The sequence below is a fragment of the Paenibacillus oleatilyticus genome (assembly GCF_018998565.1).
GTDB classification, from domain to species: Bacteria; Bacillota; Bacilli; order Paenibacillales; family NBRC-103111; genus Paenibacillus_G; species Paenibacillus_G oleatilyticus.
Window position 1 is genome coordinate 115344 of sequence record NZ_JAHNZO010000007.1, and the last position, 57671, is coordinate 173014.

Sequence of the window (57671 nt, forward strand, 5' to 3'; positions counted from 1 at the left end):
CGATCATCGAATTGCCGTATTATATACGGATTTTTCAGGACAAGCTGCAAGCCGAAGTAAGAGTCGTCGTTTCGGACAATGTTTCCAACTTCATCAACCCGCAATTTTTGGGCGCACATATCGAAGGGAAAGTCTATCAAAAAATGCTCGACCCTGCGTATGACGTCGCCGTGCCTCATTCTTTCCTTGCCTCGTGGGCGGACATGTTCATCGTACTGCCCTGCACCGCCAACACGTTAGCCAAAGCTGCCAACGGAATCACCGATAATCTCCTGACGATGCTCATCCTTTGTTTTCCAAGACCCGTCTTATTTTTCCCTACGATGAATATGAACATGTACAACACGGCGGTCGTACAAGCCAATGTGCAAAAGCTGCTGGATTTGGGCCACCGCGTTGCCATTCCGGACGGAAATGTAACCGTCACCGCAACGGGAGAAAAAATGTCGGGAGGTCATCCGCCTAATCCGTATACCTGCGCGAAATACATAAACAACATGTATGAGCTCTATTGCATGACCACATGATGATCCGTCTTTTTCTTCAATGAAAGGAGGTGATATCATATGAAAATGGAAAATGCTGTAGTTTTTCATGGCGTAGACGTGTTGGACGAAGCTGTGGATTTGGCGGAATTGTCTTCGATTATTGATGACAATGAAAGCGATGCGAATGACAACTGTAACGGTTGCTAAGTGCCATGGAGCTGGAGACATTCGTTTCCAGCTCTTCTAACTCTTAAATAGGGCGGTGAATGAATTGGAGCCATTTACAGTACTGCCACAACGCAAAGGTGTAACCAAAAGTACTCGTTATCGCGCCTCCCGCTACAACATTAAGGCGGTGGAGCCGGATGGAAGCATGTATATCACGAATACGATGTCAGGCGCATTTATGCATATCTCGGCCGAGCAGGTTCCCTATGTCGATCAACTGCTCAAGCTTGGAGCGGATGAATCGTTGGAAGGGTTGGCCGCCGTCCTCAAGAAGCAAGGCTTTATCGTCCGCGAGGATATCAACGAGTTTTTTCGCGCCCGCATGCTGCACGAAATGATCGGGAGAAGCGAGCAGAAGCTCAGACTCATCTTTTTGACGACCGAGCAGTGCAACTTCCGATGCAAATACTGTTATGAAAAATTTGAAAAAGGCAAGCTGCAGCCGGAGGTCATCCAAGGAGTGAAAACATTCCTCCAGCACAAGGTCCGTTTTCTTAATCGTTTGCAAATGAGCTGGTTTGGAGGCGAACCCCTCCTTGCGCTTGACGCGATAGAAGAAATATCGCAGCATGTTATCCCTCTGTGCGACGAGTACGGCGTTAATTACCGGTCCAACATGACCACGAATGCCTACCTGTTAACGAAAAAAAATATCGAGCGGCTGTTTGCCTGTCGCGTGTTCGCTTTCCAAATTACGCTGGACGGCGATGCCGAGCAGCATAACGCCAACCGGTATTTGCAGAACGGAGCCCCCACGTTCGAAACGATTTTTCAAAACCTGCTGCACCTCAAGGAGCGCCCCGAACCGTTCCGCTGTAAAATCCGCATTAACTTTGACCAGACGAACGTGCATCAGATTCCAAGCTTTATCCAAAAGCTCCGTGCGCATTTCGGAGAGGATCCGCGGTTCCGCATCGATTATTTCCCCATCGGCAAATGGGGGGGAAAGAACGACGACAATCTGGAAGTGGTGTCGCTTAAGGAATCGGTCAAGCATCAATTGAATCTGTGCACGATGGGTTTGGAAGAAGGGCTTAACAATGACTTGGAAGACATTTTGAAGCCGGGCGGTTACGTTTGCTATGCGGCTAAATCCAATTCCTTTGTCATTGGTTCGGACGGTATCGTATACAAATGCACCGTAGCCTTGTATAACGAGAACAATCAAATCGGGCGCATCACGCCGGACGGACAGATGCAGCTTGATGCCGATAAGCACGCGCTGTGGATTATGAACGACGAGTCGGAGGATTCGGGCTGTAAATCCTGCTTCCTGCGTCCCTCCTGTCAAGGCGCGTCCTGTCCGCTCGTGCGGATCGAGAAGGGGGTAGCTCCCTGTCCCCCGTTAAAGTCCAAAATTAAAGACGTCATCCGGATCGTCGGCAAGGAAAAACGCAAAATGGCGGTACAAAGGCAGGCTACTTCCGCAAACGCGTAAGATGCGTGAGAAAGGGAAGCAACCCATGCTCAACAAAAATTTCCTGGCATTTGTCGCGTGTGGAATGGTGAGCAGCATCGGGGACTTGATTTATTTTTTCATACTTTCCTGGTATATCGCATCGGCGACTCATTCCGTTCAATATATGGGGACGATTATGCTGGTCAGCGGGATCACCCAATTTGTCGCCAGCATATTTTGCGGGGCCTGGGTTGATGTATGGGGAGCCAAAAAAATCATCGCCGTCTCCAATGTGATACGCGCGCTCCTGATGATTGGATTGATGCTGGTGAGCACGACCCAGGCTCCATCCTTGGTTGTGCTTCTGCTGATTGCCATCGTATTTGCCATCACGGATGCCAGCTTTTATCCTGCGGTGGAGACAATCAAGCCCCAGCTTGTGTCCGAGGACCACTTAAGCCGAATGAACGGCTTGTGGTACACCCTTGCCCGCGTCTTGTCCCTGATTGCCCCTTCCATAAGCGCACTATGCATGAATTTGCTCGGCACTCAAGCTTCCTTTCTTTGTATGGCCGGATGCTATACGGCATCGGCACTGCTTCTTCTCTTCGTTCGTATCCAAAAGACGCATACCGAACCTAAACCGAAATCCGGCAAATGGAAGCATTATACGCAAAGCCTTACGGAGGGCTGGGTCTTTATTCGGAACAGCCGAATGATGATGACGCTCCTATGGCTTATTTTTTGTGTAAATATCGGGGCGAACAGCAACGGCTTGCTACTTCCGTTTTTAATGAAAAGCATGAACTGGGATGCGCAGCATATGTCGTATATTTATACTTGGCAGGCCGCTGCCGGGATCGTCTGCGGCAGTTTATTGTCGGTGAAAAGCGTGAAGCAACCGTCCTTTCTTTATGTGCTGCTCGGATTTTTGGGCCAGGGATTGGCGATTTTAACGGTCTGCTTTTCCTCGACCCTTGTATTTCTATGTCTAAACTTCGCGTGGCTGAGCGTATGTACGGCGTTGGTCAACATTTTTATCCGCACGATGATGCAAAAAGAAGTGCCTAACCGCTACATGGCGCGGGTCGGCAGTCTGTTTGCGGCGATTAGCATGACTTCTACGCCGCTGTCCCGCTTTTTTACCGGCTTTCTGACCGACCGCCTCGGGGTCAGACAGATGTACTTTTGGGCGGGCGCATTTGAGGTTATCGTGGTCGCTTTGTTTTTCATGCTCTATAAGCAAATTACCGCGCAGCCGGAGGTGAAATCGCAAACGGAGGTTAGCGGGTAAGGCCGGAAGGCAGCATAGTGTGTTGAGAAAGGGCAACTGAGATAATAGAGGTTACGAGGGGGTGGGGTATCCACTTCCGACCGCTGCTCCATCCCGCAAAGTGAAGTTGAATCGGGGAAGCTTAGTCCGATTACTTTGCGGGGACCCCGGGTCCTCGGGAAATTTGATTAGAAGCCGCTTAGAGCGGACATTTCCCGAAGACAAAGGCGGCCGCTATCGCTTCTCCAGTGGATACCCCACCTCCGTTTGCTTCTCTATTTTTGTAAAAACCTACTTTCTCAACACTCTGACCGGAGAGGGACGCTCCGGCTTTTTTTGCGCCGTTAATGATGCACAGGATCAACGATAAGGGGCGTTAAAGAATGGAACATGCGGAAATCCGGGCAAACCTGTTATACTAAACTTTAGCGATGTCAGACGAAAAGAAGAGGAACAACATGACTGGAGCCTACTGCAGCCTATATAAAGCGTGCAAACGCTGCGGACAAAGCAAATATTACCGCCAGTTCCCGCCTCGGGGCGGCCGGAAAGCAAGCGGAGCATCCCGCAAAAACGTATGCCGCAAATGCGAGCGGCGAAAGCCGGCAGCGCCATCCCCACAAGCGCCCCCGGTGCCTCGTGCGGCGAAACTGCTGAGACAAGACCGGCAGGGCATGATTCGCATGAAGGGGAAGAGCAACAACGGCAGGCTGTGGATGCAAGAGATCGAATGGAGCCTCGCGGTGCTGTTGGTGGAGGAACAGGCGGCCGTTGTCGTTACGCCATACATGATTCGCCGACTGTACAGCAATGACGATTTCCGGACTATGATTATGACCCGGGACCATTATACGTGCCGCTATTGCGGAGGATACGGCGATACGATCGACCATATCGTCCCGAAATCCAAGGGAGGCCATACGACGCCGGTGAACTGCGTATGCTCCTGTTATGCATGCAATCAGAGCAAGGCCGACCAAGATGCCGCCGGGTTTATGGAAAAGCAGCGTTCTCCCGTCTGAATTGAGGCAGCGCCGGGCACGATCCGGAGACAAGCTGGGGGGCCGCGGTTCTGCGGTTGATTCAGCGAAGGCTCTTCACGGTTAAGTAACTATCCAAGCAGAGACTTTCCGAGCTTACGCAGCGGAAGGAGGCTGGGATGATGGCGAAAACCGTAGAGCCTCGGGATCGGAAAAGGGCTTCATTCGGCGGGCCCCGAATTGACAGCGCTTCACGGAGGAAAAGGCGGATGGGCTGCGCGGCCTTTTTGATTCAGCTGTACTGCCGCTTTCAAGATGACGAGGTGCCCGCTTTGGGGGCCCAGCTCACTTATTATTTGATTTTAGCTTTCTTTCCTTTTCTAATTTTCGTCATTGCGCTCCTTAGCTTCACCGAGATTTCGGCATCGGAGGTCATCGACAGCATGGCCCGCATGATGCCGAGTCTGTCGAGCCAAGCGGTGGCGGACGCGTTCGAGGAAATTCAAAGGTCGCGCAGCGGCTCCGTGCTTTCCGTCGGATTGCTTGCCGCCTTGTGGTCGGCCTCCAATGGCATCGGCGCGGTGATGAAGGCGTTAAACAAGGCGTACGATGAGGAAGAGAGCCGTCCGTTCTGGAAGGTCAAAGGGATTTCCATCCTGTTTACCTTGGTTCTGGCGATTGTCGTTTTGTTTACATTCGTGCTGCTAATCTTCGGCAAGATCGTGGGAGCCTCGGTTTACAAAATTGTACATTTCCCGGGAAATTTCGATTTGCTTTGGGGGTTTATCCAATATGTAATTCCGCTTGTAACTATTGCTGTCGTATTCATCCTCTTATACCGCTACACGCCGAATTTGCGGTTAACGTTCGGCGAAGTGCTGCCAGGCGCTTTGTTCGCCACGGCCGGATGGGTCGCCGCTTCGCTGCTATTTTCCTACTATGTCAATCATTTCGGCAGCTATACGAAAACATACGGCAGCATCGGAGGCATTATCGTGCTTTTGACGTGGCTGTATTTGTCCAGCATCGTGATGATTCTGGGCGGCGAGATCAACGCCACGCTTCACTTTGACCGTCATGGCAAACGAAAGCCTTCATGCAAACCGTTCGGATTGACGCTGCGATCGGACCGACGGGATTGACGCGTGCAAAAAGACCGGGCAGCGTGGACCCGTCAGACATCGGATAGAACGGAGCTTGGATTGGCCGCCTTCTAGCGAATGCGCGGGAAAGCGACCCAACTCCACAAGTTGAGTTCGGATTGCTTTCCCTTTTCCTGGACCTGCTGAAAAAATTCCCCTAAAAATCGTTCCCATTGCTGTCCCGCTTCTTTTTTGGCCGACGTATCCGCTTGGACATGAAGAATGCTTTTATTCAGCGCCGCGTCCAAATGGGATAGCGCTTCGCGCAAATGGAAATCGACAGAGAGCTCCTGCATGCTCAAGTCTCCTTTATTATCGTTTTTCGATAACCGTATCCGATCAAAAAGGCGAAAAAATGTCCCCATTGCTCCGACATCGATTGGTGCGCTTCCTCCGAGTCGTTGGAAGCTTGTAACTTGGTCGCAGTTAAGGCTTGCTCCAGATGGAGCCGCGCCTGCCTCAGGTGAAATTCGACAGAGTCATCTTTCAAGCGCAGCTTCTCCCGCTTCGCTGCCGGACAGCGCCGGTCCGAACTCGTCCCCGGAAGAGGCGATTTCGAGGTCCAGCTTTTTTTTTCATGCGCTCGACCTGAGCTTCCTGCAAGGACGAACGGGCCGCGCCCGCCGCGCTCCGCAAGCCTTGGTAACCCGCTTCGGCAACAGGAAGCAGCGTGGTTTTGACAACGGGAAGGAGCGTCGACACTGCAAACGCAAGCGCGGCGCCGACCAGCCATTTTTCAATCAGTTGTTCTCTCATGTTTCCTACCTCCGAATGGACAGCAAGCTATGCGACGACGGCCGGCCGCGTTTGTCGAACCAGCTTCGGTGCCACCTGGCGTCCCGATTCGACTCAGGCCACGATCGGCTTCGACAGCAGCGTTACCGAGCCGGCAACGGCAAGCACCAGTCCGAGGCAGGTTCCCCCGTTGTTTTCCGCCTTAACCCCGAAGAAAAGCACATCCGAGCCGTGTCTCGCCAATCTCTTAGCCTCGAGCTCGTACATTCCGCAGCCGATCCCCCTGCTTCTGGCAGTAGGCATAGCTGCCGGCGAACACGCAGGCCCCGTTGATTTTGCCCTGCAGGCCCTCCGTTGTTTCTTTCGTTAAACATTGAATTTCCTCGCTTTCAACCCGATAGAGCGCCGAAGCATCCTCCAGCAGCAGCGTTTTCGTCCATGTCAGCTTGGACAAGGAGTCGCTATCTGGCAGCAAAGCTCGATTTTCGGCGCATACAAGCTCTGCCTGCTGCCAGCCGTATTCCGCCGGAATGAACGCCGGTCTGGGGTTGGCGGCGAGCAGTACCGCGACCGCACGCAGAGGGTCGCGCGTGAATGCGAGGGTTGCTCCGGCGCCGATTAGCCCCCATTTGTTCGCTTTCTCCGTATATCGCTTAATTTCGGGCGGAAGCACCGCCGGCGAGCTCTTTGCAGCCGACTGATATCGTTTCCACCTGTGCCGTATCCGGATTGTTATGAAGACCGTAAAATTCGATGCGAATGCGTCCTGGCAGCATTCGAACAAACCGTCGATGTTTCAAGCTTTCCGTAGGCATACATACGCTCCTTGGGCTTCCTCGTTTTGGAGTCTGGGGCTGATTTTCGCTAGTATACACGCCATTGGCGATTTATGCAGTTCGCGTTCATACATAATTTTTCGTCAATGTGGGATGATCTGTAGTACATTATTTTTTGGAAAGGGTGAGAACATGGCGAAGCTGCCGATCGGTTTTGTACTTACGGGTGCCGCGATGATGCTGGCATTTTCCCCGGAAGCCCGGAAAACGATACGCAAATTTGCGGTTAAAGGGACGGAAGCCGTGTTGAATTTGACGGAGCAGGCCAAAGACACGGTGGAAGACTTGCGGAAGTAAACCCGAGGGTCTGACATAGCGGTTTCCTTTCGGGTGTTTTGAACGAGAGCAGGGCAAGCTAAACAAACCGGCCATGCTACGGCCGGATGACTCGAAATGAGGTGGAAGCATGTTTCAAAGCGGTTCCGTATGGACCGGACTGATTTCGGGCGGCTTGTCTCAAATACAGGATACGAATGCGCTGGCCCAAGGGCAGATGAAGACGAAGGAATACGCTGTGCAAACCGTAGAAAATGTGACGGGAGCCGTCGGCATTATGGCCGGGGTAGAGTACGGCGCGATGCTCGGGTCAACCGTGCTTCCGGGCTTCGGAACAGCGGTCGGCGCGGTGCTGGGCGGACTTGTGGGTAGCTCGGTCGGGCGCAGCGTCGGCCATCGGGCCGGGGACGCGCTGGTCAACAACCGGATCGTCCAGGGCACGCTTCAGCCCATGCAGCAGCCGCAACAGAACCAGTAAGAAGGGAAACCGGGAGACGGACTCCCGGTTTCTGCATAAACGGAGCTTACAACGCCGCTTGGCGGTAATCTTTTTGCAAGTATAAAATCATGTCTTTCAGCTTCTGATTAACCTGTTCCGTATTTCCCGCTTTGATCTCTCCGAGCACTTCGTCCACCTGATAGCAGGCAAAAGCCCTGCGCAAACCGATCAAGTCGTTCAGCACGCTCCGCTCCCGCCTATTCAGAGGACGGCTTCGCTCATAGCCGGTCATCAGTGCCTCCAAGTATCGATCCCCTACGGCTTCGGTTTCCGCGTTTTCCTTATCCGCCGCATAAGCCAGAAACGACGCTTCCCCCGCCAAATGGCCGACAAAGACGTCCGTTCCCGCAAGATGAAAATCAATCACTCCGCACAGACATCCGTTTTCGTCCATAAGCAAATTGTTTAAAGAAAAATCTCCTTGCACCGGACCGACCGGCAGTTCGGACCAACTTGCCCGGAGCACCGAGCGTTTGCCACGGTACAGGGCGAACAACTCTCGCACAAGTAGCGGCTCTGCGCCGCCAGTCTGGAGCGCCGTTTCCAAGGCTTGGGCATCCTGATCCAGCTCGTCTTCCTGGCCGAACAGGCTCCACGGGCTTCCGGAGGTAAAAGGGATCGGCACGGGCGCCTGACCGGCAATCCGGTGCATGGCTCCGAGCCATTCGCCCGCTTGTTCGGCAAGGCCGATCGTCAGGCTTTCCGGTTCTTTGCCCGGCAGCCAGGTTTCCACGGTCGCCCAAACCTCGCGTCCTTTCCGCGACAAAATCAGATAAGGACGTCCGTCGCTTCCGTACAAGCGCGTCGGGACGTTCAGTCCGCCGCCGGAAAGCAGCCCGCACAGGGAGGCTTGTCCTGCATGGTCCTCCAACGTCGAATAGGAGTTGGACATCATCCGCACGGCATAGCTTCGTCCGTCGGCCGTCGTTGCTTTAATTACGATGCGCAGGTCGTCCGGCTCCTCCTCGTGCTGCACCTGGCTCAAACCGGCGAACGCCGGCAATTGAAAATGGTCTTGTATTATCTTCAGCAAAGTTTTGTCCTCGAACACGGTCCTTTAATCTCCGATCCTAAGAAATATATTCCTCTAACGGAAAAGCCCGGTGATTTGTTGCAGCAAAAAAGGAAGACCCCGCCTCCAAAGGCGGAAAATCTCCCTTTTTAAACGCCGGATGGCCGGCTTACGCCTCTTCGTCCTGCACGAGCGACGATACTTGCACGACGTAAGCTTTCACCGTCTTGTTTCCTTGCTTCAGATCCTCGGTGGAAGTGTATGTGCCCGTGACGACCGCCGGACCGGTACCGAACTTGAATTTGCCGGTCAGCACAATGTACAGGTCGTCGAACTTGACGATGGCCCGATTGTCCGCAACCGATAAGATGTCGCATTGGAACACGACCTTTGAGTTTTTGTACTTCGGCAGCTCGTTGGCCGTAATGCTTTTAACTTCCTTCGCGCCTTCTTTCGTATCCTTAGCCGTGCCGTCCTTCGGGTCTTTTTTCTCCGCGTCCGGCTTCGCATCGCCGTTTCCGTTCGTGACAGCGTTGTTCCCGTTTTCTTCGGACTTGACGAAGACATACCGCCCGCCGCGGTATTCGTAGACCGCTTTCGCTCCGGTTTGGGAGCCCGTAGCTTCCGTACCGTTCTTGTCCGTACTGTTCTTGTCGGCACCGTTCTTCTCCGGCCGCTCGGGCACGGGATTATCGGCACTTACGACACCCGGACGCACCGACTCCAGCTTATCGGCCTCCAGATCGAGAATCGGCTTAAGCTCGGACCCGTGCGCTTCGAACGCGACATAGCGGGCTTTCCGCTTTTTGGAAGCCGCTTCGAGCAGCAGCACGGGCTGTCCTTCCGGGCTGAGCTCATCGGCCGGGCGGATCGATTTGACCGCGGCCAGGTCGCCCGGCACCGCTCCTTCTGCGACTTCGATGCGCTGGTCCCCGAACAGCCGGGCGAGCACGAGCTTTTTCTTGTCCGTAACCGCAGCGGCTGCCGTTTGCGCGCCGTTCGACCCTTTCAGACTCGTGGCGGCGGTGAGGGCGCCTTCGATGCCGGCCTTTTGAAGCAGCACGGCCGGATCGCTTTCCAATCGGCGCTGACCGAGCGCCTGTAGTTCTTTGGACGTGTCGCGGTATGCGCCGAGCGTTTTGTAGAGCTCTTCGGCCTCCGCATACTTTTTCGCGGCGATCAGCTGCTCCGCCCGGGCCATGCGGCCGTTCACCACCGTTTGGATGTACCCGTTCAGCTTGCTGCCGCTGCCGAAGAGCTCCTTGTAGGACTGCACGGTCTTGGCAGCGTTCAGGAAGCCGCCCAGATCGTTTCTCTCCAGCTTGGCCAGCGTGTCCTGAGCCGCCTTCTCAAGTTTTGCGGTGACCCAAGGAGCTTCCCAGCCCCGGTCTTTATAAAATTTTTGCAGCCCTTCGCCTTCCTTCAACATTTCGTCCAGCGATTTGGACTTGACGAGTGCGTCCAGGCGGCCTTGGTCGTATTTTTGCAGCAGCGGGTTGAGAGCTTTTCGCTTCGCCGCTTCGTCCTTATAATAGACCGCGGGAATTTGCAGCAGGAAGCCGACAGCGGTATCGGCGTCGAATTTTTTCTTGGCGACGGCGCCTTCGACGCTTTGGATCAGCGCCGTCTTGACGGAGCCGAACGCTTCCGCGAAACGTGTGTCGATATTGTAGGACGCTGCGGTTTCCGCGAACCGCTTCTGCGAGCCTTCGTCCAGCTTCGCGACCTGCGACTTGGCGCTCTGATACGATTCGTACGCTTTCACTAAACTGCCGGCATCGTTGACGGCAACCGCCGACGCGATCTGGTCGTTCAGGGACGAGAACAGCCGCTTCGCTTGCGTAACCGGCTGAAGAGCGTTGAGCGCCTGCTGCGTTTCCGCTTCTTTATAATCGACGAAGCCGATGTTTTGCGCCTTGAGGAACAGCTCTTCGGCTTCGACCGCGTTGCCTGCGGCAAGCTGTGCCGCCGCCTGCTGGTAAAGCTCCGCTTTTTGCCACCAAGCGTAGACTTTGACACCCGCCGCCAAGAGCGTGAGGACGAGGACGGCAATCGCGGCGTTTCTGTAACGGACGGACCGTTTATACGTAGAGATAGACATAGGCAGCCTCCTTTCCTTTCTACAGGATGCCTTGGAATTCCGGATCGAAGTCGTATTTCAGCTTCACGGCATCGCGCGCTTTCTGGGTCAGCTCGGGATCGGCGTCCGGCTGCTCGGCAAGCAGCCGGCACAGCCGCAGCAGCCGGTCCTTGGGCAGCTCCTGTGCGTGGTCCAGCAGCAGGCTGCGGTATGCGTGCAGATTGGACTTCACGCGCAGCGCGGCTCCGGCCGCCGCCGTCAGGACGTCTCTTCCCTCGGGAAGCCTTTCGATCATGCCCCGGTATTTCATGACGTAGTCGAGCGCTTCGCGGGTAATGAGCTGCGGACGCACTTTGCCGATTTCATGTATGTATTCGATCACGTCTTTGTCAAAACGGTTCGGCAGAAGGGAGCTGAGCTCGAGGTCCATATCGCTGCGCAAAATAAATTTGTTCAGGCAGTATACCTTTAAAATTTTGATCGAGTCGTCTTGAATGAAATAACCGATCTCGCGGAACTTTTCATAGGCGGTTTTAAAGTCTTCCGCCCGGAGGTCCGCTTCCGCATCGTCGATGTCGAGCAGCAAGCCTTCGCGAATTTTTTGCTGATCTTGCAGGAGTAAACGGCCTAACGTACGTCTATATAAGATAGGCTCGTAGCGCTTATGCAAAAAAACGTACAGCGCGAGCAGCAGGGCGGCGCCGACGACGGACAAAATCATCTGCTCCGCGTTGCGGGCGAGCAGGAAGGCGAGGGCGCCGATCGCGCCGACAGCCAGCATGCCGGTCTGCCTGCGGTGCTTCAGAACCGCTCCGGCCTGCTCGGGGACGGCGCTGCGGCTTTGCTCGGCTTCGCACGACAGGCAGCGGTCGTCCCATAGACAAGAATACCGGCCGCACCGCCGGCACTGCTTCAAGCGGTCGAACAAATGCGAGGTCGCCTGCGTTTTGCGGAATTGAACGGCGGTTTTAGTCGTCATGGCCTTCACCTTGATCACCTTGATTTAACCTTGCGGCGAATGCGGCATCGATGTCCGCAAGCGGGACGTCTTGCTTCCGGCTATAAAAGCAGTACATAAAAAATGCTAGAAGAAACAGGGCTCCAAGAGCCAACACAGCTACGGTCAGCATGATTCTCTCCCCGGTATTTTCGAATTTGAAAGGCGATAACTTAAGAATTCTGTAAGGTTTCGCTAGTGGAATTTTACTTTCTGACCAGTTAATATGAGATTAGTAGACAACATGCAGTTCCATTGTACTACCCTCTACGGCAATTTACTACACTATACCATATTGGTTCGGGATGGTTCGACATCGGGCCGTCCATAGGTTTGGAGGAATGAACCCCGTGAAAATCATCAAAGTGCTGCTCCGACCGGTCGCCGCTCTGCTGCTCGCCGTCCTGATGCCGCTTCAGGCCGCGGCGGCCCCGGCGGGCGCGGTCGATATGAAGATGGATGCCGTTCTGTCGGTGGACGTCAGCACGTCCATGAACGAGAGCGACGTCAACAAAGTCAGCAACGAAGCGATGAAAATGTTCATCGACATGGCATCCGTGCAGGGCGACAAAATCGGCCTCGTCGCCTATACCGATCAAGTGATGCGCGAAAAGGCGCTGCTTCCCATCAACTCCGCCGCGGATAAGCAGGACTTGAAATCGTTCATCGACAAGCTGTCCAAGGGGCCTTATACCGACATCGCCGTCGGCGTAAGCGAAGCGGTGAAGGTGCTTGAATCCGGCACGGAGCCGGGGCACGTGCCGCTCATCGTGCTGATGACCGACGGCAACAACTCGCTGAACGCCGGCCGCACGCAGCAGCAGTCCGATCAGGAGCTAAACGATGCGATCAAGAAAGCGCAGGACAAGGGCATCCCGATTTATACGATCGGGCTCAATGCCGACGGAACGTTGAACAAGGCTGCGCTGGAGCGCATCTCCAACGAAACGAAAGGCAAATCGTTCATCACGAGCACGGCGGACAATCTGCCGCAAATTTTGAGCGAAATTTACGCAAGCCATTTCAAGCTGAAGGTCGTGCCGCTGACCGGCTTCGTGGCGAACGGGCAGTTTCAGGATGTGAAGGTGACGATTCCGAACGCCAGCGTGCAGGAAGCGAACATCTCAATCATGTCTTCGAAGCCGGTGGAGGTCAAATTGTTCGACCCGTCCGGCAAAGAGCAGAAAATTCCGTCGGACCGCGTCGTTTATACGGCTTCGAGCGCTTACTCTTTATTGAAGGTATTAACGCCGGCGCAAGGCGACTGGAAGCTGCAGGTCAAAGGGGTCCAAAAGGAAAAAATTAACATTAATCTCGTTTACAATTACGATCTCCAGCTCGTCATGGAGCCCCTGGCATCGACGACGCTCAAGCCGGGCGACGAAGTGCAGGTCCAAGCGTATTTGCAGAGCGCCGGACAAAAGACGACCGATGCGGATTTGTACAAGGGCCTGAAGGCGTCGGCGGTCTTGACGGACCTGGATACGAAGAAGACCGAGGAGAAGCCGCTGACGATCGGTGCGCAAGGCATTGCGGGCAGCTTCAAGGTACCGGACGCGCACGATTACGAGCTCAAGATTAAGGCGGAAGGCGCGAACTTTCTGCGCGAGACGGCGCCGGTGAAGCTTACAGCTAAATCCGGCGGAGCGGCGTCCAAGCCTGCGTCCGAGACGGCGAAGGAGCCGGCGGCCGGTGCGCTCAGCCCGACCATATGGGCGGCGATGATCGCTGGAGTGCTTCTGCTTGCGGGAGCCGTCCTGTACGCGCTATCGGCTTACCGCAAAGCGAACAAGGGCTTCGTCGGGCAGCTCGTGATCGAGGTCAAGGACGAGGACACGGGCGAGCGGACGAATCCGCAGTACCGCAAGCTGAACGCGTTCAAGGGCAAGGTGACGCTGCATCAGCTGCTCCAGCTCGCGCCGGAGTTTGCGGAAACGCAAAATATCGTCTTCCGGCCCGGTCCGAACGACACGGTCCTGCTGCATAACGCGACGTCTTGCGTCGTAGAAAAAGGCGGACGGGTGTTCGATGCCGCCAAAGGAAAAGAAATTCGTGCAAATGACCGCATCAAAATCGCGCTTCAAAACGTCAATAAGTCGATAAGCGTCGAATACTTGAAATAAATATCCCATTTGGCCTTGGTAACAGGAGGAGTCCGGACATGAAAGCAGTAGTCAGAGAGCATATACAGCAGTTGGACGTATCCTTGGGCGGCGGCATTGTCAGCGAGAAAATCCGCGTCGACACGATCGACAACCCGATGCTGGTCATCGGTCTCGGCGGAACGGGCATCGATGCGCTGCTGCGGCTCAAGTATCAGGTGAACCGGCGGTTCAAGCTGCCGGAAGACCCGTTCACGAAGAAAAAGCGCGAAAAACCCGACAACATCGAATTTCTCGCGTTCGAGACGAACGAGCACGACCGCAACAAGCGGTACAAGGGCATCGGCCTCGATCCGATGACCGAATTCGTGCTGCTGTCGAACGCGGAGATCGGCAGCGTGCTGCAGAACCGCAGCATTTTGGAGCCGTACATTAAAGAATGGCTGTCGCCGGAACTGACGATCACCGATGGCATCAACGGCGCTTCGGGCGTCCGGCAAGCCGGCCGACTGCTGCTGTTCACGAAGATCGTACAGGTCGTGCAAACGATCGAGCGCAAAATCAAGACGCTGTCGGTGGGCACGAACAAGAAGCTGATGGTGTTCCTGCTGACGGGCATCTCCGGCGGAACGGGCAGCGGCTGCTTCCTCGATATCGCGTATATCGTTCGCGGCATTCTGGAGCGGGATTACGGCTCGGCCGGCGTCGACAAAGTCGGCATTCTCGGCTACCTGTTCACGCCGGACGTCAATTTGGCGAACAAGGCATTGACCGAGCATTCGCGCGAATATATCAAGAAGAACGGCTATGCGGCGCTCAAAGAGCTCGACTACTGGATGAACGTGGATGAGCGCGGCGACCGGTTCAAGCAGCAGTACGCGAACATTTTGACCGTCAACTCGCCGATGCCGCCTTTTAACCTCGCGCATCTTATTTCGGCGACGAACCTCGAAGGCAAGCTGCTCGAAAATGCGTACGACTACTGCATGAACGTGACGGCGGAGAACATCACGAACTTCATGGCGAGCGAGCAAAAGCAGTCCGGCGAGGAATTCGCGATTCACGACTACATCAGCAACATCCGCACGAACATCAATCAGATGCCGAAGACGTATGCGGCGAACTATCAATACAATATTTTGGGCGCGTCGTCCGCAGTCCTGCCGATTGAGGAAATGACGACATTTTTGGCTTATAAAGTATTTCAGCGCATGTCGACGATGTTCGAGGCGGGTCCGAGTCAGGAGGACGTCGAGAAGCTTGCGCACAAGCTGGGCCTCGACCCGGATTCGATCCACCGCGAATTCGACAAAAACGTGCCGGAGCCGCTGCCCGGCTATCAGAACAGCGAGCGGCTCAGCTACAACAACGTCGTCAAGCAGCAGATTGTCCATATTGACACGGAGCTGGAGCAGAGCTACCTGTCCCGGGCCCGGGAGGAGTACATCAAGGCCCGCAAGCAGCTGCCGGGTCAAATCCGGGAAGTGTTCGCCGAACAGATGGGCAAAATGTTCCGTCATCCCGAGCAGGGGCCGTTTTACGTGTCGCGGATCATTTTGCAGGACAAAGGCTTTTGTCTGCTGAAGCTGATCTCGTCGTACATCGAATCGCTGAAGGAAAATCTGTACCGCATCCCGCGGGATATCGAAGCGGCGGGCGACACCGCCGTACAGAAGCTGACCGAAGCGAAGAGCGCGTTCATCTCCAAGGACAAGAAGAAGGACGCCTACATCGAAGCGAAAATCCAGGAGTACCTGCTGCACTCCGACCGCGAGCGGATGGAGCAGATGATCGAGTTTTACGAGGATCTGTACACGCTCATCAACAACGACAATTCGCGTATTTATCAGGTGTTTACGGAAATTTTGAACGAGCTGAACAAAATTTTCCAGAAAAACGGCGATATCCTCACCAAAGGTCAGGAAGAAGTCGATCACAAGGGTAACCGCACGTATTATTGGAACATCGTCAGCGTGCCGGATATGGCGAAGCTGATCGGCGACGTGACCGACGAGAAAAACGTCACCGAGCTCATCCGCGACTTTACGCAGGAGCTGCTGGAGAAGTCGAACCAGTGGATCAAGGAGCAGGAAGTGGACGTCGTCAGCTCGATTTCCGAGTTTTTGACCGAGCAGTTCAGCGACCTGATCACGAAGTCGATGGAGGATTTCCTGATCATCAAATACGGCCACGAGGATTCGCTGGAGAAGCTGGTGGAGCAGAAGATCGCCGGTCGTCTGTATGAGGAAGCGAAGCCTGTGTTCCATCTGACCAACAGCTCGGGCCACTTCAACTTCCCGTCGTGGGGCTTCGTCTCCGTGCCGGTGAAGGCGCCGAATATTTTCAAGGGCATCCGCAACTTCCAGGATAACGCCATCGCGAACTCGCGCTTTACGATCAAGGAGAGCGAAGTGAAAAACCGCGTCTTCTGGCTGAACACCCAGAACGGCATTCCGCTGTTCCTGTATACGCCGCTGAAAGTATACGAGGAAAGCTACGAGCGCTCGATTCTGGAACCGGAAGGCGTCGGACGCCATCTCGTCCAGACGGAGAGGACGAACTGGACGTACCTGCCATCGCCGATCCCGGAAAAATCGTGGGGCGATACGTACGAAAACGCCCGCGTAAAACATTACAACGCCGACGTCCGCAGTATGTTCGACCAATCGCTGGCCTTGCGCATCATCCGCGAGAAATCGGCGGATCAAGGTACGACGGGCCGGTACGAGTGCGTATTCACGAAGCCGTTCGATCTGGAGCAAAAGCTGGCGTCGTACCCGATGCAGCTTGACGCGGCGAAGCCGAACCTCGGCGAGATCAAGCGCTGCGTCGCCGACCTGAAGGCGCTTGTGGCAGGCGGTCTGGAACAGGACGGCCTCAAGGACATCTTCGGCAGTGTGAACGAGGAGATGGCGAAGGAGAACCTGATCCGCTCGCCGGAGCTGCTGCGCCGCGTCCGCGAGGAGCTGGGCAAGTACCGCCGGATCGAGGCGAAAATCGCCGAGCTGGAGCAGGTGCTCGCCGCCCATCAGGACGAAGAGAAATTCATCCAGCAGTTCATCGAGGCGATGTATACCGGCGCGATCGTCAAAAAAGGCGCGCTGTACGTGTACGACCATGACGCGGAAGAGGACCCGTGGGAGCCGTTCGTCAATCTTATGCAGGCCGGCAAATTCCCGGAATACGAAATTTACCGTAAAATCCGCGCCCTCGACGCGAAGCGCCTCGGCCTGCTTCAGCGCAAATCGTCGAAGCTCAGCCAGCAGCTTACCGGGCAAGAAGACATCAGCGGCTTGTTGACGAAGCTGCAGGACATGGCCGGCGCCTACCAGGACGCCAAGTCCGCGCTCGACTACGATCGCGGCGAATATGTCGACGGCGAAGACATGTACCAATTCTACAAGCAAATCGCCAGCAAGGTGAGCGACATCCTTCGCAGCTTGAAATAGCAGCTTCGTATGTCATAGCGATAGCATATAAATACGCAGCCGATCCAAGGCTGCAGCGGTTTTTTAGTTAACTTCGTGAAATTTAGCGAGATTAGGCAAGATATGCCCTGGAAGAAGCGCTTGCGCTGTCCGCCTTTGAAACCCATGAATATTCCTTAAAATATAATCGGCATTCATGGGTTTCAAGAGCGGCTGGAGGGGGATATCTTGCCGTTCTCCCGGCTTAATTTCACGCTCCGATTGGAGGGTCAGGATCATGCGGGAGAAATTGATGCAATTCGCGAGCGCATACGCCGCGGAAACAGACAGCATGGGAACGGGCGGGGATGAGCTTCGCAGCATCAACCATCCCCTCGTGTTCCTGTTCGTCGGCGACCGGTCGGCAGAGGCGCTGGAACAGGTGTACGACCTGAACCGGAAAAAGTGGAACAACAGCGCCGGCGTCGTTTATTTACATATCGGCACGGAGGACGGCGTACAGGAGGCCGCCGCGCGGGACAACGTCTACAGCTTCCGTCTCGGCGGAGGCGGCGGAGACAAGAAAACGCAGCGCGCCGAAGGATACAGGCAGTTTTACCGGAACGAGGCGAAGCTGCTTGAATTGAACGTCCTCCTGCGGCAGATGAACAGCCGCATCTCGGAGTTCGGACGGCTGTACGCCTCCCTGCAGCGGGTCAATATCGCCGTGGTCACGCGGGTCGACGATCCGCTCAACGCGCTCGTGCCCGAGCTGACGGTGCTGATGAAATCGATCTTCGGCGAAAGCTTCCGCTCCGTGGTCGTCGACTTGTACGGAATGCTGCAGGAGCAGCAGCCGGGCGACGATTTCGCGTATGCGGCATCGCTTGGCGTCAGCTTTATGCGCGAGCTGGACGAAGTCCAGCGGCGGGAATTCCGTTTGGCCGCAGATCTTCAGGTGACGGGCGATGGCATCCGGCTGCCGGTCGAGCACCGGGACGCGGCCTTGTTCGACACGGTGTATATGATCGGAGACAAGGACGAGCGCGGGTTGTTTGCGGCCGGCGGCATGCAGCGGTGCTATGAGATCGTTTGTCATTTGAACCTGCTCAAGAACCGCAAAGCCGCTGACGAGGTCGATCCGAGGCACGGGGCTTACAACCACCAGCAGTTCAAGCAAAACATGATGCCGCCGGGCGAAGCGGGTGGCATTTATGCCTCTGCGGGGTTCGCCAAGGTGACTCGGCCCAATCAGGCGATCGCCCTGACGGTGCTGTATCATCTGTACCGGGGGATGCTGCAGCGGATGCGCGATAACGCGGTGATCCAGCCGACGGAGCTGCTGGAGCTGGCCGAGCTGGACCCGCGGAAGGCGGAGGCAAGCGTCCGGGCCGCAGCAGGCGAGCGGGCGAATCCGGTCGACGCCATGTACGGCTTGCTCTATGAGAACGTGCCACACCACGAGCTGCGGTCGATGTCTCTGCGGCAGGCGGAGGCGGCTTTGTTCGGGGGGAACGCCCGGACCTTCTTCGAGACGAATGCCGTCCGGGTCATGGAAGCGGCGCTTGAGGCGCGGGACGGAGCCGGAAGGCTCGCACAAACGCTGCAGCGCAAAGCGGTCGATCAACCGTCGTACGGGTGCTACTGCATGTACCTGTGGACCTCGGAGCAGGAACGCGGCGCGGAGACGCCCAGTCTTATCGCCATGGTCCGGGAGTGGCGCAAGGAAACCGAGCGACATCTGGAAGACGGCAAGCTGGACCTCGAAGCGCTGTACGAGGAGCGGGTGGAAGATCAGCGCTATGCCAAAGGCTCGCTGCTCGGTTTTCTTTCCCCCAAGAGCCAGGTTAAGCCGTTGGCCCGGGGAATGCTCGAGCAAATCTACGGCTTGAAATACGAGCTGCTGCTGCTGGAGCTGACCATTCGCGAGCTTCGGAGCTATGAGCGGAAGCTGGAAGAGATCCACGACCGGATGAAGCGGTACGTCCAGCGGCTTCGCGACATCGAAGCGGCGCTGCTCGACGCGAGCCGTCGCAGCATCTCGGAGACGAACGATGAGCTGGGCCGCAACATTAACGAATACTACGGCCATGTCGTCGAAGTGATCGCGGCCGAAACGGAAAACCGCCAGGGACCGCAGTTTTATTTTGACGAACGGTGGGTCGGGAACGTCACCGCGCTGCTTGCGCAAAGTGACGAAGCGCTGATCGACAAGCTGATTGCGGCGGCGAAGCGGGAATGGTTCGTCCATCCGCTGTTCCATCAGCCGTTCGAGCAGGAGCTGCTGGCGCGGGCGAACGTGGCGGTCAGCTACGACAACCGCGAGGTGCTGACAAAGGAAGAGCTGTACCGCGATTTGTACGTGACGCTCGAGAGCGAGGCGGCGATCCGGCTGGACGTCTACAACTATACGCACAAGCACCGATATGAAGAAAAATATTTTTTCGGCGATTTTCAAAGCGAATTGATCCAGTATGCGTACAGTGTCGATCATGGGAGCCGCACCTACAAGCTCGGCTGCATCCATGAGAAGAAGCAGAGTGGTGTCGAGAAGCTGAATCTGATGGGCGGATTCCGCATCGCCGATCTGATGTACTACCGGAACGGCAGGCGGTATTACGATACGTATATGCGCAGCGGATACGAGTTCCACGGACGCGCCTTGCCGGAGGAACCGGAGGCGGAAAGGAGAGAGGACGGCCATGACGAGCGATAAGGGCTCGCCCGTGTATATCCGATTTTTCGAACCTGCGGATGCTGAGGCGCTGCTGGCCCTGCATGTGCGCAATCGGGATTTTTTCCAGACGTATATGTCCATCCGCGACGAATCCTTTTTTACTCTGGAGGCCCAGTCAGACTGTATCCGCCAATGGAGCGACGAGCGAAGTCAAGACCATCGTTATGCCTTCGGCATATTTCTGGCGGAAACGGACGAATTAATCGGGCAAATTTCGCTGTTCAATGTCATACGCGGGCCGGTGCAAAAGGGCACCATGGGCTACTGCTTGGACCAACGGCATAACGGGAAAGGATATGCATCCGAGGCGGTTCGGCTGATCGTGGCTTTTGCGTTTAAAGAGGCCGGCTTGCACCGGATCGAAGCGGGTGTGATGCCCCGTAACGGGGGCTCCATGCGCGTGTTGGAGAAGGCGGGCTTCCGCCCGGAAGGCTTGGCGCGCAAAAACGTAAAAATCAACGGGGTTTGGGAAGATCATCAAATGTTTTCGCTTTTGGACGAGGACGTTTGAAGTAGAAAGTGAGGAAGGCCGATGAAACGTCGGAAATGGAATCCGCTGCTGACCGGACTCAGCATCGTGGGTGGCTTTCTAGGATTTATTGCAGGGGAAATGATGCTCAGCCGATGGGAAGGAACGATGCACGAAACGTTGCTGATGGGGCTGTATTTCGGGGTGTTTGCCCTGATCGTCGGGCTGTGCTGTCTGCTGGCGGAGATCCTGTCGCCGCAATTGAACGGAAGAAACTGGCGTCTCCGCTATGCCTCCGACGGATGGAAGCTGCTCGTTCCCGGCACGCTTCTTCTTCTTTTTGCGGCGGGGGCGCTGTTTCAATGGGCCTACGGGCTGTATTTCGATTCTGCGAAATCGGGGCGGCCGCAAGATTACGTGCTTATTCTGGATACGTCCGAGAGCATGAAGCAGAACGACCCGAACAAGCAGAGCTTGCAGGCGGTCAAGTCGCTGATCGGGCAAATGGACAGCAACAAGCGGGTCGGCGTGCTGACGTTCAACGATACGGTGACATGGGTGCAGAAGCTAACGCAGCTCGGCAGCGAATCCGTCAAAAGCCAGGTGCTGGCGCAAATCGACGCGATTCCCGCCCCGACCGGGGGAACCGACATCGCGCAGGCGCTTACCCAGGCGATCGACCATATGCAGAAGGAATCGCACCGCAAAGGAGCCGTCATTCTTATCTCGGACGGCTACAGCGATGTGGATATCGCGCAAGTCGTACAGCCTTATAATCTGGAAAATATCACCATACACACGATCGGGATGAAGCAGCCGAACGAGGAAGGGAGCCAGTTGCTGCAGCGGATCGCCGAAGCGACAGGCGGAACGTTCCAAGAGGTGAAGCAGGCCGAACTGGTGACGGACGCCTTCCGCAACATTTATTTGAAAGACCATCATTTCCATCTCATGAACGAACGGCAGGGACAGATGCAAGGCAGCGGTTGGCATGCGGCGCTGCGGGTCGTGCTGATTCTGTTCATCGGCGCGCTGCTCGGGCTGTCGCTTGGCATCGTGTTCGATAACCGCTTCCTGGCGCGCAGCTTCGTTCTCGGCGGCATGATAGCCGGTCTGCTCGCAGGCCTGACGCTGGAATACGGCCTGCCTTCGGAGCATCCGAGCACCGTGCGCGCTATAGCGGATCTTATCCTGGCCGTCGTGCTGTCGCTGTCCACCTTGCTGTTCGCCGTGCAGGAAAGCACCGGCGCGAACACCGGTCTTCGCCGCGGCAGACCGCGCGAGCTGTATGCCGGTTCGGATGGCGAGAGCAGCCGCTATGGCGGAAAAGACGGCAGCCGGACCGGCAAGCGGTTCCGATAACGACGGGAGGCTGGCACATGATGCAATGGAGCGAACCTGACGAGCGGTACCGGATTACGAAAGCGGCCTCCGAGGTCAGGGAAGGCGAATGTCTTCTGACGTGGCATTGGCCCAAGGAAATCAATTACGTCTACATCGACAGCTTCGAAGACGGGGGCGAGCAGCCCCCTGACGGGTTGGACCCGAAGCGGCTCAAGCTGTTTACCCGCGAGGAATACAAGGCGAAAGGCGGCTACCGGGCCCGTGTGGACTTTACGGGACCGCATTTTTACCGGATCTATCCCTGCGTGATGCTGGAAGGACGGCTGACCCCGCTGCTGCAGCGGGACGGAGACAATCTGGCCCGCGTCAGCGGAGGCCGCGCGAAAATCCGCTACGGCATCAAATACGGCGGCGGCTGGTTCAGCAAATATAAAACCGTGCAGATCCGGCTGTTCTGCGAAATTCCGGTCCCCCGGGAAGCCCTGTGCTACGTGAAAAAAGAAGGAGCGGCCCCGCGAAATAAGGAAGACGGGACCTTTTATCCGTTCATGAACGATTTTCCGCCGGGGCGCACGGAGCTGCCGCCCATCGAGGTCGGCAAAAACGACTATATCCGGTTGTTTTTCACCGACGGACCGATCTATGGCGAGCGGTTTGAACTCATTCCGGACTAAAGGAGGGACCTGGGCATGTTGGGGTTTTTTAAGCAATTTTTCGAAAAAAAGCCTGTGGAAAAAGAACGTCCGCCTTATTACAGCATCGTTTGTCCGTACTGCTTCCATAAATTCGAGCCGGACGAGGTCGTGTTCCGCGCCGCGCATACGAAGGAGAACGACGACGAATTCACGCTGCAGGAAGACGAGCGGCTGAACGCATGGCGGCGCAAGTTCAATCTGTCGCAGCAGGATATGGAGGCGGTGATCGAGCCGCACACGATCCCGGAAGAGAACCACGTTTACTCGGAAAACGTGCTGGTGGCGGTCATCGACCGTTACGGCGTGGCGACGCGGCGGCGGCTCTGTCCGAGCTGCCACAACGAGCTGCCGATATCGGCCGGCAAAATGCCGAGCAACATCATTTCCATCGTCGGAGCGTCGCAGGTCGGCAAATCGGTCTATATGACGTCGCTCATTCATACGCTGCAATCCTCGACGGCTTCGAATTTCGACGCGGCTTGCATGCCGCTGAGCGCCGAAATCAGCCGGAAGTTCCGGCAAAATTATTTGGAGCCGATCTTCGACCGCGGCATGATGCTGGAGTCGACGAACCCGAACGAGCAGCAGGAGCCGTTTATTTTTCAATTCGTGTTCAAGGACGACCGGCGCGCGCCGCTCACGCTCGTCTTCTTCGATGTGGCGGGCGAGGGCATGGTGGAGCGCGATTACCTGGAAATCTATGCGTCGCATATTAAAAACTCGTCGGGCATTTTATTTCTCGTCGATCCGCTGCAAATCCGCACGATCCGGGACAAAATCCGCCTGAGTGTCGGCCAGGAGGAAGGGGAGTTCGCGAGCCGCTACGACGAGCCGCGCGAGGTCGTCATCAGCTTGTTCGAAAACTTCATCGCCCACCAGCAGGGCAGCAAGACGAAAATTCCGACGGCGATCGTTCTGACGAAGAGCGATATGCTGCAATATTTGAAAGAGGAAGACAGCGAATATATTCAGTCCAACAGCAACGTGTTCCGCAACGTGGTTCACAAAGGCTATTTGGACCAGACCGAGTTTGAGAATATTAACGGCGAAATCCGCCGTTTTATCGAGAAGGTGGACCGGCCGTTCAAGGATGCGGTCGACGTGTATTTTCAGAATACCGCCTACTTTGCCGTATCCGCGCTCGGTTCGAATCCGGTGAACCGGCAGGTGACCGGTGTCATTAGCCCGACCCGGGTGGACGAGCCGTTCATTTGGCTGCTTCACCAGCTCGACTACATCGACAGGAGAGATGCGCCGTGAGCCGGGACCGAAATATTCAGCAGCACTATTTTACCCGGGACCGGGAAGGAATTTTCCGCACGAACGAAGGGTTCGATACGGTAGCGAAATCCGCCGGGCTCGATAACGGTTTTATTAAAGCGGCACTGCATCCGTACTGCGTGTACAAGGCGCCGCAGGAGCTGCTCGCACGCGGGGAAGGGGACGAGAGCCGGTATCCGGAAGCGTTCGGCGTCTTCCATGCCGACAGCGGGGAGCTTGTGATCGGACGCACCGTTTACGTCAGCGCCGACTTCACCGGGCAGCGGAGCGCTTTTTTCACGCATCATTACGTCGTGCCCAAGGAGCGTCAAGAGGCCTTCGTACGCGAGCCGGAACGTTTATTTGCTATACGGGACTTCCGAAGCAGCTACGATATTCAGGACGGGAAGTCGATTCCGGAGCTGGACGAGCTGGGTTACGACGCCGCGGCCAAACCGGAGAACCCGGACCGGCTGCTCGGCAGACTGAAGCTGGACCACACCCGGTTTCAGCAGCTGCTTTACGCCGTGATGGCGTCGCTCACGAACAAGAAGAAGGTGTACGTCGCGCTGGACGCGGACGTATCGAACGGGAGCGCGGAAGCGAAACGGCTGATGGAGCTCGTCTACCGCTGCCTGCCGTATGCGATGCGCCGGCAGCTCGGATTCGTTACGTACCAGAGCGAGCCGGAAGGCAAGCAGCATTACCATGTCATGTTCGTGGAAAAAGGCAGCATCCGTCTGCCCGACCGTCAACTTGAAAAAGATTATTTGTTCGATCTGCCGAATGATCGGATTAATGGCGTGGACGTATCCGGCACCGAGCATTCGGTTCTGGACTACGTCTGGGAGCACCGGGGAGATACGGCTGGCCTGGGGCGGTTCTATGACTTTTGCGAGGAAGCGCTGCAGGAGATGGGGCAGCCCGCTGCGCTTGCCGTTCCGACCTATTCCCAGCTGTGCGAGCTGTTCCGGATCGAACAAGGGCAGGACGGTTTGTACGAGCAGAATCGGGCAGGGACCGTGAAAAGCATTCTTCAGTACCTGACCGCGGAAACCGCAGGCCGGAAAAAACGGCTGAACGATATGCTGGTCAAGCTGATCCGCAAGGAATTGATGGATGGGGACAGCGTGCCAACCGCGGAATTCGTTACGCCGCTGTTGGATTATTACACTTTTGCCGACGAAGGAACGAAGAAGCTGCTGATTGCCAGCTTTGCGCTATATATCCGGCGAGCGGCATCTGCGGCCTCCGGCGATATCCGCGCGGCAGTTCCGTTGATCGATCCGCTGCGGCAGCAGAATGCGGTCTTTCTCGCCGTTCTACAGCAGCTGCACGAGCAGCATCCCCAGACGGCGGAGCAGTATGCAGCCTATCGCATCACGGCGAGCGGATCGATGAAGGAGTTTTTGGAAGAAATCAAGTTTTGGCTGGTCTCCGCGGACGATCTGCTGCTGCAGCACTTCTTCCGTAACGAAGTATTGAAAAAAGTGAAGCAGCTGCTCAAGACGGAGAAATCCAGACGGATGGAAGTGGCCAAAAATACATACATCTACTTCGACCGTCTGCCGGAGCGTGAAGGAAAGCCGCAGTTCGAGGACTTCTGCATGCAGATCAAGCTGGAAATCCAGCTCGAATTGCTGGAAGACCTGACCCCGGCCGGACTGAGCTACGAAGACCTGCTGCAGCTTGAGTTTATGCTGGACCCGCCGCAGCCGGAGCTTTTGCACAACCTGAACAGCGGCGGGCGCATGACGCTGGACCTGCTGACCGCCGTATACCGGGTGCTGACGCTCGAACGGCGCAAGCCGTCCGATATCGTAGCAACCATCGAGCGGCTTGGTCCGCTTGACTTGGAGCGGGCGCAGGAGCTGCTGAAGAAGACGCTCGGCGATAAGGTAGGACCGGAGACGTTCGGCAAAATCGCCTACGCCTTCAGCCGTCCGGATGCGGGAGTCCGGGGCGGGGGCGGATACGAAGCCGGGTATGACTTTGACCGGATGCTTGAGTACGTAGCTGCTCAGACCCGGGGGACGGATACGATCTACGAATTTATGCTATGGAGCGCGGGAGATTCGCGATTTTCCGGCGGCTCGGGGATCGACGTTCACTACCGCGCTGCGCTGACGCGCTATTTTGACCGGCACGATTCCAAGGCGTTCAAGAACAAGCCGATCAAGGAATTGCTGCTTGGCGTGCCGAACGAAGCGTTCGCGGCCGTGTTTAAAGAAATCAAGCTGAAGCAGGCTCCGGGCATTGTCCAATTTGTGCAGCGGAGAAAGAGAAGATTGTTTCGACTAGGCCTTCTCGCACTTCCGCTGCTGCTCATCATTATTCTGTTGTCCTCGTTCTGGACGCCGATGATGGGAGCGATTCTTCGCCCGGCGCCCACGCTCACGGTCGAGACGCTGCCGGAAAAAACGGCCCAGCCGGTTGTTACGGTTAAGGCAAGTGCGACGGACGGCGGCTATGATCCGAGCCCAATCATTTTCGTAAACGGGCAGCGGGTCGGCAACGGACAAGTATCTGCTCCCGTCGTCCTGATGATCGGGGAGAATACGATCGAGATCAAGGCAGAGAACAAATACGGCAAAGCCAGCGAGCCGGTCGTCAAAAAGGTCCAGCTCGACCTTCCGATGCAAGGCCCGCCGCTTCCGAAAGTCGGCGGAGGAACGCCCAGCGGCGGCGCTTCCGGCGACCAGACATCGTCCGAACCGGTCGCGGGCCCGAAGTATACGCCGGCAAATACCAAGGGGAAGCCGGATCAGCAAACCAGTTCCGGCGGACGCTAAATCAAAGCAGCCTGAATCCTTTCAAGAGCGAAAGGGTTCGGGCTGTCGTCGTTTCGGGCGCTGCGCCGCGCTACTTTTGACGCGCAAGCGCGACGAGCGCAACATAACCGGCGGAGCAAGCGAACGTCAGAAGCATGAGCGTTAGCTGCAGAGGCATCCCGGAGAAGCCCGCGGCGGGGAGCAGCCGGCCTCCCCAAAGCGTGACGACGCCGGTTAGCAGCAGCAGGACCACGGCGTTCATGACAAGCATCCTCCCGGAGAAGGACAACTGCAGATCACGGCGGAGTACGATAAGATTCCACAGAACCGGAATCGTTTCAAACATCAGCACGCCTGCCGCGATCCCGGTATAGCCCCATCCGGGAATCCCGGTCAAGACGTAAAGCATCGTCATGGAGCAGACAATGCCGAAGAGAATGCCGCGCATCGGCTCTTTTTTCCGGCCGACAGCCCACAGAACGCTTGTCGTTACTTCCCGCAATCCCGCAAGCAGCGGACAGAGCGAAAGCAAGCGAACCGCTGTCGCAAGCTTCTCTTGGTCGAACAGCAGGCGCGCCAATTCTTCGGCGAAGGTAAACAGGAAGAGCGATGAGCTAATTCCCCATAGCATGCTAAGGTTTAGCGCCTTGCCGATTCTCCGGAAGGCGCGGTCGAACTGCCGGTCCTGCCAATCGGCGGCGATTTTGGGGGACAAAGTATGCGTGAGCGAAAACGTGATCAGGGTCGGGATATAGACGATCGTCATCGCCATGCCCGTCATTTCACCGAATATGGCAAGTGCTTGTCCTGACGAGAGTCCGGAGGCTTGGAGCCGCATCGGAACGATGGACGCTTCCAGGAAATCCGACAAAGGAATGATGAGCCGGGTGGCTGTCAAGGCAAGCGTCGTATGCGCGAACAAGCGGAGACTGCGATCCGGCTCTGCTTGGTCTGGGACGGTACTCGCGGAAGACTGCGAATAGCGAAGCAGCATCACAAGCAGGAAAGCTAAGGCACAGACGGCCCCCGTCGATGCGCCCAGCGCAGCCGTGCCCAAGGCTTGCGACATGCTGAGGTTCGTGCCGATCGAGAGAAGCAGCAGGATGGTCCCGACCCGGACCGATTGCTCGACGAGTTCGGAGGCGGCGATAGCCCCGAACGCCTCCAGGCCTTGAAGATACCCGCGAAGCAGGCTTAGCAGCGGAACGAGCCAGAGCGCCGGCAAGAACATGCGAATCGCCAGCTCCAGCTTCTTGGTGCCGAGCCGAAACGCAATTTCGTTCGTGAACAGGAAGAAGCCTATGCACAGCAGCGTACATACCCCGAGGTAAAGCACGGACATGTTGCGGTAAATCCGCCAGCCGCTTCCGGCATTTTTGGCGGTGGACAAGGTCAGCGCCATAGGCATGCCACCGGTAAGCAAGGTGAGGACGAGGCCGTAAAACGAATAGGCAATCTGGTATAAGCCTACTCCTTCCGGACCCAAATAACGAAATAACGGAATACGGAGGAGCAGCCCGAGCAATTTCACAATTAACATTGCGCTTGTCCGAAGCGCCATCTGTTTAAATATCGGGGGCAGAATCATCCGCATCACCACCTCGGCCGGACGGAAAAGTGTTGTCCACTTTCATCTTATGTCCGAGGCGGCGGCCGTATGATTTCTCTAATCGGCGATATGAATCAATACAAAGTGAGTGTAATTTTCCCAGCCCAGATCAAAGGGAACGTGATAACGGTCTGTCGTATGGCAGTTGATCAAGGGCAGTCCCCGCTCATCCTTGTCTACGACGACGGCAAAATGGTCCACATCGTTGTTGTACATGTAAGCAATCAGGTCGCCAGGCTGCAGCTTGGACCAGATGTTGGGCGCCGAAGGGCTGCGCATGATTTGGTCGAAGGTGCCGCTGGCGATTGTTTTCCCGTATCCGGAATAAAGGAGAAACGACTTTAAAGCGTCTGTGCTTACCCATGCCCGGCTCCCGTTGCCGCCACTGTACCTCCATGTGTGCGTCATTGGCAGTCCTCCGCCTTCGGTCGGATCGCCGAGGACTTGGGAAACGAAGTTCGTACAATCGCCGCCGATGCCGGTATAATCGCGGTATTTCGGATTGTAACGGTTATCGTTTCCAGCCCCCCATGCCGAACCGGCGTACTTATTGGCATACGCCACGGCCCTTTCGCGGTTGTATCGCCTCTTTTTTGAGGATTGAGAAACCGTATCGGTCTTCAGACTTTCCGTTTCTGGCTCCGAGGTGAAAGGAGGCTGGTGAAGCCGTGCCTCGTCCGCATCGATGTCGAGTGGATCGAGATACCATTCTTTGAGTACCCGCAATTGCCCGTTTTCTCTTTTCAAGGTAAGAACGTGTCGTGTTCCCATTCCGAAGTCGGCCGGCGTTCCTTTGCCTTGGGCATACGAATAAGTGACCTTCATCCTGTTCACGAGCGATACTTTGACCAGCGAATCGGTGGGCCTGATACGAAAGATCTTCAGCGTCGCTTCGGCGGTATGGACAACGATGTCTCTTTTGCTGGCCCAAGCCTGAAAATAAGCCTTCCGTTTTTTTTCAAGATACAGGGCTTGCTGGCTTGTTGGCACCTTTTCCAAATAAAAGGTATCGATCGGCGTGTCCCGGATTAAAAATTCCGACCGAGCCCGATATAATTCCGTAAGAAAACTGCGGACTTCCTCGGTTTCCGACGAAGGCTCAGCGCTGGCTTGAAACGGGCCCAACATCAGCAATAAGACAATGATCCAAGCGATACGGCGCATGCCGTTTCCCTCCATCCCATCACACATTCAATCCCGCATTAGTATGAGAAAAATCGGGGAAAACATACTTCCTTTTACTTGGCTTGCCGATTTCAGGAGCCAGTGCTTGCGAAACGATGGCGAGGAACAAGGTGCGAACGGGACTTTAAGAAAGGGTTAAGAAACTTGTTGACAAATTGTAATATTATTTTAAGCTTATTTTAATGATCGTAATTTATCTTATTAGTAACTAGTAAAATATGAAGTAGGGACGGTGTGAGGATGAAAGTTTTTGTAACCATTCAAAACAAACAGATCCCCGTTTTCGCCGACAACTTGAATAAAAAAACATTGAAGCTCCTCAAGCTGGCGTTGGATAAAAAGGTAGAAAACGGAAGACAGACGCTGAAAAAATGTCTCCAAACGTTAATCAGCATCGAAGTGATCGGCTGTGAGGCCATTCTGCATTCGTTAAATGAAAAAGATTCGCTTGCTTTGTCTCTCTACTAACACAAGAGAGACTTTTTTTGTCCCCGTTTTTTTATTCCCGTCGTTCGCCGCTTCGGTAGGTGCCCGGGGAAATGCCGAACTTGTCCTTGAATACCCGGTGAAAATACGAATATCCGCCGAACCCGCAGCTCTCGGCAATTTGTTCCAGGGTCATGGCGGTATATTTCATCCGTTCCAGAGCAGCGGCCAGACGAATTTCAAGTGCATACTCCAGCATCGTCTTGCCATAGCATTCCTTGAACAGATGAACTGCCCGGGATACGCTGAGCCCGGCCTGACGCGCGGCATCCTCTACCTTGAACGTCGAAGTGGCATGCTCCTCTACGAACCGTTTCATCCGAAGCGCCGTGAAGGACCGGCCGTAGGAGGGGGCGCTTTCCGTCGCCGCCCGCTCGAGCGACAGGCAAAGGGCCTGCAGCAAGCAGCCGACGAGCTCGCCGGTCTGTTTGTCCGCCGGGCGCTGCTTTTCTATAATTAGGTGCCGCCAAAGCGCCAACAGCTGTTCTCCCGGATCGATTCGCGAGAGCGTCGGCTTGTCTCCACGTTTCCACCATTGATCCATCCAACGGCCCCCGCAGATCAAGTAGTAATCCCCGCTGGAAATCGTTGTTCCCTTTGACGTTGTTTCGTATTCGTCTACGAATAGTTCGTAGGTTCTTCCAGGATTCAGCAGCAGCAGATCCCCTTGTCCGAGCCGGTACGTTTTGCCGTCGATCACCGCTTCGCTTGCCCCTTCCGTCTGCAGCCGGAACAAATAAAGCGGCAGCCCGGTTTTATAATGGGTATGAAACCGCTGCGCATGATACGAGTAACCGCATGTGAACACTTCCGCTTCCATGGCCGTCTCTCCGATTCGTAAAAAGTTATAGCAAAATTGTTGATGTTACGATTATATCGTTTATGTTCATTTTAGGCTATTCTCGTGTATGATGAGAGCAAATAAGCAAGCTATTCCTAAATCAGGGAGTGTTCACGATGAGAAGAATGGGCATCGGGCTTCAGCTTTACACATTGCGGGATGAAACCGCCGCCGATTTCCGCGGCACGTTGAGGAAAGTGGCGGAGCTTGGCTACGAAGGCGTCGAATTTGCCGGATACGGCGGTTTGGCGAAGGAAGAGCTGAGAGATTTGCTTCAGGAGCTGGGACTTAAAGCGATTGGCAGCCATGTCGGCTTGCAGCAGCTTCGGGACGATCTGCAGGGCCAAATCGATTATTTAAAAACGATCGGCGGACAATATTTGATTTGTCCTTATGTGGCCGAAGAAGACCGCCGTACCGAAGAAGACTGGAAATCGTTGTTTGCCTTCCTGCAAGAAGCGGGGACGGAAGTGCGCAAGCAGGGGCTTATTTTCGCCTATCACAACCATGCTTTCGAATTCGAGATGAACGTCGGCAGCTCTTATGTATTCGACGCGATGTACGAAACGACTTCTCCCGAAGCGGTGCAGGTCGAAATGGACGTCTGCTGGGTGCAGTTCGCCGGACAGGACCCGCTGGCCTATATACCGAAATACGCCGGCCGGCTGCCGCTGCTGCACTTGAAAGATTTCGGCAAAGACGACAACGGGCAGATGAAGACGCTTGAGCTCGGCCTGGGGGTCGTCGACCTGCCTAAGGTCATCGCCGCTGCATCCGAAGCCGGAGTAGAGTGGCTCGTCGTCGAGCAGGACGTATGCCAGAAGCCTCCGCTGCAAAGCGTGGCGAACAGCTTGCAGTGGGTGAAAACGAACTATTTGCAAGCGATTTAATTTAAACAAACCGAAGGAGCCTTGAATTCCATGAGCAAATTGAGAGTGGCCGTGATCGGCTGCGGCGCCATTTCCAAACACCGCCATATTCCCGAGTATGCCGCAAATCCCCATGTGGAGCTGGTCGCTTTTTGCGATCCGGTTCAGGAGCGAGCCGAGCATTACGCCGGACAATACGGAGCAAAAGCTTACACCGATTATGAAACGCTGCTGCGCGAGGTAAAACCCGATGCGGTTAGCGTGTGTACCCCGAATGCCCTCCATGCTCCGGTATCGATTGCCGCAGCGAAGGCCGGGGCGCACGTGCTGGTCGAAAAGCCGATGGCAGCGACGGAAGAAGAAGCGCTGGCGATGATCAAAGCGGCGAAGGAGAACGGCGTTTATTTGATGGTCGGTCACAACCAGCGGCTGATGCCTCATCATATGAAGGCCAAGCAGATTTTGAGCGCGGGCGCTCTCGGCAAAGTGCTGACGTTCCGTACTTCATTTGGACATCCGGGACCGGAAAGCTGGAGCGTCGACGGCCGGGATAGCTGGTTTTTCCGAAAGGATGAAGCGATCATGGGCGCCATGGGCGATCTGGGCGTGCATAAATCCGACCTGATCCGCTGGCTGCTCGATGACGAGGTAGCGGATGTCGCCGGCTTTATCGGCACGCTCGACAAAGTGGGAACGGACGTAGACGATAACGCGGCTTGCGTGCTTCGCATGAAGAGCGGCATCATCGGTACGCTTGTGGCAAGTTGGACCTATTACCAAGGCGGGGACAACGGTACAGTGCTCTGGTGCGAGAACGGCATCATGAAAATCGATACGCATCCGGACGATCAAATTATCGTGGAGCTCCGCAACGGTTCGATCGAGCGGCATAAGGTGGGCGCCATCGCCACCAACGAGAAGCAGACGGTCAGCGGCGTGATCGACGCGTTTGTGGAATCGATCGTGACGAAAACTCCGCCGAGCATTTCCGGTGAAGAAGGCATGCGTTCGCTGAAGGTGATTTTGGCGGCGTTCGAATCGCAGGCTACTGGGCAGGTCGTCAGGCTGTAATAATGAAACAAGGCAGTTCCTTGCATGCGAAGGACTGCCTTTTCTCATGGACCGTTGCCCCGTTAAGCGGCTGTCCGCCGCAACCTGCGGTACTGAAGAAGCATGGCGGCCCGCCATGGAACGATCATTCCGAAAGCCAGCAGGAAGAAGAGCGCTCCCGTCTGCGGAATCGATATATATTGCTCGATGTAGCTGTGCAGCGCCAGGCGCAAGACGAGGAGCCCTAGCAGCACGAACACAAACGATTTGGACCGGTTGACGTACACTTCGCCGCCGCGAAGCTCCAGTTTGGAGCTGTGGATAAGCGGGTAAGAAAATAGCAACAGCCCCGCGGCCAAGGCAAGCAGCGCCCACAGCGCAGGGACCCGGAAAGCCGGTGCGGCAAACATGAGAAATCCGGTGCTCATGCCGATAGGGGGCATGACGATTTTGGCGGGGGAGACCGGTTTGCGGCTTGCCCGCGAACGAACAAATATCGCAAGCAGCGCCATCGCCGCCATGCCGAAGCCCGATACCGCCTGCAAATGAAGCGCGCCGAAATGGATCATGAACGGATCCCTCCTGTACTTTGTTGCTTTTTTTCATTATAGCATTGCAGGCCTGCGGCGATCTACAATAGTAAAATAACCTTTCCTACATAAGGAAATATGACACAAGGCGCAGATTTGTAACAAAATTTGCGTTTTTTTTGAAATTTTGTTCAGAAACATATGGACGATGGTTAAATAAACCCCTTATAATGGAGATTGCTACAGCACTTATTTTAACGCTTACATACAGATACATGGAAGGGGAAAACAAAAATGAAAACATGGTTCAAATCGACGGCAGGCCTCATGCTCGCGGCTACGCTCGTCCTGAGCGGATGCGGAACGAAGCCGGCGCCGCAAGATGCGGCCAATGGCGGCTCCAAGCCAGCGGAGTCCTCAACGGGAGCCAGCAAAAAAGGGGAAAAATTTAACATCGGCATGGTTACCGACATCGGCGGCGTAAACGACAAGTCGTTTAACCAAAGCGCGTGGGAAGGCCTGAACGAGGTTAAGAAAGAAACCGGCGCTAACGTGAAATACCAGCAAAGCAAAAGCGACGCGGACTTCATTCCTCATCTCAATTCGTACGTTAAAGATAATTATAATCTAACTTGGGGGATCGGGTTCCTGATGGGCGATGCGATCAAAACGGTAGCGACCCAAAACCCGAAATCGAACTTTGCGATTATCGATAACGTCGTGGAAGCGCCGAACGTCGAATCCGTCACGTTCGCGGAGCAAGAGGGAGCATATCTGACAGGCGTTGTCGCCGGTCTGATGACGAAAACGAACAAAGTCGGCTTCGTCGGCGGTCTCGAAATTCCGGTCGTCAAACGTTTCGAAGTCGGCTTTAAGGCCGGCGTCGCTGCGGTCAACCCGAATGCGAAGGTAACGATCAACTATGCGGCGGCTTTCGACAAGCCAGACCTTGGAAAAGCGGCGGCAGCAACGATCTATAACGACGGTGCGGACATCATTTTCCATGCGGCGGGCGCAACGGGCAACGGCGTGTTCAACGAAGCGAAAGACCGTGTCAAAGCCGGCAAAAAAGTATGGGTCATCGGCGTGGACAAAGACCAGTCGCTTGAATTCGGCGATGATGTGACGCTGACCTCGATGGTGAAGCGTGTCGACCAAGCGGTGAAGCGCGTGACCATGGATGTGATCGACGGCAAATTCCAAGGCGGCAAAAACGTCGTTCTCGGTCTCAAAGACAACGGCGTAGGCTTGCCGGACACTTCCAAGAAGAACGTACCGGCCGACGTGCTGAAGAAAGTGGACGAATACAAAGAGAAGATAGTTAAAGGCGAAATCAAAGTTCCGGAAAAATAAATTCCAATTCGACAAGGCTGGTGACCCACCGGCCTTGTCGTTTGATTTGCACCTTGAACTGACTTGTACATTTTGCGGGGAGGGAAGCTCATGAGTTCACCCGACATGATGGTCGAGCTGCGCGGGATTACGAAGCGTTTTCCCGGCATTACGGCCAACGACTCCATCAGCTTGAAGCTGCGCAAGGGAGAGATCCATGCGCTGCTGGGCGAGAACGGAGCAGGCAAATCGACGCTGATGAACATTTTGTTCGGTCTGTACCAGCCGGACGAGGGCGAGATCTGGGTGAAGGGCAGCAAAGCCGCCATCGACAGCCCGACGAAGGCGATCGAGCTGGGCATCGGCATGGTGCATCAGCATTTCAAGCTCGTACAGCCGTTCACCGTGACGGAAAACATTATTCTCGGCAGCGAGCCCCGAAAGGGTTCTTCCATCAACTATAAGGAAGCGAACGAGAAGGTTAGAAACATCTCGGAGCAGTACGGCCTGATGGTCGATCCGAAAGCAAAAATAGAAGATATTTCTGTTGGGATGCAGCAGCGTGTCGAGATTTTGAAAACGCTGTATCGCGGGGCGGACATTCTCATTTTCGACGAACCGACCGCCGTGCTCACGCCGCAAGAAATTCAAGAGCTGATGGATATTTTGCGCCGGCTCGCCGCCGAAGGGAAATCCATCATTCTGATTACACATAAGCTGAAGGAAATTATGGCGATTGCCGATACCTGCACGATTATCCGGCGCGGCAAGGTTATTGATTCGGTGAAGGTTGCCGAAACGAATCCGCAGCAGCTGGCCGAGAAGATGGTCGGGCGCAGCGTTACGTTCAAGGTCAATAAGACCAAGGCTTCGCCGGGAGCTCCGGTGCTGCAGATCCGCGGCCTGTCGGTTAAGGATAACCGGAACCTTCCCGCCTTGAACAGCCTCTCGCTCGAGGTGCGGGCCGGAGAGATTCTCGGACTCGCGGGTGTGGACGGCAACGGACAAAGCGAGCTGATCGAGGCGTTGACGGGGCTGCGTTCTGTGGATAGCGGAGAGATCGTACTGAAGGACAAGCCGCTGACCAACCAGTCCCCGCGGTTCGTCTCCGAGGCCGGCGTATCGCATATTCCGGAGGATCGGCATAAACACGGACTCGTGCTGGACTTCTCGATGAGCGAGAATATGGTATTGGAGACGTATTACCAGCCGAAGTATAACCGCGGCGGCTTTTTGAACAGCGAGGCGATTGAGACGCAGGCGCAGCGGCTGATTAGCGAGTTCGACGTGCGTACGCCAAGCATCCATACGAAGGCGCGCGCGCTGTCGGGCGGGAACCAGCAGAAGGCGATCATCGCCCGCGAGCTGGATAAGGATCCCGAGCTGTTGATCGCGGCGCAGCCGACCCGGGGACTGGACGTCGGTGCCATCGAATTCGTGCACCGTAAGCTGATCGAAGCCAGAGATCATGGGAAAGCCGTGCTGCTGATCTCGTTCGAGCTGGATGAGATTCGGAACGTATCCGACCGGATTGCGGTCATTCACAGCGGCCAGATTGTCGGCGAGGTGGACCCCGAAACGACGAATGAGGAAGAGTTGGGGCTGCTGATGGCCGGCGGACATGGACAAGGAGGGACCGGCCATGGATAAATTGATTAAAATCGTAACCAAAGACTCGGCGTTGGTCCCGCTTGTCGCGATCTTGATGGGATTGCTCTTCGGAGCGCTGGTGATGCTGGCCGGCGGCTACAATCCGCTGACCGCCTATAGCGCGCTGGTGGGCAAAGTATTCGGGGACCCTTACGATTTCGGCGAGACGATCCGTGAGATTACTCCGCTTATTTTGACGGGACTGTCCGTTGCTTTTGCATTCCGGACCGGGCTGTTCAATATTGGGGGAGAAGGACAGTTCATGATGGGGATGACTGCCGCCTCCGTTATCGGGATCAAGCTGCAGCTGCCTTGGTTTATTCATGCGCCGCTTGCTGTCGTCGCCGGTGCGCTGATCGGCGGGCTGTGGGGCGCGCTTGCCGGATATTTGAAGGCAAAGCGGGGCGTTAACGAAGTTATCACAACCATTATGCTGAACTGGATTGCGTTGTTTTTGTCCAACTACGTGGTCAATCAATTTCTGCTGCAGCCGGGACAGCAGCGTTCGTATCCGACGCAGGATTCGGCCTCGCTTTCGATCGGCTGGCTGTCCGAATTGATGGGCAACGCCCGGATGCATTGGGGGACGGTGATTGCTTTGGCGGCAGCAACGGTATTCTACGTGCTGCTGTGGAAGACGAAGCAAGGCTATGAGCTGCGCGCCGTCGGACATAATCCGCACGCGGCCCGCTATGCGGGAATGAACGTGAACCGCAATATCGTCAAATCGATGTTTATCAGCGGCATTTTCGCAGGACTCGCCGGCGTCGTCGATGTGCTGGGCGTGTTCCATTACCAAACCGTGGTGGCCGCTTCACCGGGCTATGGCTTCGACGGGGTCGCGGTAGCGCTGCTGGGAGGCAATACTCCGCTTGGCGTTGTGCTCGCCGCCGTATTGTTCGGCTCGCTCACGTACGGGTCCGCCGGGATGAGCTTCGCCGCAGACGTTCCGCCGGAAATCATCCGCGTCGTCATCGGCTCGGTTATCTTCTTTGTAGCGACTCACGGTATCGTGCGCTGGGTACTGCTCCCGATATACGCCAAACGGAAAAAAGAGGAGGCGGCTTAGATGGAGGCATTGAATATTTTCGGCGAGCTGATCAACACCACGCTGGTGTTTTCCACTGCGCTGATCTTTGCCGCCTTGGGCGGTATTTTCTCGGAGCGGTCGGGCATCGTCAATATCGGCCTGGAAGGGCTGATGGTATCCGGCGCGTTCGCCGCCGCCATTGCCACGCATTTCGCCGAGAAGGCGGGAATGGATGGAGCGGCGCCGTGGATCGGCCTTGTCGCCGCCCTTATTTTCGGGATTGCCTTCTCCCTGATTCATGCCGTGGCGACGGTTACGTTTAATGCGAACCAAGTCGTAAGCGGCGTCGTCATCAACTTTTTGGCGGCCGGGCTTACGGTCTATCTGGTCAAAATTCTTTTCGAAGGGTCGGGACAAACGGAAACGCTGAATGCGGTATTCACCAAAGTGGCGATTCCAGGACTGTCTTCCATCCCGCTGATCGGCGAGGCCTTCTTTAAAGCTTACCCTACGACGTACCTGGCGCTCATTTTGGTGGCCGTGACCTATTACGTCATCTACAAAACGCCGTTCGGCTTGCGTTTGCGATCGGTAGGGGAGCATCCGAGCGCGGCCGACACGATGGGGATCCGGGTCTCCCGTTACCGGTATATCGGCGTTATGATCAGCGGAGCGCTCGCCGGACTTGGCGGGGCGACGATCACGCTGACAACGACGAGCAGCTTTTCGCATAATACGATTTCCGGTCAAGGGTTTATCGCTCTTGCGGCGATGATCTTCGGCAAATGGCACCCGGTCGGCGTGTTGGGAGCCGCGCTCTTCTTCGGCTTTGCTCAAGCGCTCCGCAACTTCGTGCAGCTCTTCGATTTTGCCAAGAGCATTCCGATGGAGTTTCTCTTCATGCTGCCTTACGTGCTGACGATTCTGGTGCTTGCCGGCGCCGTAGGCCGGGCAGTGCCGCCCGCTTCGCTTGGCGAGCCTTATGAACCTGGCAAACGATAATTCTTTGGCGAACAAGGACGCAACGTTCCGAAACGGAGCGTTCGCGGTCTTGTTCTTTTTTTTGTGAAAACGGGAGGAGAAACTACTTTTCCATAGAATGTTAACTAATAGGACATGGCAGCCCGCAACGGTCGGGTGCCTCTCGATGATCGATTATCTTTCTGATAACTGCAGGCTCGAAACAGGAGGCACGCATGAACTTTGACGTGGACTTGGACCTCACTTCACATGCTCTTTTTTACCGAACGTTTCAGTATAGTCCAAATGCGATAGCTCTCGTTTCTGCCGATGGTCGCTGTCTTGCGGCCAATCCGGCGTTGTGCCGGCTCTTGAATGAGACCGAGCCGAATTTGAAAGAACGGGCGATCGCCCAGCTTTGCCATCCGGACGATGGCGGCGTTTGGGCCGAGTTTTGGCAGGAATTGACCCACGATGTCCAGGATGAGAGTCCTCATGAACGATCTCTTCGCTTCCTTCATCGGGAAGGGGACGCCATACCCGTTTGGGTCAGCGTGACACGCTGTTCGTACGAAAAAAATGAAGCGCTTACTTGCTATATTGCACATATCTCGGCTTGTGATCCCGGCCGCTGGCAGCTGTATGAAGAACGTTACCGTTCGTTATTTGACTATCATCCCGATCCGATGTTTGTGTTGAGCTTGGACGGTTATTATATGGATGTGAATCCCGCGTTCGAGAAGCTTGCGGGCTATACGCGGGAGGAAATCGCGCGGATGCGGCTTCATTACCGCACGATGATCGACACCTCAGAGCACGGCAAGGTTCGCGATTGCCTGGCGTTGGTGGCTCAAGGGGCACCTCAGCGTTTTGACATTGTTGGGATTGACCGATGGGGGCAGTACCAGAACCTTGATGTGACGGTTATTCCTTTTGTCGAGAACGGTCGGATTACGGCGCTGCAGGGCATCAGCAAAAATGTTACCGAACAAAAAAAGCTTTGGGAGCATTTGTGCGAAAGCCAAAGGCAGTACGAGCTGATATCGTCCCATAGTCAGGACATTATTGCGCTTTGTGCGCCGAACGGCAGCATTCAGTATATTTCTCCGGCCGTATATACGCAGCTTGGGTACGACCCGCAGGAATTGATCGGCGTTCCGGGACAAACGCTGGTTCATCCTGAGGATTGCAAGCGTGCCTTCGATTCCGTCGCCACGGCTCGTTCGGACGAGACCCGGCATATGCTCCGAAAGCGGCATAAACAGGGTTATTACATTTGGTACGAAAGCTCCATTAAATTTATTCGGGACCAGCATGGCGACGTTTGCAACATTGTGGCCGTGGCGCGGGATATATCAGAGCGAATGCAAGCGCAGGAACAGCTGTTCCATAGCGAAGAAAAATACAGGTCGCTGGTGGAGGAACTGCCCGTAGCGGTATTTATCCATCAAGCGGGCCGGTGGGTTTACGCCAACGATACCGCGGTCAGGCTGCTTGAGGCATCCGCTCCGGAGGAACTGCTCGGCCGGTCGGTTTACGAGTTTCTTCACCCTGACTATCACGCGATCGTGCACAACCGGATTCGCATGATGGAGGGCGGCCAAGCTCTGGCTCCGATGAAGCAGAAGCTTATGACGGTCGGCGGCCGGCCGATCGATGTGGAGGTGTTCTCGTTTCCTACCTGGTTCGAAGGGCGGTTCGCGACCCGGGTGATGGTAAGGGACATTACTGATGCCGAGAAAGCGCGGGAGCTGCTGGAGCACTCTGAAAAGCTGTCGCTTGTAGGCCAACTCGCCGCAGGTATCGCGCACGAGATCCGTAATCCGTTGACGGCGATCAAGGGTTTCATTCAACTTCTTAAATCGAACGCGTCGGACAAGCCGTATTATTACGATATCATCTCCTCCGAAATTAACCGGATCGAGGAAATCATCGGTGAGATGCTGGTGCTGTCCAAACCGAAAGAGGCGCAAATTCGTCCGCAGGACATCCGCCCTCTGATCGGCCATGTCGCTACGTTAATCGACGCGCAGGCGATTATGAACAATATCGTGATCGTTACCGAATATGAGGAGGACTTGCCTCTGCTGGAGTGCGACGAGAACCAGCTCAAGCAAGTGTTTATCAATCTGTTGAAAAATGCGGTCGAAGCGATGCCGAATGGGGGAAAGCTGACATTGCAAGTGGCTGCGGAAGCCGGGGGAAGGCAGATCGCCGTGCGGGTCATCGATCAAGGCTGCGGCATCCCGGCAGAGAAGCTGGCGAGCATTGGCCAGCCTTTCTACACGACCAAGGAGCAGGGAACCGGGCTTGGCATGATGGTGAGCATGAAGATTATTGAGAATCATGACGGTACGATGTCGATTGCCAGCGAGGAAGGGCAAGGAACGAAGATCGAAATCCGCTTGCCGGTCAAGGCTCGTCCCAAGGAAAGCCCGGCGTATGATGAGCATCATCCGCCAAGAGTCGGAGATTAGCGGGGGAAACGGAAACAAAGTGCTTTTGTGCCGCAGGTTATGCGTACGAAGCACTTTGTTTTGCGTTACGGTCAAGTTTCTTCTTCGCCCGGATCATCGCCTTCGGCATATCCTTCAACCAGAAAGCCTCCGAACGGCTCCAGCAGCTTTTGCACGAAAGCGGAAAGGGGCTCGGTACGATCCAGCCGGTAATAGGCTTCAAGCGCTTCGTGCAGCTCTTCCGCCAAAGCCGGATCCGACTGCTTGAGGCTGCGCTGCAGCCATTTTCCGTCTCCGATCCAGAAGCCGCCTGTCCGCGCTGCGAATTCGGCGAGCATCCCGGCGAGCTTTGCCGTTATGAACAAGCCTTCGGCTCGCAAGGCGCTGCATTCCAGGTCCGTCAGCGTCTCGCCGATTTCATACCGCGCCCGGTCCAGCTCTTGGACGGACCAGGCCGGAGGGCCGGCATCCAGATCGCGTCTGGCTTCCTCGATGATGACCGCGACGTGTTCGTGACCGTGCAGCACGATACCTTCCGAGCACATCCGCAGCAGGGAGGGAATGGCCGATTCCACCGCCTGATCGAAAAAGTAGCGGTACGTATCTTTATTCAATACGAACGCTTCGATAATCCATCCGAAAGCCCGATAAGTTTTTCGAAATGGTCCGGCTTGGGATTCGTCGAATAGAACGAGGTCCAAGTCCGACCCTGGTGTCGCGCCGCCCTGGACAACACTTCCGGCCAGGATGGCCGCTTCGCTTTGCGGAAACCGCATATTCACAAACCGCTGTGCGGCTTCGAGGCCCGACAGGCTCATAGTAGCATCACGCTCGACTTGATCAGGATAGTTCAACATATGCTTAAGCCGGCCTGAAATTGCTACATTTCGCCACGACGTTCATCATTTTCGGGCAATGAACAGAGCGTGCTCCAAGGAATCGCGGTTTGCGGCGATCAGATCGTCGTGTGCAAGCGACGTTTGCCAGACGGATGCGTCGAGCACGGTTCCCGGGTCCATCACCTGGTTCATATCGGGGTAGGCAATTTGGTCGTCCGTGGTGTGCTCGACAAAGGGGGAACGGTCGCAAACGGTGATCTCGGCAAAGCCGGACGCCTGAAGCAGTTCGATCCACTTTTGTTCCGTAAGCAGGGCGTTCAGCTGAAAAAAGCCGGTGACTTCCCGGTAAGCCTGCTCCGTGATCGAGGGGGTTGCAATCACCTCCCGGTCGTAAAGAATACCTCCGGGCCGGAGCACCCGGCCGTACTCGGCCAACGCCCGCCCGATGTCGGCAAAATTCGTAACCGATTCCGCCAGCACGATGTCGAAGGTCGCGGCTTCGAACGGAAGCGCCGTGATGTCTCCTTCCACGAACCTCACGTCAAGCTGCTCGGCTTCGGCCCGGAGCTTCGCTTTGGCCAGCATGTCGTGACGAAGGTCGAGCCCTATAATATCAAACCCTTGCTTCGCCAGATAGCAGGACGTTCTTCCCGTTCCGCATCCGACCTCCAGCACCCGGCTTCCCGCAGGCAGCGGAAAGCGGGAAAGCTGGGACATGGTGGCAGAGAAGCCGCCGGGGTGCGCGCTTCCGACGCCCAAACGGGACAGCATATCCAAGTAGTTCACCGCACTGCTCCTTCCTCTTCCAAAAATACAGATCACTGTATTGTATGGAAAGGGAGGGCATCCGGTTATGGATGGATGTCCGGGGTGCGCAACTTTTTTACGGGCTTCATTTTGCCGTAGTTCAACAGCTCCGATACGGTAACGAAACGGAAGCCGCGCTTCTTCAGCTCGGGTAAAATTTCTTTGAGCGCATCGGCGGTCTGGCCTTTCCCTTCCACGTAATCGTGGAACAGCACGATATCCCCGCTACGCGCATGGCTAAGAACCTTGTTGACGATTTTGTCGACTCCCGGCGTATCCCAGTCCTTCGTATCCTGATGCCAAGACCACATCACGACCGTATATCCTTCATTCCTCGCCATATCAATCATCTTCTCGTTGTAGAACCCCCCCGGCGGCCGGAACAGACGGCATTTCTGACCGGAGGCGGCATAGATGACATCCTCTGCGCGCTGTATATCTTGTTTCAGCTTGGCGACGGATCCGTTTCGTTTAAAATACGTATGGCTATACGTATGATTAGCCAGCTCGTGACCTTCCTCCGCTTCGCGCTTCACCAGCTCCGGAGACCTCTCAACCTTGTTGCCGACAAGGAAAAATGTCGCCTTCGCTTGGTATAGCTTGAGAGTATCGAGAATTTGCGCGGTATCATCCGGGTCGGGGCCGTCGTCGAACGTAAGCGCAATGACTTTTTCCGCGGTCGGCACTTCCCAGATGACTTCGCCTCGCTGTTCGTAGTAGGCTCTTCCTTTGCGGGGCACGCCCTCCGCCGTAACGGAGGAGGTCTGAACCATAAGCAGGCCTGCGGCGGCAGCCGCCAATGTAGCCGTAATGATCTTACGTATGACCGATCCCTCCTGAGCGCAATTGTTAGATTTTAGGATGGCCTGTCCGGTGAGGATTATAACGATCTTCGGTTTCTACCTTTTCCCTTGTGTGAAAATGCCATCAAACCGGCAAGCTAATGGCATATCCTTGAAGGTACGGAGGAAACGTATGAAAAAAGGGGTTCTGATCTTGGCTGCGGCTGCGGTCTGCATCGGTCTCGGGTCGCTGCCCGTCCGCGCAGGGGCGCCTGCCGCTCCGGCCAAGCTCACCTTCGTCGTACAGGCTTCGCCCGAATCGGCCATGCGCAGCGAGTTGACGGTCCAATCGCCCAAGCTGCTCAAGAAGCTGCTGCCGGCTAAGGTACGGCCTGTGCAGCAGGTGCCGCTTACGGATGTGTATGCGGTGCTGGAGAAGCAAGGAACGACGGTCCGGTATGCGATCGACGCTAATGGGAACTGGTACGATACGCAGCATCGGCAATCGCTGGAACTGCCCCAGGCCATAAAAGATCGGCTTCGTGGATATGCCAAATCGGTCCGCACCGCCCATTACGGCCAATTGGCCTCATGGGAGGAAGCGCGTCGGACGGTTGCCATGAAAGCGGTATGCCGGATCGTCGACTTGGAGACGGGGCTTGCCTTTCGAGCGCAGCGCCGCGCCGGCAGCAGCCATGCGGATATGCAGCCGCTGACCAAAGCGGATACGGCGGTAATGAAAGAGATCTATAACGGCGCTTGGAGCTGGAAACGGAGAGCGGTATTGGTCGAAAAGGACGGGCGGTCGTTTGCCGCTTCGATGCATGGCATGCCGCATGGCGGCGACGGCATTCCGGGCAACGGGTTTTCAGGGCATTTTTGCGTCCATTTTCTCGGGAGCACGACCCATCGCTCCAAAAATGTGGACCCCGACCATCAATGGATGGTGTACAAAGCGGCAGGCCGCCTGGAGGAAGGCTTCAGGCTTGCTTCGCCTTATGCCGTGGCGGACAGCTTCCTGATCGCGATCAATCAACAGGACCCGCTGCTGTTAAGATACGCTTTCGGCGGTGCAGATGAGAATCCGCAGCTGGCGCAATTCCTGAATGACATGGGCAAAATCAAAGCCATCCGCCGAGCCAATACGCCGAGCATCCAGGATACAAGCGGCCGTCTCGGACTGGAGCTGCCCGTCGAGGTGACGGTTCATGAGGTCGGCCGTCGACCGAAAAAGCAGAAGCTTACCTTTCACTTGAAACGCAGTGACGAGAGCGCCAGATGGGTTATCGAGCGTATCGAACCTCCTTTTTTTGCCCCGGCTAAATAAGTCCGTCCCGTCTGTCGCGCACTCACCGGCGTGATACGGCGGGGCTTTTTTGTGCATAAAATGCAGGGTTTTCAGGAATAATCTGCTACATAGCAGTGGTTCGGATCGATGAGGGGAGGAGGAACGGCCATGCTGCGTTTTTTGTTCCGCCAGCGGCTTCGAAAGCAGCAGACTGCCGGCGAGACTCCGCAAGAACCGATAGCCCGTTTAACGGAATCGGTTACGCACAACGTATCCATGATCAAAGAGCTATTGGGTTCTCCCAACGACCTGATCATCCGCGAATTCAGGGTCGGACCGCACAAGCATCTCTGCTCGTTAATTTCCATCGACGGCTTGACTAATGCCGATCTGCTGGACGAAGAGGTGCTCCGGGTGCTTTTAACCGGAAGATGGCTGGAAACCCACATGGCCCCTACCGAAGGCAGCGCCTTGCTTGACCTGCTGCACAATGAGATTTTGTCGGTAAACAGCATCGATCGGGTAGATTCTCTGGACCAAACGATGCTCAGCGTGTTATCCGGGCTTGCGGCGCTTCTAGTGGACGGTACGTCCGACGCGCTGCTGATCTGCAGCCAGCGTTGGCAGGAACGCCCGGTGGAGGAGCCCCAAACGGAGGCGCTTATTCGGGGGCCGAGGGACGGTTTCACGGAAAATTTGCGGACCAATACGGCGTTGGTGCGCCGTCGGCTCCGCGACCCTCATCTGCGCTACATCTCCTTCCGCATCGGTCGCAGATCGAGGAAGGAGGTCATTCTTGCTTACATCGACGGCATCGCTCATCCCGATCTGATCGCGGAAGCAAAGCGGCGATTGGAAACCATCGATATGGATGAGGCGGAGGGCTCCGGCTATATCGAACAGTGGATGATGGACAGCTTTCTTACCCCGTTTCCGCTGATTCACAGCACGGAACGCCCGGATAAAACGGCTTCGGCGCTTCTGCAAGGAAAGATTGCTCTATTGGTCGACGGTTCGCCGTTTACGCTGATTATGCCGGTCACCATCGGCACGATGTTTCAATCGCCGGAAGACTATTATCATCATTGGCTCATTTCTTCGTTGATGCGGTTTTTGCGGACGGTTTCCGCTTTTTTGGCGACGTTTCTTCCGGCGCTGTATATTGCGCTCGTCGAATACCATCAAGGGATGATCCCATCGAAGCTTGCTTTTTCGATCGCGGGCTCACGTGAAGGCGTGCCGTTTCCGGCCGTTGTCGAGGCGATGCTGATGGAAGTGACGCTGGAAGTGCTCCGCGAAGCGGGCATCCGGCTGCCCAAGCCCATCGGACAAACGATCGGCATCGTCGGCGGGCTTGTGATCGGGGAAGCGGCGGTGACGGCGGGCATCGTTAGCCCGATCATGGTTATCGTCGTTGCCATTACAGCCATTTCTTCGTTTTCGCTGCCGTCCTATTCGTTTGCGATCTCGCTTCGCATGCTGCGGTTTCTGATCATGCTGGCCGCGTCCATGTTCGGCTTGTACGGGATCGTGCTCGTGTATATCATGATCAACATTCATATCGTGAACCTCAAGAGCTTTGGCGTTCCGTTTACCGCACCGTTCGCGCCGTTCTTTTGGAATGATTGGAAGGATCTCATTCTGCGCGCGCCGGTTACGGTGCTCGAAAAACGGCCGCAGATCATGCAGACGCTGGACAAGGTGCGGATGAACAAAAAGGGTGGACCGAAGGGACAGGAATAAAAAACAGGAAACCTGACGGAAACGGAGGACTTCACGTGAGAAGGTTCGAATACGGCGATGATGAGATTAACGGTACGGAGCTGCTGTTTTCCGTTGCTTCGATGATTCTCGGCCTCGGCGTATTGACGCTGCCGCGTGGCATCGCTAAGGCGGTGCCCTCGTCGGACGGCTGGATCGCCATTCTGATTGCCGGCCTGCTCTGCATGATGTTTACGTGGGTCTTGGCGAAGCTGGCGGTTCGCTTTCCCAAGCAGCCGTTCACCGAGTTCGCGCCCCGTATTGTCGGGAGACCGCTGGCTGTCGTCTTATTCGTATTCTTCTTCATCGCGTTTGCCATGTTCTCCAGCTATGAGGTGCGGGGTGCGGCGGAAGTGGCTAAAGAATATTTATTTACACGTACGCCGGTCGAAGTCATCGGCCTCATTTTTTTTCTGGTTGTCATTTATGCGGCGTCCGGGCCGCGGGTTGGGATCGTGCGTCTGAATTTGCTGTTTCTTCCGTTCGTCATCGTCGTTTTTGTGCTGGTTCTTGTGATGAACGCCGGTTTTTTCGAATTCGAGCAGTTAAAGCCTGTAGGGGTCAGTGATTGGAATAAAATGGGCGAAGGCATCGAGAAAAGCTTGTTTTCGTTTTTGGGTTTTGAATGCATCGTTTTTTATGCCGCTTTAATGAACCGGCCTAAGGATGCGGTCAAGGCCGCCGTCATCGGCATGTCCATACCGCTTATCCTTTATACGGTCTTGTTCATCGTGACGATAGGCGTCTTCTCGGCCAAGGCTACGGCGGAGCTGCAGTATCCGGCGGTGGAGCTGGCCAAAGAAATCGAGGTGCCCGGGGCAATTCTCGAACGTTTTGAGTCGTTTTTTTTTACGATTTGGCTGATGACGATCTTTAATTCCGCTGCGATGACGCTTGACATTTGCATCTGGATCGCAGGCACGTTTTTTCGCCGGTCAAGCAAACGGACAGTAGCTTTCGCCTTGGCTCCGGTCATTTATCTGGCGGGTTATTTGCCGAAAGATTTAACGCAGCTCTCCTCTTACGGGCGGTTGTTCAGCTATGTCGATTTTTTTGCCGGTATTTTGATCCCCTCGCTGCTGCTTGTGATTGCCAAGCTTAGGGGGGTGTCGGGCAGTGCTTAAAACGCCGGTTTCCGTTCTGTTCGCGCTGGTTCTTCTGGTGCTGACGGCGGGGTGCTGGGATCGTGTTGAAATCGACGAGCGGGGCTTTGTGATCGGTGTTGCGATTGATGTTCCAAAAACGTCCCAAAAGGCGGAACAGCAAAAAGCCGGGGGCGAGAAGAGACCCCGAGGGAAGGCGCGATATGCGGTAACGTATCAATTCGTCGTGCCGGGCAAGCTGCAGAGCGCCGGCGGTTCGAAAAGTACCGCCTCGGGCCAGGCTTATCTGAACCTGACGTCGGAAGGTGACGCGCTGTTCGATATCGACAAGCAGCTGGCGGGACGTGCGAGCCGCTATCCGTATTACGAGCATTTAAAAGTGATTGCGATCTCGGATCAGGTGGCGGGGAACGACCATGAATTTGCCCGCGTGCTGGATTTTTTCCTGCGTGAGCCCGAGATGCGGCGCAGCGCCAAGGTATTCGTCACGGCAGGCGAAGCCCGGAACATATTGAATGTCGAGCCCAGCAACGAGAAGCTGCCGGTCATGTACATCAATTCCGTTTCGGAGAATAGTGTAAGGAACGCCAGTATTTTGCCGGAAACGAAGCTGGGGGACATTCATGAGCATTTGCTCGGTAAACGAAGCTTTGTCGTGCAGCGGATGATGAGCGCAGAGGACAGGCACGAGGTAAAGCTCGAAGGGGCGGCGGTAATCCGGGGAGAAAACTCGCAGATGGCCGGGGCGCTTGGGCCGGAAGAGACGGAAGGCCTGAACCTGCTCACCGGAAAATTTCGGACCGGAAATGTGAAAGCCGAAGTGAAAAATAAGCTGGTCGTATGCGATCTCACGATGAAGAAGAGAACCATCGCCGCCGACGTCAGCGACCCGCAGCACATCCGTTTTCAAATTCGTATCGAAGCGGAGGGCGCCATAGGCGAAAGCTACGCGCAGTCGCTCGATTTGCTGAAAAGAAAATCGGTGGATAGGGTAGAGCAGGCGGCGGAGCGGGAGATCATGCGGTTGACGAAGTCGGTGATCCGCAAACTGCAGCGCGATTTTCAGGCGGATGCGATTGGGCTTGGCGCCAACTTGCAGCAGAACCATTACAAAGTATGGAAACAGATCGGCGATAATTGGGAAAAAGGGAAGCGCTACTTTACGCAGTGCGAAATTCAAGTGGAGCCTCGTGTCATTATTCGCCGGACCGGAACGGTAAACCGTTCGAACCGATAGGAGACGATTGCATGATTCAACTCATAAAGGAATATACGCCATCGGGATCGATTTGGCTGTGCGCATTTTTGTCTTGGGCTATTCCTTACACCATTTACCGGATTAACCGCAAGCTGCACGAAATGGCCGATCCGCCTTGGAAGAAGGAGGAACAGGAGAAATCGAACTAGGAAAGGGACCACTCGGATCTTCGGCGGATCGGCCCGGTCAACAGGTGAAAAAGCCCCTGTACACAGCACATGGGGCTTAAGAGAGAACACTACCTGGTCGGGCTCGGTACGTGGCGGCCTGGAGAACCGCCAGGCCAAGGTAGATACCCCGCGCCCGGGGCGTACCCCGGCCAAGTTCGGTATCCAGCGCCTGGAGCGTACCCCGGCCAGGAATGGTACCCCGTGCCTGGAGCGTACCCCGGCCAGAATTGGTACCCCGCTTCTGGAGCGCATCCGTCAGGCCGGGATTGATACCCAGCGCCTGGAGCGTACCCCGGCCAAGTTTGGTACCCTGCGCCCGGAGCGGCCCCCGGCCAGGTTGGATACCCCGCACCCGGAGCGGCCCCCGGCCAGGTTGGATACCCCGCGCCCGGAGCGGCCCCCGGCCAGGTTGGGTACCCTGCGCCCGGAGTCCCCCCCGGCGAGGTTGGATACCCAGCGCCTGGAGCGTACCCCGGCCAAGTTTGGTACCCTGCGCCCGGAGCACCCCCCGGCGAGGTTGGATATCCCGCGCCCGGGGCACCCCCCGGCCAGGTTGGATACCCCGCGCCCGGAGCGCCTCCCGGCGAGGTTGGAAACCCCGCGCCCGGAATACCGCCTGGTACGCCCTGATAGCCCGTTGCCGGAGTGCCTTCATACACACCGGGGCCCCCGCGTTCGTCGGGATGTCTTTCCAGGCTTGCGCCATCGTCCGGTGTCTCGAATTGACTATGCGAATCGATGTAAGGAATTTCCTCGTAACTCATGGAATCCTCTCCCTTTTTGGCTTGGTAGGAAGCATATGTACTACGCTAATGTCCATAGTCCTTACCAAGTATATGAGACGGATACCCAAACGTGACCGAAAAAATGGAAGGGCTTGTTTCTTTTTTTACAGTGAAGGTGAGCTTAATAATCTATTTCGGTCCGACCTGCCCCCTATCGTTCACGTCAATGGCTTCCTCGGCATTATGTCTACCGTAGCCGGGCTGCCTGTAATCCGAGTTGCCCAGTTTCTCCATGATCCGCATCTTTTCGATATGTCCGCGCGTTTCAGGCGTCCCCAGCCGATAGATCATAGCGTACAGCTCCCGTGCTTGGGAGTTGTACTCATTCGTCGCCTCGTCATGGTCCGCCGATTTATAAGGCACTCCCGCGCGGGCAAACGTCTTTTCCGTTTCGGCCACGTAACTGCCCATCAGCCACCGCAACTCCCGAATTTCCTGCTCGGTGGCTTCCACCGCATATTCATAGGAGTAGTTTCTAAGATCCGCGAGCGTCTGCGCATCTTCAATCGTGCCGGAACCGACGGAAACGTAATAGCTTTTTTTGAGCATATTAAACCCCTCCCGTTAAGAAAAACGTAACTCTTCTTAACCTGAAGGGGAGGGCTTGAACCAACCGCCCGTATCACTCCAAAAAAATCGCCACAATCGCCGTAACGATCAGTCCCGCGACGACGGGCTTCAAATTGCGCCGCGCCAGTTCGAACGGATCGACGCCGCAGATGGCAGCCGCCGGGATAAGCGCCCACGGCACAAGGGTGCCTCCGCCGACCCAGATCGCGGCAATCTGCCCGAGTGCGGTCAGCGTCGCAATTCCCGAGCCGATAGCGGCGGCGAATAGACGGGCGATCGAGCCGGCCAGCGAAATGCCGGAGAAGCCGGAGCCGTCAAGACCGGTAATGGCGCCTACGGCCGTCAGCGTGACCGCGCCGATCGCCTGATTGAGCGGCACCGCATGGGCGAGCGCATAGCCGAGATCGTTGACAAGACCGTGCGAGCCTTCGGGCAGCACGCTGCCGAAAATGTCCGTAAGCGCCGAATCGCCAAGGTAAAAGAACGCGGCTATCGGAATGACCGGTCCGAATACCTTAAAGCCGAACAAAAAGCCGTCGATCAAATAGCCGGTCGCCCGCTCCAGCCCTTGACCTCGGTGCGTCAGCAGCGAGACGAGCAGCATTGCAAGCAGCGCGGTTCCGCCGACAAGCGCAGTGGCATCGCCGCCTTGCAGCTTGAACGCGAACATGGCGGCCACATCGGCGGCGAACAGCGTCGCTATGACCCAAGACAGCGCGACCCGGCCCCTGCGCGGCAGAAGGGCTTCTTTGGCCTCCGCCTTGCCGGCTCCCGACTCATAAGCCGCCGCTGCGCTGCCGATGCCTGACGTAAGCCGTCCCTGCCGCATCTCGCGGCGCAGCATCCAGAAGGCGGCGACTGTCGTCACGGCGCCCATGACAATGACGAGCGGCACGCTGGCTTCCATGACGGCCGCAACAGGAATGCCTGCCGCATCGGCCGTCAGCTTCGGCGCGCCCTGGATGACATAGTCGCCGGACAGCGCGATGCCGTGGCCGAACAGGTTCATCGCCATTGCCACGCCGATTGCGGGCAAGCCTACCCGTACAGCTGCCGGCAGCAGAACCGCGCCTACCAGCGCAATGGCCGGGGACGGCCAGAAAAACCACGACATCGTCATCATGAGAAAGCCAATGACCCAGAAAGCAAGCGCCGGGGTCCGAATGAATCGGGCAAACGGCGAGATCATGGTCTCGCCTACGCCGCTTTGTTCCAGCACCTTGCTCATCGCCACGACGATACAAATGATCAGGATCGTGCCAAGCAGCTCTTTCATGGCATAAATAAAGCTGTTGAATACACCGCCGACCGAAGCGTGAAGCGATCCCGTCGAGAGCAGCCCGATCAGCACAATGCCGGTAATGCAGACGATCGTCGTATCCCGGCGCATCACCATGAATCCGATAATGAGCAAAATGAATAGCAGATACACATAATGAAGTGAAATTAGAGTGATACCCAATCATCCCACCTCCACTGGACAAAAGCCTAACGCCTTTGTACTACAGCGTATGCGGACAGCGGAAAAGGGTGAGAACATGCTGTGCTTTTGCCAATGGACCAAGCGTCGGGGCAAGTACGCCAAAAAGACTGCCCTGGGAGCGGTCCGGCTATCACAAATGTCTGCGGCGTCAAGCCTCAGTTGCCGCTCCTGCTTCTTCGCGGCGCAGCACGAATTTCTCGACGACGTGCTTGACGCCATCCTCATTATTGCTGAAAGTCACATAATCGGCGATTTCCTTCAAGGACTCGACGGCATTGCCCATCGCGACGCCAAGCCCCGCTACCTCCAGCATTTCGCGGTCGTTCCAGCTGTCTCCGATACCGATGACTTGCTCGAGCCCGATGCCGAAATGCTCGGCCAGATGCGCAAGCGCATGCCCTTTGGTGCCTTCGATATGCACGATTTCCAGAAAATGCGGCTTCGATTTCGTAATATGCACCTGCCCGCCGGTCAAGCCGCGGAGCCGCTCCGCGACCCGGTCCAGCAGCTCCGGTTCGTCGATGATCAGCAGCTTCATCGAAGGCTGAGCCGCCAGCTCTCCGAAGTCCGGGTACACGGTATAAGGGATTTTCGAAAGCGCGGCATACGCTTTCGCTTTATCGTTGTCTTCCTTAACATACAGCACGTCGTTTACGTACGTTTGCAGATGCAATCCTTCGGATTCGCAAAAATCGAAAATGAGCCGCGCCGCGTTGGCGGGCACGGTCCGTTCGTACAAGACGCGTCCGTCGATTGAATTTTTGACGAGCGACCCTTGATATGTAATCAGCGGCACGTTCAGTTCCAACTGCCCGGCGAGCTGCTTGGCCGAGGCGTACATGCGTCCGGTAGCCAGCGTAACGATGACGCCTTCGGCCAGCGCTGCGGCAAGCGCCCCTTTGGTTCCTTCCGTGATCTGCTTCTCGTCGTTGATCAGCGTATCGTCGATGTCGATTGCAAGCATTTTGTACATGGTGCGGTCTCCACTCCCGTAAAGTCAAATTGCCCTCATTATAACGTACGGCGCGTATTTTTCAAGTTTTTTTGTCGTGGCATCCTTTTGCCCAAGGCTGTCGTTGGAAGGCATTAACGGTACTTTCACATGGGACGGAAATAAATGTCTATTTTTGCGAGTAATTAGTGCTAAAGAAATAGTTCGAATTACCCGATGATTAATTTATAATTCATTTATTCCTATTAAGGCTTAAGCTTGTACGGCGCTTCCCTGGCAGCAATATGCGATACAACAATGAGATGAGGCGGATGGATATGAACTGGATCGCTTGGCGTAAACCGATGATCGCGGTGATAGCGGTCTATTTTGCGGTATTCGCTGCGGCAAAATGGGGCTTTGGGGCGGGCGCGCGCTTTTTCCTGCTGTGGGAGATCATTCCGCCTGCCGCTTCGCTTGCGATGCTGCTGCGGACTTATCGTACCCAGCGGGGCAGCGCGGGAACGTTCTGGCTGCTCATGACCGCGGGCGCCTGTTTCTATTTGCTGGGGCAGCTGGTATGGGCCTTCTATGCTTGGGTGCTGCGGGTTCCTCCCCCGACGATCAGTTTAGCCGACCTGTTCTGGAACCTGCAGACCGGTCTGTTTTTTGCCGCTTTGTTTTATTTGTTGTTCCGGGAAAAAAGCATCTCGCAAGGCATCCGGTTTCTCTTCGACTGCATCATGATCCTATTGATCGTCGGTACGGTAAGCTGGGAATTCGTTATCAGACCCAACCTGCAGGCGATGCTGTCCCATCCCGACGGGTTCGGTCAGGCGGCGGTTCTGTCGTATCCGATTACGGATTTCGGAATATTGCTTTGCCTGTTCGTTCTTCATTTCGCTTATACGCCTTTGTTCGACCGGCGGGTGCTTGCTTTGATCACCTTCGGTTTCGTCGTCTTTATCGGCGGGGACACGGTTTATGTGCTCGACGTGATCTCGGGGAAATATCAGGGAGGGCAGTGGTACGACCTGCTGTGGAGCGCGGGGCTGTTCGCATACGGCTTCGCGGGCTGGCATGCTTCCCACCCCAATGACTGGCCTGCGCCGGAGCCGCGCTTTGTCGCCTATGCCCGTCTGCTGCGTCTGCTTTTTCCTTACGCCGGCTTCGCGATCTTATTCTTGTTAATGCTTAACCGCATCGACAAGCCGGACGCTGTCGTGACAGGAACGATCATGGTTACCGTCCTGATCCTGGCGCGCCAAATCTCCATGCTTTTGGAGAATGAAAGTCTGGTCAACCGGCTCAAGCAAATGCTCGAAAAAAGCGAGTTTCTTGCATCGCACGACGATTTGTCCGGGCTTCCGAATAAGCGCTTGTTCGAGCGGAAGGCGCAGGAAGCAATCGAGAACGCCTCGTTGGACGGACAGCCGCTTGCGGTGCTGTTTCTCGATCTGGACCGCTTTAAATACATAAATGACAGCCTGGGCCATGTGACGGGAGACGAATTAATTCGTCAAGTGGCGGAACGGATTCGGGGAATTGTTCCGGAGACGTACATCGTCGCGCGCCAAGGAGGCGACGAATTTACCATTCTGACCGGTCCGCTCACCTCTTCCCGGCAAGCGCAAGCGCTTGCGGAATCGATTCTCCGGGTTGTCGCCGAGCCTTTCAAGGTCGGGGTTCACGAGATTCAGACCTCAACGAGCATCGGCATCGCCGTGTACCCGGAAGACGGCTTGACCAAAGCCGATCTGATGAAGCATGCGGATGCGGCCATGTATCAGGCCAAAGAGCTGGGCGGAGGCCGGTTCCGGTTCTTTACGCCGACGCTGAAGGACGGCATGCTGAGAAGCATCCTGATGGAGCGCGCGCTGCGGCATGCGCTGGATCATGACGAGCTGTTTCTGTGCTACCAGCCGCAGGTATGCTCTAAGGAATTGACGATCGTTGGGGCGGAAGCGCTGCTGCGCTGGAGGAATGCGGACGGGCAGCTGGTGCCGCCTTCCGACTTTGTGCCGCTCGCGGAGGATACCGGCTTGATCGTGCCGATCGGCGATTGGGTCATTCGGAAGGCGTGCAGGCAAGCCGTCGAGTGGGAGCGGGCAGGAAGGCCGCCGCTGAAAATTGCGGTGAACGTCTCGCCCAGACAGCTTGTGCAGGACGGCTTCGTAGACAAGGTGGCCGATATTTTGAAGGAAACGGGAATGGCTGCCGGCCGGCTGATTATCGAAATTACGGAAGGCGTCGCGCTGCAGAATACGAAGGAAACGACCGATACGCTGCTGCGCCTTAAAGCGTTGGGGCTGCATATCTCGATGGACGATTTCGGTACGGGGTATTCGTCGCTCGGCTACTTGCGGACGTTCCAGGTCGATTCGCTCAAAATCGCACAGTCGTTCGTCGGGGAAATGGCCGAGAACGAAGGGCATGCCGGCATTGTCAGAGCGATTATGGCTATGGCCCGGAGCCTGAATTTATCGGTTGTGGTCGAAGGGGTGGAGACGGAGGAACAGGTGAAGCTGCTTCAGACGATCGGCGACTGTACGATTCAAGGGTATTATTTTTATAAACCGCTGCTGCCTGACGAATTTTCCGCTGTACGGGATAAGGTAAAGCAATAAAACCCGCAGTCCTGAACGAGCCAGGGTCTGCGGGTTTCCTTGCATTGCGGCGTTATTTTTTCAGATCAAGCCGGATTTCGCGGCCGTCGTTCGGCAGGGAGAGCGGTTGGCCGGAAGCGCCCTTCTCCTTCATGTAATCGACCCAGGCGTCCAGCATGATCATGCCGTCCTTCCAGTCCTTCACTTCGGCGAACGTCGTGAATCCGTCCCCGGAGCCGGTCGACATGAAGTCGTTGGTCGTCACTTTGAAGGTACGGCTGTCGTTCAGCTTCCCGTCGACATAGATCGGAGTGCCGTCCAGCAGCGTAATTTTGCTGTATTTCTGACCCTGCGGCTTCGTGTTGTCCCACTCGACCTTAAGACCCGAGAATTGCATCGCCGGCAGCTTGGAATATTGGTCCGTCACCTCAAGCAGCGTTTTGATTTGGGCAGCGGTCATCGTGCCCGTCCGGTTGTAGTTGCCGAACGGCAGCACCTCGAACATCATGCCGTAGGTTACTTTGCCCGGCTCGATATCTGCGCGCAGCCCGCCGATGTTCGTGAAGGCGATATCGGACTTCTCGGCCCAGCGCATCGCATCGGTGACGGAGTTGCCGATCGGTGTCACGCCGTCGCGCACCTGATTGCCGTTCGCGTCGTAGCGGTACGAGCGGGTCGTCCATTTTTCGGCGGCTACGGCGATTTGCTTGTTGGTTTGCTCGGCGATTTTCGCTTGGTAATCGGCGACTGTTTTTTGCACGTCTTTGTTCGCGGTCGTCAGATTCGTGTACGTTTCCAGCAGGCTGGCGTTCGAGGAAACGACTTTTTTGCTGTCCTTATCGACATAAAGCTGAATGTGGCCGACGGCGTACAGCCAGCTTTGCGCTTCGACCACCGGAATGTGGTTCACGATCCCCGCGACGCGCTTGTGGGAATGGCCCCCGACGATGGCGTCCAGCGTGCCGTTGCCTGTCCCGTTCGCCAGATCGACGAGTTCGCCCATAATTTGCTGCGATTTGGCGTCCTGCTCGCCCGGCAGGTGGGAGGTCACCAGGACGATGTCGGCGCCTTTGGCGCGCAGCTCGGTCGACAGCTCCTTCGCGTACGGAACCGGATCGGCGAACGTCAAGCCTTCGATGTTGGTGGACTTGGTCGTCGTCTTGGTCTGCGGCGTGGCAAGGCCGATAATGCCGACCTTCAGCCCGCCTTTCTCTACGATGGTGTAAGGCTGCGTCCAGTCGACGCGCTTGCCGGTTTTGTCTTCGATGATGTTGGCTCCGAGAATCGGGAACTTCGCTTTCTTGATATTGTCGATCAGCGTGTCGCGGCCGAAGTCGAACTCATGGTTGCCGATGGCAGCGGCGTCATATTTAACCTGAGCCATCGAGTCCATGACGGATTGCCCGTTCGTCGTATTGGAGATGAGCGTTCCTTGCCATGCGTCTCCGCCGTCCACGACGACCGTGCCGCCGGGATTGACCGAGCGGAAATCGTCGACGATGCCGCCGAGCGTTTCGATGCCGCCCTGCGCCTGATTGCGCTTCTTGTCGAAGCCCACCTCGATATGTCCGTGAATGTCGTTCGTGGTAAGAATATCAATAACCTGGAAAAGGACCGGTTTCAGCGCCTTGACCGCTTCGTCGCGGGTCACGGAGCCCTTCGGATCGAAATTGCCGTCCAGCTTCGGTTCAAACAAGCCGGTGAGCACGCCGTAAGCGACAAACGGACGGGAAGACTCGCTGATGGAGGAAGCGTCCTTGAAGTAGCTCAGCACGTTCTGGTTTACTTTCGGCGCCTGGCCTTTGGTGAGCGCGCGCACGACGAGCACGGCCAGCTCTTCGCGGGTTACCGGACGGTTCGGCTCGAAGAGACCGCTGTCGCCCTTGGATACGATGCCGGCGGCGACGGCGTTGGTAACGGCTTCAAGCTGCCACGCCTCCAAGTCGGAGAAAGGTTGCGCCGATTTGTCGCTCTTCGCCAGCTTGGCTGCCCGGTTCAGCATGGTGACGAGCTCCGCTCGGGTCACCGGCCGGCTGCCGCGCAGGTCGGTATCGTTCGGATACCCTTCTACCGCGCCTTTCTCGAAGGCCAGCTGCATGTCCGTTTTGGCCGGAGTCGAAGCGGCGGCTTTGGTCGCGGTCGCCGGTTCGGCCGCCAGCGCGTAAGGGACGCCGGAGAGTCCGGGCGCGCTCAGCAGCGAGGCGGAGAGCACCGATAGGACGGCGGTTTTTTTCCAGTGGGACGAATGCTTGGTCAAATGATTTTCCTCCTAAATCATGGTTATATATGGGAATGAATCTATTATAGCGGATAATTGTCATCGCGGTGTGAACGCGATTCATATTTTTTTTTGATGAACCGGGCCTTGAAAGTTTGCTATAATAGAACGATCATGAACGATCGAGGTGCGACCGATGCAAAAATATTTAGATCTGCTGCAGGACATCATGACGAACGGGGTGCGCAAGGAGGACCGGACCGGAACGGGGACCATCTCGGTATTCGGGCGGCAGCTCCGGTTCGATCTGTCCGAAGGCTTTCCGTTGCTGACGACGAAAAA

Annotated in this window: 53 protein-coding genes (2 of these 53 cut by a window edge); 31 read left to right on the top strand and 22 right to left on the bottom strand. The window is 56.0% G+C overall.

Features of this window, described 5'->3' with window-relative positions:
• The 6 genes from KQX66_RS11470 to KQX66_RS11490 form a co-directional block, all read left to right on the top strand.
• Positions 1-527: the 3' portion of a flavoprotein gene (locus KQX66_RS11470; protein ID WP_054974656.1), read on the top strand. It extends 34 nt beyond the left edge of the window; only the last 527 of its 561 coding nucleotides appear in the window; the start codon falls outside the window, past its left edge; it ends in the stop codon at positions 525-527.
• A 39-nt stretch (positions 528-566) separates the two neighbouring features.
• A complete protein-coding gene (locus tag KQX66_RS37790) occupies positions 567-695 on the top strand; it encodes a hypothetical protein (protein WP_281936159.1) in 129 nt (42 codons plus the stop codon).
• Between the two features lie 64 nt (positions 696-759).
• Positions 760-2154 carry a radical SAM/SPASM domain-containing protein gene (locus KQX66_RS11475; protein ID WP_216792593.1) on the top strand — a complete coding sequence of 465 codons (1395 nt, stop codon included), beginning with the start codon at positions 760-762 and terminating at the stop codon, positions 2152-2154.
• Positions 2155-2179: 25 nt separating this feature from the next.
• Positions 2180-3409 (top strand): MFS transporter, encoded by a 1230-nt coding sequence (locus KQX66_RS11480; RefSeq protein WP_216792594.1) that lies wholly within the window; start codon positions 2180-2182, stop codon positions 3407-3409.
• Positions 3410-3846: 437 nt separating this feature from the next.
• Positions 3847-4410: an HNH endonuclease gene (locus KQX66_RS11485; protein WP_216792595.1), complete on the top strand. Its 564-nt coding sequence runs from the start codon at positions 3847-3849 to the stop codon at positions 4408-4410.
• A gap of 227 nt (positions 4411-4637) precedes the next feature.
• On the top strand, positions 4638-5510 hold the full coding sequence (locus KQX66_RS11490; RefSeq protein ID WP_253957079.1) for a YihY/virulence factor BrkB family protein: 873 nt from the start codon (positions 4638-4640) through the stop codon (positions 5508-5510).
• A 71-nt stretch (positions 5511-5581) separates the two neighbouring features.
• On the opposite strand, the gene KQX66_RS11495 is transcribed toward KQX66_RS11490, so the two are convergent.
• From KQX66_RS11495 to KQX66_RS11520, 6 genes are all read right to left on the bottom strand, one after another.
• Positions 5582-5806 carry a hypothetical protein gene (locus KQX66_RS11495; protein WP_216792597.1) on the bottom strand — a complete coding sequence of 75 codons (225 nt, stop codon included), beginning with the start codon at positions 5804-5806 and terminating at the stop codon, positions 5582-5584.
• Positions 5807-5808: 2 nt separating this feature from the next.
• Positions 5809-6000 (bottom strand): hypothetical protein, encoded by a 192-nt coding sequence (locus KQX66_RS11500; protein ID WP_216792598.1) that lies wholly within the window; start codon positions 5998-6000, stop codon positions 5809-5811.
• Complete coding sequence (locus tag KQX66_RS11505; protein WP_216792599.1) at positions 5997-6266, bottom strand: DUF5132 domain-containing protein; 270 nt, start codon at positions 6264-6266, stop codon at positions 5997-5999. The genes KQX66_RS11500 and KQX66_RS11505 overlap by 4 nt, the downstream gene beginning before the upstream one ends.
• A gap of 93 nt (positions 6267-6359) precedes the next feature.
• The gene (locus KQX66_RS11510; RefSeq protein WP_216792600.1) at positions 6360-6512 is read right to left on the bottom strand and encodes a hypothetical protein; all 153 of its coding nucleotides are present in this window, start codon (positions 6510-6512) and stop codon (positions 6360-6362) included.
• A complete protein-coding gene (locus tag KQX66_RS11515) occupies positions 6493-6918 on the bottom strand; it encodes a hypothetical protein (RefSeq protein ID WP_216792601.1) in 426 nt (141 codons plus the stop codon). Before KQX66_RS11515 ends, KQX66_RS11510 begins: the two co-directional genes overlap by 20 nt.
• Complete coding sequence (locus KQX66_RS11520) at positions 6899-7060, bottom strand: hypothetical protein (protein ID WP_216792602.1); 162 nt, start codon at positions 7058-7060, stop codon at positions 6899-6901. The genes KQX66_RS11515 and KQX66_RS11520 overlap by 20 nt, the downstream gene beginning before the upstream one ends.
• Before the next feature lie 153 nt (positions 7061-7213).
• Between KQX66_RS11520 and KQX66_RS11525 the strand changes: the two genes are divergently transcribed.
• Positions 7214-7378, top strand: a complete 165-nt coding sequence (locus KQX66_RS11525) for a hypothetical protein (protein ID WP_216792603.1) — start codon at positions 7214-7216, stop codon at positions 7376-7378.
• 109 nt (positions 7379-7487) lie between these two features.
• Positions 7488-7835 (top strand): glycine zipper domain-containing protein, encoded by a 348-nt coding sequence (locus KQX66_RS11530; RefSeq protein ID WP_216792604.1) that lies wholly within the window; start codon positions 7488-7490, stop codon positions 7833-7835.
• A 46-nt stretch (positions 7836-7881) separates the two neighbouring features.
• Here KQX66_RS11530 and KQX66_RS11535 read toward each other — a convergent pair whose 3' ends face one another.
• From KQX66_RS11535 to KQX66_RS11550, 4 genes are all read right to left on the bottom strand, one after another.
• Positions 7882-8889 carry a phosphotransferase enzyme family protein gene (locus KQX66_RS11535; protein ID WP_216792605.1) on the bottom strand — a complete coding sequence of 336 codons (1008 nt, stop codon included), beginning with the start codon at positions 8887-8889 and terminating at the stop codon, positions 7882-7884.
• Between the two features lie 148 nt (positions 8890-9037).
• Positions 9038-10969: a hypothetical protein gene (locus KQX66_RS11540; RefSeq protein ID WP_216792606.1), complete on the bottom strand. Its 1932-nt coding sequence runs from the start codon at positions 10967-10969 to the stop codon at positions 9038-9040.
• 19 nt (positions 10970-10988) lie between these two features.
• Positions 10989-11927, bottom strand: a complete 939-nt coding sequence (locus KQX66_RS11545; protein WP_216792607.1) for a hypothetical protein — start codon at positions 11925-11927, stop codon at positions 10989-10991.
• Positions 11917-12078, bottom strand: coding sequence for a hypothetical protein (locus KQX66_RS11550; RefSeq protein ID WP_216792608.1), 162 nt, complete (start codon positions 12076-12078; stop codon positions 11917-11919). Before KQX66_RS11550 ends, KQX66_RS11545 begins: the two co-directional genes overlap by 11 nt.
• Before the next feature lie 274 nt (positions 12079-12352).
• Here KQX66_RS11550 and KQX66_RS11555 point away from each other — a divergent pair, with 274 nt between their 5' ends.
• The 8 genes from KQX66_RS11555 to KQX66_RS11590 all read left to right on the top strand — a co-directional run bounded on the left by KQX66_RS11555 (position 12353) and on the right by KQX66_RS11590 (position 26751).
• A complete protein-coding gene (locus KQX66_RS11555; RefSeq protein WP_253957094.1) occupies positions 12353-14068 on the top strand; it encodes a vWA domain-containing protein in 1716 nt (571 codons plus the stop codon).
• Positions 14069-14106: 38 nt separating this feature from the next.
• Positions 14107-17496, top strand: a complete 3390-nt coding sequence (locus KQX66_RS11560) for a tubulin-like doman-containing protein (protein WP_216792610.1) — start codon at positions 14107-14109, stop codon at positions 17494-17496.
• Between the two features lie 256 nt (positions 17497-17752).
• Positions 17753-20170 carry a hypothetical protein gene (locus tag KQX66_RS11565; RefSeq protein ID WP_216792611.1) on the top strand — a complete coding sequence of 806 codons (2418 nt, stop codon included), beginning with the start codon at positions 17753-17755 and terminating at the stop codon, positions 20168-20170.
• Positions 20157-20702, top strand: a complete 546-nt coding sequence (locus tag KQX66_RS11570; protein ID WP_216792612.1) for a GNAT family N-acetyltransferase — start codon at positions 20157-20159, stop codon at positions 20700-20702. Before KQX66_RS11565 ends, KQX66_RS11570 begins: the two co-directional genes overlap by 14 nt.
• A gap of 21 nt (positions 20703-20723) precedes the next feature.
• On the top strand, positions 20724-22022 hold the full coding sequence (locus KQX66_RS11575; RefSeq protein WP_216792613.1) for a vWA domain-containing protein: 1299 nt from the start codon (positions 20724-20726) through the stop codon (positions 22020-22022).
• Positions 22023-22042: 20 nt separating this feature from the next.
• Complete coding sequence (locus tag KQX66_RS11580; protein ID WP_216792719.1) at positions 22043-22678, top strand: hypothetical protein; 636 nt, start codon at positions 22043-22045, stop codon at positions 22676-22678.
• A gap of 15 nt (positions 22679-22693) precedes the next feature.
• Positions 22694-23959 carry a TRAFAC clade GTPase domain-containing protein gene (locus KQX66_RS11585; RefSeq protein WP_216792614.1) on the top strand — a complete coding sequence of 422 codons (1266 nt, stop codon included), beginning with the start codon at positions 22694-22696 and terminating at the stop codon, positions 23957-23959.
• Positions 23956-26751: a GAP1-N2 domain-containing protein gene (locus tag KQX66_RS11590; protein WP_216792615.1), complete on the top strand. Its 2796-nt coding sequence runs from the start codon at positions 23956-23958 to the stop codon at positions 26749-26751. Before KQX66_RS11585 ends, KQX66_RS11590 begins: the two co-directional genes overlap by 4 nt.
• 70 nt (positions 26752-26821) lie before the next feature.
• Here KQX66_RS11590 and KQX66_RS11595 read toward each other — a convergent pair whose 3' ends face one another.
• Entirely contained in the window at positions 26822-28318 is a 1497-nt protein-coding gene (locus tag KQX66_RS11595) for an oligosaccharide flippase family protein (RefSeq protein WP_216792616.1), read from the bottom strand.
• Between the two features lie 78 nt (positions 28319-28396).
• Entirely contained in the window at positions 28397-29503 is a 1107-nt protein-coding gene (locus KQX66_RS11600) for an amidase domain-containing protein (RefSeq protein ID WP_253957082.1), read from the bottom strand.
• A 261-nt stretch (positions 29504-29764) separates the two neighbouring features.
• Here KQX66_RS11600 and KQX66_RS11605 point away from each other — a divergent pair, with 261 nt between their 5' ends.
• A complete protein-coding gene (locus tag KQX66_RS11605) occupies positions 29765-29992 on the top strand; it encodes a 3-dehydroquinate dehydratase (protein ID WP_216792617.1) in 228 nt (75 codons plus the stop codon).
• A gap of 31 nt (positions 29993-30023) precedes the next feature.
• Here KQX66_RS11605 and KQX66_RS11610 read toward each other — a convergent pair whose 3' ends face one another.
• On the bottom strand, positions 30024-30830 hold the full coding sequence (locus KQX66_RS11610; RefSeq protein WP_216792618.1) for an AraC family transcriptional regulator: 807 nt from the start codon (positions 30828-30830) through the stop codon (positions 30024-30026).
• 137 nt (positions 30831-30967) lie between these two features.
• On the opposite strand from KQX66_RS11610, the gene KQX66_RS11615 reads away from it, so the two are divergent.
• Together KQX66_RS11615 and KQX66_RS11620 are read left to right on the top strand one after the other, a co-directional pair.
• A complete protein-coding gene (locus KQX66_RS11615) occupies positions 30968-31741 on the top strand; it encodes a sugar phosphate isomerase/epimerase family protein (RefSeq protein ID WP_216792619.1) in 774 nt (257 codons plus the stop codon).
• A gap of 30 nt (positions 31742-31771) precedes the next feature.
• Positions 31772-32791: a Gfo/Idh/MocA family protein gene (locus KQX66_RS11620; RefSeq protein ID WP_216792620.1), complete on the top strand. Its 1020-nt coding sequence runs from the start codon at positions 31772-31774 to the stop codon at positions 32789-32791.
• 62 nt (positions 32792-32853) lie between these two features.
• Here the strand turns inward: KQX66_RS11620 and KQX66_RS11625 are convergent, their stop codons facing one another.
• The gene (locus KQX66_RS11625) at positions 32854-33339 is read right to left on the bottom strand and encodes a CcdC family protein (RefSeq protein WP_216792621.1); all 486 of its coding nucleotides are present in this window, start codon (positions 33337-33339) and stop codon (positions 32854-32856) included.
• Positions 33340-33594: 255 nt separating this feature from the next.
• Here KQX66_RS11625 and KQX66_RS11630 point away from each other — a divergent pair, with 255 nt between their 5' ends.
• From KQX66_RS11630 to KQX66_RS11650, 5 genes are all read left to right on the top strand, one after another.
• Positions 33595-34653 carry a BMP family lipoprotein gene (locus tag KQX66_RS11630; RefSeq protein WP_216792622.1) on the top strand — a complete coding sequence of 353 codons (1059 nt, stop codon included), beginning with the start codon at positions 33595-33597 and terminating at the stop codon, positions 34651-34653.
• Between the two features lie 90 nt (positions 34654-34743).
• Positions 34744-36282, top strand: coding sequence for an ABC transporter ATP-binding protein (locus tag KQX66_RS11635; protein WP_216792623.1), 1539 nt, complete (start codon positions 34744-34746; stop codon positions 36280-36282).
• The gene (locus KQX66_RS11640; RefSeq protein ID WP_216792624.1) at positions 36275-37351 is read left to right on the top strand and encodes an ABC transporter permease; all 1077 of its coding nucleotides are present in this window, start codon (positions 36275-36277) and stop codon (positions 37349-37351) included. Before KQX66_RS11635 ends, KQX66_RS11640 begins: the two co-directional genes overlap by 8 nt.
• Positions 37352-38314: an ABC transporter permease gene (locus KQX66_RS11645; protein WP_216792625.1), complete on the top strand. Its 963-nt coding sequence runs from the start codon at positions 37352-37354 to the stop codon at positions 38312-38314.
• A 194-nt stretch (positions 38315-38508) separates the two neighbouring features.
• Positions 38509-40749 (top strand): PAS domain-containing sensor histidine kinase, encoded by a 2241-nt coding sequence (locus KQX66_RS11650; protein ID WP_216792626.1) that lies wholly within the window; start codon positions 38509-38511, stop codon positions 40747-40749.
• 71 nt (positions 40750-40820) lie between these two features.
• Here the strand turns inward: KQX66_RS11650 and KQX66_RS11655 are convergent, their stop codons facing one another.
• The 3 genes from KQX66_RS11655 to KQX66_RS11665 form a co-directional block, all read right to left on the bottom strand.
• Entirely contained in the window at positions 40821-41585 is a 765-nt protein-coding gene (locus tag KQX66_RS11655; RefSeq protein ID WP_253957083.1) for a nucleotidyltransferase domain-containing protein, read from the bottom strand.
• Between the two features lie 45 nt (positions 41586-41630).
• Complete coding sequence (locus KQX66_RS11660) at positions 41631-42353, bottom strand: class I SAM-dependent methyltransferase (protein WP_216792627.1); 723 nt, start codon at positions 42351-42353, stop codon at positions 41631-41633.
• A 65-nt stretch (positions 42354-42418) separates the two neighbouring features.
• The gene (locus KQX66_RS11665; protein ID WP_216792628.1) at positions 42419-43147 is read right to left on the bottom strand and encodes a polysaccharide deacetylase family protein; all 729 of its coding nucleotides are present in this window, start codon (positions 43145-43147) and stop codon (positions 42419-42421) included.
• Positions 43148-43349: 202 nt separating this feature from the next.
• Here KQX66_RS11665 and KQX66_RS11670 point away from each other — a divergent pair, with 202 nt between their 5' ends.
• The 5 genes from KQX66_RS11670 to KQX66_RS11690 all read left to right on the top strand — a co-directional run bounded on the left by KQX66_RS11670 (position 43350) and on the right by KQX66_RS11690 (position 48715).
• Positions 43350-44483 carry a hypothetical protein gene (locus tag KQX66_RS11670; protein WP_216792629.1) on the top strand — a complete coding sequence of 378 codons (1134 nt, stop codon included), beginning with the start codon at positions 43350-43352 and terminating at the stop codon, positions 44481-44483.
• Positions 44484-44612: 129 nt separating this feature from the next.
• Positions 44613-46187 (top strand): spore germination protein, encoded by a 1575-nt coding sequence (locus KQX66_RS11675; protein WP_216792630.1) that lies wholly within the window; start codon positions 44613-44615, stop codon positions 46185-46187.
• A gap of 35 nt (positions 46188-46222) precedes the next feature.
• On the top strand, positions 46223-47329 hold the full coding sequence (locus KQX66_RS11680; protein ID WP_216792631.1) for a GerAB/ArcD/ProY family transporter: 1107 nt from the start codon (positions 46223-46225) through the stop codon (positions 47327-47329).
• The gene (locus KQX66_RS11685) at positions 47322-48545 is read left to right on the top strand and encodes a Ger(x)C family spore germination protein (RefSeq protein ID WP_216792632.1); all 1224 of its coding nucleotides are present in this window, start codon (positions 47322-47324) and stop codon (positions 48543-48545) included. Before KQX66_RS11680 ends, KQX66_RS11685 begins: the two co-directional genes overlap by 8 nt.
• Before the next feature lie 11 nt (positions 48546-48556).
• Positions 48557-48715 carry a hypothetical protein gene (locus tag KQX66_RS11690; RefSeq protein ID WP_216792633.1) on the top strand — a complete coding sequence of 53 codons (159 nt, stop codon included), beginning with the start codon at positions 48557-48559 and terminating at the stop codon, positions 48713-48715.
• An 89-nt stretch (positions 48716-48804) separates the two neighbouring features.
• Here KQX66_RS11690 and KQX66_RS11695 read toward each other — a convergent pair whose 3' ends face one another.
• The 4 genes from KQX66_RS11695 to KQX66_RS11710 form a co-directional block, all read right to left on the bottom strand.
• A complete protein-coding gene (locus KQX66_RS11695; protein WP_216792634.1) occupies positions 48805-49500 on the bottom strand; it encodes a hypothetical protein in 696 nt (231 codons plus the stop codon).
• A 150-nt stretch (positions 49501-49650) separates the two neighbouring features.
• Positions 49651-50070, bottom strand: coding sequence for a hypothetical protein (locus KQX66_RS11700; RefSeq protein WP_216792635.1), 420 nt, complete (start codon positions 50068-50070; stop codon positions 49651-49653).
• 73 nt (positions 50071-50143) lie between these two features.
• The gene (locus KQX66_RS11705; RefSeq protein ID WP_438804188.1) at positions 50144-51487 is read right to left on the bottom strand and encodes a hypothetical protein; all 1344 of its coding nucleotides are present in this window, start codon (positions 51485-51487) and stop codon (positions 50144-50146) included.
• 235 nt (positions 51488-51722) lie between these two features.
• Positions 51723-52547 (bottom strand): Cof-type HAD-IIB family hydrolase, encoded by an 825-nt coding sequence (locus tag KQX66_RS11710; RefSeq protein WP_216792637.1) that lies wholly within the window; start codon positions 52545-52547, stop codon positions 51723-51725.
• Between the two features lie 296 nt (positions 52548-52843).
• Between KQX66_RS11710 and KQX66_RS11715 the strand changes: the two genes are divergently transcribed.
• Entirely contained in the window at positions 52844-55132 is a 2289-nt protein-coding gene (locus KQX66_RS11715; RefSeq protein WP_253957085.1) for a putative bifunctional diguanylate cyclase/phosphodiesterase, read from the top strand.
• A 52-nt stretch (positions 55133-55184) separates the two neighbouring features.
• On the opposite strand, the gene KQX66_RS11720 is transcribed toward KQX66_RS11715, so the two are convergent.
• Positions 55185-57368: a 5'-nucleotidase C-terminal domain-containing protein gene (locus KQX66_RS11720; protein WP_216792639.1), complete on the bottom strand. Its 2184-nt coding sequence runs from the start codon at positions 57366-57368 to the stop codon at positions 55185-55187.
• Positions 57369-57525: 157 nt separating this feature from the next.
• On the opposite strand from KQX66_RS11720, the gene thyA reads away from it, so the two are divergent.
• On the top strand, positions 57526-57671 hold the 5' end (the start) of the coding sequence (gene thyA / locus KQX66_RS11725; RefSeq protein ID WP_216792640.1) for a thymidylate synthase. 649 nt of this gene lie beyond the right edge of the window; the window shows 146 of its 795 coding nt (coding positions 1-146); its start codon is at positions 57526-57528; its stop codon lies off the right edge, out of view.

Excerpts from the sequence above, each read along its gene's own strand:
- KQX66_RS37790 (WP_281936159.1), top strand. The coding sequence starts at position 567 with ATGAAAATGGAAAATGCTGTAGTTTTTCATGGCGTAGACGTGTTGGAC.
- KQX66_RS11480 (WP_216792594.1), top strand. The coding sequence starts at position 2,180 with ATGCTCAACAAAAATTTCCTGGCATTTGTCGCGTGTGGAATGGTGAGC.
- KQX66_RS11485 (WP_216792595.1), top strand. The coding sequence starts at position 3,847 with ATGACTGGAGCCTACTGCAGCCTATATAAAGCGTGCAAACGCTGCGGA.
- KQX66_RS11490 (WP_253957079.1), top strand. The coding sequence starts at position 4,638 with ATGGGCTGCGCGGCCTTTTTGATTCAGCTGTACTGCCGCTTTCAAGAT.
- KQX66_RS11495 (WP_216792597.1), bottom strand. The coding sequence starts at position 5,806 with ATGCAGGAGCTCTCTGTCGATTTCCATTTGCGCGAAGCGCTATCCCAT.
- KQX66_RS11505 (WP_216792599.1), bottom strand. The coding sequence starts at position 6,266 with ATGAGAGAACAACTGATTGAAAAATGGCTGGTCGGCGCCGCGCTTGCG.
- KQX66_RS11510 (WP_216792600.1), bottom strand. The coding sequence starts at position 6,512 with ATGTACGAGCTCGAGGCTAAGAGATTGGCGAGACACGGCTCGGATGTG.
- KQX66_RS11520 (WP_216792602.1), bottom strand. The coding sequence starts at position 7,060 with ATGCCTACGGAAAGCTTGAAACATCGACGGTTTGTTCGAATGCTGCCA.
- KQX66_RS11525 (WP_216792603.1), top strand. The coding sequence starts at position 7,214 with ATGGCGAAGCTGCCGATCGGTTTTGTACTTACGGGTGCCGCGATGATG.
- KQX66_RS11530 (WP_216792604.1), top strand. The coding sequence starts at position 7,488 with ATGTTTCAAAGCGGTTCCGTATGGACCGGACTGATTTCGGGCGGCTTG.
- KQX66_RS11540 (WP_216792606.1), bottom strand. The coding sequence starts at position 10,969 with ATGTCTATCTCTACGTATAAACGGTCCGTCCGTTACAGAAACGCCGCG.
- KQX66_RS11545 (WP_216792607.1), bottom strand. The coding sequence starts at position 11,927 with ATGACGACTAAAACCGCCGTTCAATTCCGCAAAACGCAGGCGACCTCG.
- KQX66_RS11550 (WP_216792608.1), bottom strand. The coding sequence starts at position 12,078 with ATGCTGACCGTAGCTGTGTTGGCTCTTGGAGCCCTGTTTCTTCTAGCA.
- KQX66_RS11555 (WP_253957094.1), top strand. The coding sequence starts at position 12,353 with ATGCCGCTTCAGGCCGCGGCGGCCCCGGCGGGCGCGGTCGATATGAAG.
- KQX66_RS11560 (WP_216792610.1), top strand. The coding sequence starts at position 14,107 with ATGAAAGCAGTAGTCAGAGAGCATATACAGCAGTTGGACGTATCCTTG.
- KQX66_RS11565 (WP_216792611.1), top strand. The coding sequence starts at position 17,753 with ATGCGGGAGAAATTGATGCAATTCGCGAGCGCATACGCCGCGGAAACA.
- KQX66_RS11570 (WP_216792612.1), top strand. The coding sequence starts at position 20,157 with ATGACGAGCGATAAGGGCTCGCCCGTGTATATCCGATTTTTCGAACCT.
- KQX66_RS11575 (WP_216792613.1), top strand. The coding sequence starts at position 20,724 with ATGAAACGTCGGAAATGGAATCCGCTGCTGACCGGACTCAGCATCGTG.
- KQX66_RS11580 (WP_216792719.1), top strand. The coding sequence starts at position 22,043 with ATGCAATGGAGCGAACCTGACGAGCGGTACCGGATTACGAAAGCGGCC.
- KQX66_RS11585 (WP_216792614.1), top strand. The coding sequence starts at position 22,694 with ATGTTGGGGTTTTTTAAGCAATTTTTCGAAAAAAAGCCTGTGGAAAAA.
- KQX66_RS11595 (WP_216792616.1), bottom strand. The coding sequence starts at position 28,318 with ATGATTCTGCCCCCGATATTTAAACAGATGGCGCTTCGGACAAGCGCA.
- KQX66_RS11600 (WP_253957082.1), bottom strand. The coding sequence starts at position 29,503 with ATGCGCCGTATCGCTTGGATCATTGTCTTATTGCTGATGTTGGGCCCG.
- KQX66_RS11605 (WP_216792617.1), top strand. The coding sequence starts at position 29,765 with ATGAAAGTTTTTGTAACCATTCAAAACAAACAGATCCCCGTTTTCGCC.
- KQX66_RS11610 (WP_216792618.1), bottom strand. The coding sequence starts at position 30,830 with ATGGAAGCGGAAGTGTTCACATGCGGTTACTCGTATCATGCGCAGCGG.
- KQX66_RS11615 (WP_216792619.1), top strand. The coding sequence starts at position 30,968 with ATGAGAAGAATGGGCATCGGGCTTCAGCTTTACACATTGCGGGATGAA.
- KQX66_RS11620 (WP_216792620.1), top strand. The coding sequence starts at position 31,772 with ATGAGCAAATTGAGAGTGGCCGTGATCGGCTGCGGCGCCATTTCCAAA.
- KQX66_RS11625 (WP_216792621.1), bottom strand. The coding sequence starts at position 33,339 with ATGATCCATTTCGGCGCGCTTCATTTGCAGGCGGTATCGGGCTTCGGC.
- KQX66_RS11630 (WP_216792622.1), top strand. The coding sequence starts at position 33,595 with ATGAAAACATGGTTCAAATCGACGGCAGGCCTCATGCTCGCGGCTACG.
- KQX66_RS11635 (WP_216792623.1), top strand. The coding sequence starts at position 34,744 with ATGAGTTCACCCGACATGATGGTCGAGCTGCGCGGGATTACGAAGCGT.
- KQX66_RS11640 (WP_216792624.1), top strand. The coding sequence starts at position 36,275 with ATGGATAAATTGATTAAAATCGTAACCAAAGACTCGGCGTTGGTCCCG.
- KQX66_RS11645 (WP_216792625.1), top strand. The coding sequence starts at position 37,352 with ATGGAGGCATTGAATATTTTCGGCGAGCTGATCAACACCACGCTGGTG.
- KQX66_RS11650 (WP_216792626.1), top strand. The coding sequence starts at position 38,509 with ATGAACTTTGACGTGGACTTGGACCTCACTTCACATGCTCTTTTTTAC.
- KQX66_RS11655 (WP_253957083.1), bottom strand. The coding sequence starts at position 41,585 with ATGTTGAACTATCCTGATCAAGTCGAGCGTGATGCTACTATGAGCCTG.
- KQX66_RS11665 (WP_216792628.1), bottom strand. The coding sequence starts at position 43,147 with ATGGTTCAGACCTCCTCCGTTACGGCGGAGGGCGTGCCCCGCAAAGGA.
- KQX66_RS11670 (WP_216792629.1), top strand. The coding sequence starts at position 43,350 with ATGAAAAAAGGGGTTCTGATCTTGGCTGCGGCTGCGGTCTGCATCGGT.
- KQX66_RS11675 (WP_216792630.1), top strand. The coding sequence starts at position 44,613 with ATGCTGCGTTTTTTGTTCCGCCAGCGGCTTCGAAAGCAGCAGACTGCC.
- KQX66_RS11690 (WP_216792633.1), top strand. The coding sequence starts at position 48,557 with ATGATTCAACTCATAAAGGAATATACGCCATCGGGATCGATTTGGCTG.
- KQX66_RS11695 (WP_216792634.1), bottom strand. The coding sequence starts at position 49,500 with ATGAGTTACGAGGAAATTCCTTACATCGATTCGCATAGTCAATTCGAG.
- KQX66_RS11700 (WP_216792635.1), bottom strand. The coding sequence starts at position 50,070 with ATGCTCAAAAAAAGCTATTACGTTTCCGTCGGTTCCGGCACGATTGAA.
- KQX66_RS11705 (WP_438804188.1), bottom strand. The coding sequence starts at position 51,487 with ATGGTGATGCGCCGGGATACGACGATCGTCTGCATTACCGGCATTGTG.
- KQX66_RS11710 (WP_216792637.1), bottom strand. The coding sequence starts at position 52,547 with ATGTACAAAATGCTTGCAATCGACATCGACGATACGCTGATCAACGAC.
- KQX66_RS11715 (WP_253957085.1), top strand. The coding sequence starts at position 52,844 with ATGAACTGGATCGCTTGGCGTAAACCGATGATCGCGGTGATAGCGGTC.